Source organism: Enterobacter sp. RCC_40, assembly GCF_041360735.1.
GTDB classification, from domain to species: domain Bacteria; phylum Pseudomonadota; class Gammaproteobacteria; order Enterobacterales; family Enterobacteriaceae; genus Enterobacter; species Enterobacter ludwigii.
Genome location: NZ_JBFUPR010000002.1, coordinates 509,061 through 566,731 on the forward strand (window position 1 = coordinate 509,061; position 57,671 = coordinate 566,731).

The following is a 57,671-nucleotide window of genomic DNA, read 5'->3' on the forward strand; positions in this document are numbered from 1 at the left end:
GCCAGCGGGTGACCAGCGGCCACGGCCAGATAGGTCGCACCCATGAAGGTGTCCGGACGGGTAGTGTAGACGGTCAGGGTCCGATCGTCGTTCTCAACGTTGAAGGTGATCTCCACACCTTCTGAACGGCCGATCCAGTTACGCTGCATAGTCTTGACGGTATCAGGCCAGTGATCCAGATTATCCAGATCGTTCAGCAGCTCGTCAGCGTAGGCGGTGATTTTGATAAACCACTGTGGGATCTCTTTACGCTCAACTTTGGTATCACAACGCCAGCAGCAGCCGTCGATAACCTGCTCGTTCGCCAGTACGGTCTGGTCGTTCGGGCACCAGTTAACGGCAGACGTCTTCTTGTACACCAGGCCTTTTTTGTACAGCTCGGTGAAGAATTTCTGCTCCCAGCGGTAGTATTCCGGGGTGCAGGTCGCCAGCTCGCGGCTCCAGTCATAGCCAAAGCCCAGCATTTTGAGCTGGTTTTTCATGTACGCGATGTTGTCGTACGTCCACGGGGCAGGTGCCGTGTTGTTTTTGACCGCCGCGCCTTCTGCAGGCAGACCAAACGCATCCCAGCCGATTGGCTGCAGGACGTTTTTGCCGAGCATACGCTGGTAGCGGGCAATCACATCACCAATGGTGTAGTTACGCACGTGGCCCATGTGTAGTCGACCAGAAGGATAGGGAAGCATCGACAGGCAGTAATACTTCTCTTTGCTCTCGTCTTCGGTTACTTCAAAGGTGCGCTTCTCGTCCCAGTGTTGCTGGACTTTTGATTCTATCTCTTCCGGGCGGTATTGCTCTTGCATGGCAGCCAGTGGTCCTGTTTTCAATACAGCTACAAATGTAGCCAATGGATGTGGTAATTCAGATCCGCATAGCATAGCCCAAACGCCCGCGCCAAAACAGCCTTTCGCACAAATGCGCGCGTGAGGAATTTGTCGGGTCTGTGGTTCACCTGGCAAAGCGGTGGCGAAATAAGGTCTATTATTAGAGTCAGTTACTTACCCGGGAGGCAAAATGATGAACAAGGTTGCTCAATTTTACCGAGAACTGGTGACAACACTGACGGAACGGCTGCGTAACGGCGAGCGTGATATCGATGCGCTGGTGGAACAGGCGCGGGCCCGCGTGACGCAAACGGGTGAGTTAACGCGAACCGAAGTGGAAGAGGTGACGCGCGCCGTACGCCGCGACCTGGAAGAGTTTGCGCGAAGCTACGAAGAGAGTCAGAACGAGGTTACCGACAGCGTTTTTATGCGGGTAATTAAAGAAAGCCTGTGGCAGGAGCTGGCGGATATCACCGATAAAACGCAGCTGGAGTGGCGTGAAGTCTTTCAGGACCTCAACCACCACGGGGTCTATCACAGCGGAGAAGTGGTCGGGCTGGGGAATCTGGTGTGCGAGAAATGCCATCACCACATTGCGGTCTATACGCCGGATGTGTTGCCGCTGTGTCCAAAGTGTGGACACGATCAGTTCCAGCGTCGGCCGTTTGAGCCCTAAGTAAAAGCCGCCCTCTCCCTGCAGACCAGGGGGAGGGCTTCAGGCCGCAGAGCAGTCTACCATGCCCGGTGGCCATCGCTTACCGGGCCTGGCTGTAATAGTTGAGTCTTTCCGCCAGCAAATCCACGAACGCTTCACGGTCGATATCCACCATCAGCGTGGTATTGGGTTGATTGCCCGTCAGCGAATAGTAGTCCACCACCGTCATACCCTGAGTGTATTTCCCCTGGGTTTCCACGCCTACCCACCGTTCTACCGTGGTAAACATCTCCGGTTTGAGCAGCCAGGCAATGGTGCACGGATCGTGCAGCGGCGCGCCGTGAAAACCCCATTTCTCGGCTTTGTGATACTCCATAAAGAAGTCCAGCAACTCTGCGACGGTTGTCGCCACCGGGTTGCCAATGGCACGAAAGCGCGCGATGTCGTGCGCCATTATTTGTGCGCGATGGGTGACGTCCAGGCCGGCCATGACAATCGGCAGGCCAGACTGGAAGACAATCTCTGCGGCTTCCGGATCGACAAAAATGTTGAACTCCGCCGCTGGCGTCCAGTTCCCGAGTCCCATTGCGCCACCCATGATCACGATTCGGGCGATTTTACTGCGCAATTCCGGATGGCTGTTCAGCAGCAGCGCAACGTTGGTTTGCGGGCCGGTGGCCACCAGCGTGACCGGTTCCGCGCTTTCACGCAGCACTTTCGCCATCAGCTCTACGGCGGTGCAGGGTTGCGCTTCAAACCCCGGTTCGGGCAGTGCCGGGCCATCCAGCCCACTTTCACCGTGCACGTTGTCGGCAATGATCAGATCGCGCATGAGCGGTTTGACGGCACCACCGGCGACCGGTATATCGGTGCGTTTGAGCAACGTCAGCATACGCAGGACGTTACGCAGCGTTTTCTCCGGGGTCTGGTTTCCGGCAGAGGACGTAACGGCTTTGACGTCCAGTTCAGGGGAGGCAAGTGCAAGGACGAGGGCGATCGCGTCATCATGACCCGGGTCGCAATCGAGAAGGATAGGTTGTGCCATAGCGTGCTCCATACGTAGCATTATTTTGTGACAAGGTTAACGCTGCAATGTGACGCCGACGAGAAGAAGAGAGCTAAAGCGTGAAGCAGTGCGCAATCCGCAGATTGCGCACCGGGGAGATTAGTGCAGGATTTTGGCGAGGAAGTCTTTTGCTCGCTCGGATTTTGGATTGGCGAAGAACTCTTCTTTCGGCGAGTCTTCAACAATCTTCCCTTCGTCCATGAAGATCACGCGGTTCGCCACTTTGCGGGCAAAGCCCATTTCGTGGGTCACCACCATCATCGTCATCCCTTCGTGCGCCAGCTCAACCATTACGTCCAGCACTTCGTTGATCATCTCGGGATCGAGAGCAGAAGTCGGTTCATCAAACAGCATGGCGACCGGATCCATACACAGGGCCCGGGCAATAGCCACACGCTGCTGCTGACCGCCAGAGAGCTGCGCCGGGAATTTATCAGCATGCGCAGAGAGTCCCACGCGTTCCAGCAGCTTCAGACCTTTATCGCGCGCGAGCTTTTTATCGCGTTTCAGCACTTTTACCTGCGCCAGCGTCAGGTTCTCAATAATGGAGAGGTGCGGAAACAGCTCAAAGTGCTGGAACACCATGCCGACGTGGGAACGCAGCTGAGCAAGGTTGGTTTTCCTGTCATTGACTTTGGTGCCATTGACGAGGATCTCACCTTGCTGCACCGGCTCCAGGCCGTTAACGGTTTTGATCAGCGTGGATTTACCGGAGCCGGATGGCCCACATACCACCACCACGTCACCTTTTTTCACTTCGGTTGAGCAGTCTGTCAGCACCTGAAAGTGCCCATACCATTTAGAAACATTTTTCAGGGAAATCATTATACAGTCCTTTTCTTCAGCCAGCTGACCAACAGCGACGCGCTTAAACTAATCACAAAATAGACGCCACCCGCGAAGAGCACCATTTCGACCTGCGTACCGTCACGTTCACCGATGGTAGACGCGGTACGGAAGAAGTCTGCCAGGCTCAATACATAGACCAGAGAGGTATCCTGGAACAGTACGATGCCCTGGGTCAGCAGGAGGGGAACCATGGCGCGAAACGCCTGCGGCAGAATAATGAGCTGCATGGATTGCCAGTGCGTCATCCCCAGCGCCAGCGCGGCGCTGGACTGCCCACGGGAAATACTCTGAATACCCGCTCGGATAATCTCTGAATAGTAAGCAGCCTCAAACATTGAGAACGCGACCATCGCGGAGATCAGGCGGATATCGGTTTTCGGCGACAGCCCCAGCACGTTTTGCAGAAAGCCGGGAACAATCAGGTAAAACCACAGCAGTACCATCACCAGGGGGATGGAGCGGAAAACGTTAACGTAGGCTGTGGCAAACCAGGCGAACGGTTTAAAGGCCGACAGGCGCATGACCGCCAGCAGGGTGCCCCAGACGATACCCACCACAATAGCAATCACGGTGATTTTTAAGGTGATCAGCAGGCCATCCAGCAGGTAAGGCATGGATGGAACGATAGAACTCCAGTCAAATTCGTACATTATTTGCCCCCCAGATTGCCCGGCAGGCGGATTTTGCGTTCAACCAGGTTCATCACCAGCATGATGAAAGTGTTAATCAGAACATAGGCGAGTGTGATCGCCGTGAAGGATTCCCACGCGTGGGCGGAATAATCCAGCAGCTTGCCCGCCTGTGCGGCCATATCCACCAGACCGATGGTCGAGGCGATGGCCGAGTTTTTCACCAGGTTCATCATCTCAGACGTCATTGGTGGAACAATGACGCGGTAAGCGTTAGGCAGCAGTACATAGCGGTAAGTTTGTGGCAGCGTCAGGCCCATCGCCAGGCCAGCATTTTTTTGTCCGCGCGGCAGTGACTGAATGGCGGCACGCACCTGCTCGCAAACGCGCGCGGCGGTGAAGAGCCCCAGGCAGAGCATGGAGGAGACAAAGAACTGCACGTTCGGATCCAGTTCCGACTTAAACCACATGCCAATATTTTCCGGCAGCAGTTCCGGGACGACCAGATACCAGGTGAAAAATTGCACAATCAGCGGAACGTTACGGAACAGTTCCACATACAGGGTGCCGAGAGATGAGAGAAAACGGTTAGGCACGGTGCGCAAAATACCGAACAGTGAACCGACAAGAAACGCGATAATCCACGCCGTGATCGATAAGGCGACGGTAACCTGAAAACCGCTCCACAGCCAGCCAAGATAGGTGGTGTTGCCGAACGGGGCTTGTTGCAGGAATATGCCCCAGTTCCAGTCTATTGACATAATAAACTCCAGAAAAAAAAGGGTAGCAGCGCTACCCTCGAAGATTGGTGAGAAGCTCATTTTTCGCGTTGAGTGGGGAACGACCACTCAACGTATAGTCTGTCCATGCTTCCCGACAATCGAGAGGGCAGGAGATCCCGCCCCTGTTGTTCTAATTAGTTAAGAGCCTTGTCGTTTGGTGATTTGAACAGCGCTTTCATGTCGTCAGACAGTTCGAAGTTCATGTTAAGATTTTTGGGTGGAATCGGGTTCTTGAACCATTTATCGAACCATTTTTCCGCTTCACCGGAGGTCTGAACCTGAGCGATGGTGTCATCGATCAGCTTCTTGAACTGCGGATCGTCTTTACGCAGCATACAACCGTACGCTTCTTTAGATTGCGCCGTGCCGACGATATCCCAGTTGTCTGGTTTCTTCGCTTTTGCACGTTCGCCTGCCAGCAGGGCATCATCCATCATAAACGCCACAGCACGGCCACTTTCCAGGGTACGGAAAGAGTCGCCATGATCTTTCGCGCTGATGATGCGCATATCCATTTTCTTCTCGTCGTTCAGCTTGTGCAGCAACACTTCGGAAGTGGTACCGGAGGTAACAACAACGGCTTTACCTTTCAGGTCCGCAAAGTCTTTGATCTCGCCGCCTTTCTTGGTCAGCAGGCGGGTGCCCACGACGAAGATGGTGTCAGAGAAGGCAGCCTGTTTCTGACGCTCAAGGTTGTTGGTGGTGGAACCGCACTCAAAATCGAACGTGCCGTTTTGCAGCAGTGGAATACGGTTTTGTGAAGTGATTGGAATCAGCTTCACCTGCAGGTCAGGTTTGTTCAGCTTTTTCTTCACAGCTTCAACGATAGCGTTGGAGTAATCCTGTGAATAGCCCACGACTTTTTGCGTGTTGTCGTAGTAAGAGAACGGGACAGAAGATTCACGGTGGCCGACCACGATCACGCCGTTTTTGGCAATCTTGTCGAGAGTGCTCCCGGCAGCCGGAGCATCTTCAGCGTGAACGACGCTTGCCGACATCCCCATAACCAGCATTGCTGTGGCCAGTTTACGTAATTGCATACCCAACTCCTTTCTTATCAGCGCCAGTGACGCATTGATACCCATTGTGATGTTGTTATATCTCGCGCTATGCGAGTGCAGTGTTATGCAAGCTTGTTAACATTTAGTCTGGCTTAATGTAAAGATTTTGCTGCGTTATTGTTTATTTTTGCGAAGCGCGCCGCACCAATCAGAGGCAAATATCTCTCGTTGCACCGTTTCGGTGCTACCGGTGATCTACGCTGGTGCGACAAAGTTGCACGTTAAGCCAAACTGCGTTTACGTGGGGAAATAAAGCAAGAGACGTGCCAGAAATGCCCTCTCCCAACGGGAGAGGGGAAGGGAGGGGAAATTATCGACGACGCTGACGCAAGCTCATCAGCACCGCGCCAAATCCGAACAGCGCGGTCAAGATCCACAGCGGCCAGTTGCCGGTGCGGGCATAAGGCGTCAGGCCCGTCGCAGGCGTGACGTTGGTCGTCAGCACTTCACGGGTGAACTGCGGGATCATGGCCTGGATTTCGCCCTGCGGACCAATCACGGCGGTAATGCCGTTGTTGGTGCTACGCAGCAGCGGGCGCGCCAGCTCCAGGGAGCGCATCCGCGCCATCTGGAAGTGCTGCCACGGGCCAATCGACTGACCAAACCAGGCATCGTTGGAGATAGTCAGCAGGAAGTCAGTGTCCGGACGGAAGTTATCGCGCACCTGCTCGCCGAGGATAATTTCGTAGCAGATGGCCGCCGTCAGGGCAAAACCGTGCGCATGCAGCTGGGGCTGAACGTACGGGCCACGGCTGAATGAGGACATCGGCAGGTCAAAGAACGGTGCTAACGGGCGCAGAATGGACTCCAGCGGTACAAATTCGCCAAACGGTACCAGGTGATTCTTGTTATACCGGTCAGTGGAGTTGTAGCTGTATTCGCTGTCTTTACCCAGCGTAATGATGGTGTTGTAGGTGTCGTAGCGGTTCTGCTGATTCAGACGCGCATCGACAATCCCGGTAACCAGCGTACTGCCGCGAGCCAGCAGTAGATCGTTCATCATGTTCAGGAACGGCTGCTGGTTAATTTCCAGATCCGGAATCGCCGACTCTGGCCAGATGATCAGCTGCGATTTACCCATGACCGCCTCGGTGGCGTTAGCGTAGATCTTCAGCGTATTCAGCAGCTCTTTCTCGTCCCATTTCATTGACTGAGGGATATTCCCCTGCACCATTGAAACCTGTGTAGTGCGCTCTGGCACCAGGCTGTACCACTGGACATAACGCAGTGGGAAAGGCAGGGCAAACAACACCAGCGCCACGACCAGCGTCTTCAAGCTACGTGTGACCAGCGCCAGGACCAGCAGTCCGCTCACCACCATCAACAGGAAGTTAATCGCTTCAACGCCCATTACCGGAGCAAGCCCCTTTAGCGGGCCATCAATCTGACTGTAACCGAACTGCAGCCACGGGAAGCCGGTCAGTACCCAGCCGCGAAGGAACTCGGTAATTTGCCAGACAACCGGCGCAGCAATGGCAACGCGCAGCCAGGTGGTTTTTGGCCACAGGCGAGAAAGGATACCCGCGAACAGACCGGTATAGAGCGAGAGATAAGCGGCCAGCAGCACCACGAGGAAGACGTTAACGGGGCCTGGCATACCGCCAAACTGGGCGATGCTGACATAGACCCAGTTGATGCCGGAGCCAAACAGCCCCAGTCCCCAGAAGTAGCCAATCGCTGCCGCCTGGACGGGACGACGATTCAGGGTTAAACCCTGAAGTCCCATCAGGGAGAGAATGGCTGCAGGCCAGATATCGTAAGGAGAAAAAGCCAGCGTTCCGCTGGCTCCGAGTAACAGCGCCAGCAGCAGACGTACGCGCTGGCGTTCAAGTAATGGGGCAAATGCCATTTACATTAATCTTCCAGTTTTGGCACCGGTGAGTCGTCCGGCGTTCTGACATGAACCTGTATAATACGTCGGCTGTCGGCCATTGCCACTTTGAACTGGTAACCGTCGATGTCAACGGTCTCGCCGCGTGCCGGAAGGTGGCCAAAGGCCTGCATCACCAGCCCGCCAATGGTATCGACCTCTTCATCGCTGAAATGGGTACTAAAGGCGTCGTTAAAGTCCTCAATCGAGGCCAGCGCGCGAACGGTCCAGGTGTGACGGCTAAGCTGACGGAAGTCGATATCTTCTTCTTCGTCATACTCATCTTCGATTTCGCCCACGATCAGCTCAAGGATATCTTCGATCGTGACGAGACCGGAAACGCCACCAAATTCATCAATAACAATCGCCATGTGGTAGCGCTGAGAGCGAAACTCTTTCAGCATCCGATCCACACGTTTACTTTCCGGCACAACCACGGCCTGGCGTAACACTTTTTCCATGCTGAAGGCTTCGGCATCGCTGCGCATAAACGGCAGCAGATCTTTCGCCATCAAAATCCCTTCGATGTGATCTTTATCTTCGCTGATGACCGGGAAACGCGAGTGTGCGGATTCGATGATCACATCGAGGCACTCGTCCAGAGTCTGGTTACGTTTCAGGGTGATCATCTGCGAGCGGGGGATCATGATGTCGCGAACGCGCTGGTCGGCGATGTCCATTACTCCTTCGAGCATTTCGCGCGTATCTTCATCGATAAGGTCGTTTTGCCCGGAATCACGAATCAGCTCCAGCAGTTCGTCACGGTTTTTAGGTTCGCCGTGGAAAAGCTGGTTCAGAATGAGGGAGAAAAATCCCTTTTTGGTGTTTGTCGTGTCGCTACTGTGTGAATTGTCGTCGCTCATGGCGTTTGTTAAGGGTTCTCTTGTTAGTTCAACGTTTACCGCCGCGCTATTTCCCTACGCGGCGGCATGTTAGTCAGTCGGTCGACTGACTATTCTTTCTCGGCAATGTACGGATCCTCATAGCCCAGAGCAAGCATTATCTCTGTCTCGAGGGACTCCATCTCTTCCGCTTCGTCATCTTCAATATGGTCGTAGCCGAGCAGATGCAGGCTACCGTGTACCACCATATGCGCCCAGTGGGCTTCCAGCGGTTTTTGCTGCTCTTTAGCTTCCTGTTCCACGACCTGGCGGCAGATGATCAGATCGCCCAGCAGCGGCATCTCAATTCCCGGTGGGGCTTCGAAGGGGAAAGAGAGCACGTTGGTCGGCTTATCTTTCCCGCGGTAGGTCAGGTTAAGCTCATGGCTTTCGGCTTCATCCACCAGACGAATCGTGACTTCTGATTCTTCCTGAAACGGGGGGATAACCGCATCCAGCCATGTCTGAAACTGCGCCTCTTCTGGCAAGCCGGAATTATCGTCACATGCCAGTTGTAAATCGAGGATCACCTGACTCATTTTTGTTCTTGCTCCTGCGCTTCGCGCTTACGTTCTGCTGCCAGTTCGGCCTTACGCTTCTGATCTGCTTCTTCCCATGCTTCATAAGCGTTAACGATGCGCGCCACAACCGGGTGACGGACCACGTCTTCGCTGTGGAAGAAGTTAAAGCTGATTTCGTCGACGTCGGCCAGCACTTCAATGGCATGGCGCAGACCCGATTTGGTGCTGCGCGGCAGGTCAATCTGCGTGACGTCACCGGTAATGACCGCTTTTGAGTTAAAGCCGATACGTGTCAGGAACATTTTCATCTGTTCGATGGTGGTGTTCTGGCTTTCATCGAGAATAATGAAAGCATCATTCAGCGTACGGCCGCGCATATAGGCGAGCGGGGCAACTTCAATCACGTTACGCTCAATCAGCTTCTCAACTTTCTCAAAGCCGAGCATCTCGAACAGTGCGTCGTATAACGGACGAAGGTAAGGGTCAACCTTCTGGCTCAGATCGCCTGGCAGGAAGCCCAGTTTTTCACCCGCTTCCACCGCCGGACGGGTCAGCAGGATGCGACGAATCTCCTGGCGTTCGAGCGCATCGACCGCCGCGGCAACGGCCAGATAGGTTTTACCCGTACCCGCCGGGCCCACACCGAAGGTGATGTCATGGTCGAGAATGTTGGCGATGTACTGTGCCTGGTTTGGCGTACGCGGCTTAATGACGCCACGTTTGGTCTTAATATTGATGGCCTTGCCATAGTCCGGCACACTTTCTGCGCTTTGCTCAAGCACGCGCGCCTCTTTGATCGCGAGGTGGATCTGTTCTGGCTCGATATCCTGTATTTCACCGCGCATTGGGGCGGTATCCACATACAGGCTACGCAGAATATCCGCAGCGGCGTTGACGCAGAGAGGGCGTCCGGTGAGTTTGAAATGATTATCGCGACGATTGATTTCGATACCCAGACGTCGCTCCAGTTGTTTGATGTTGTCATCAAACGGCCCGCACAGGCTCAGCAGGCGAGCGTTGTCTGCTGGCTCAAGGCTAATTTCACGCGTATCTATGTTCAAACTGTTCCTCTTTGATTGATTAACTGACCCGGTGCCACCTGGCGTAATAAAACGGTCATTACCGAAATTATTCACGCCATAGAATAAAGGCGCAAGCGTTGCGGAAGATATTGGGGGCGATGAGAGGAAATACAAGGCCTGCCGAACCGGCAGGCCGGATGGCGTTATGGCTGGTAAATGCCGACGCCAGCGTCGCTTTCTTTGCGGGTGCGGGACATGACGGATTCCGGCGATTGTGCGATGCGCAGACCCATTTCGTCTTCGGTACGGACCACTTTCGCGCGCAGGGAGTTGGTCAGTACGTCGACAATCTCCACGTCCACAAATTTACCGACCATGTCTGGCGTGCCTTCAAAGTTCACGACGCGGTTATTTTCGGTGCGTCCTGACAGCTCCATAATGCTCTTACGGGAAGTGCCTTCCACCAGAATACGCTGGACGGTGCCGACCATACGACGGCTCCAGGCGTTGGCCTGCTGGTTGATACGCTCCTGCAGAATATACAGACGCTGCTTTTTCTCTTCTTCCGGCACATCGTCGACCATATCGGCCGCAGGAGTACCTGGACGCGCTGAGAAGATAAAGCTGTAGCTGACGTCAAAATTCACTTCGCCAATGAGCTTCATCGTGCGCTCAAAGTCATCCGTGGTTTCGCCCGGGAAGCCAACGATAAAGTCGGAGCTAATCTGGATGTCAGGACGGGCTTCACGCAGCTTGCGGATGATGGATTTGTACTCCAGTACCGTATGTGGACGTCCCATCAGGTTCAGCACGCGATCGGAACCGCACTGAATCGGCAGATGCAGGAAGCTCACCAGCTCTGGCGTGTCGCGATACACATCAATGATGTCATCGGTAAATTCCATCGGGTGGCTGGTGGTGAAGCGAAGGCGGTCGATGCCGTCGATCGCGGCCACCAGGCGCAGCAGTTCTGCAAAGCTGCCGGTGGTACCGTCGTAGTTCTCGCCGCGCCAGGCGTTGACGTTCTGGCCCAGCAGATGAATTTCACGCACACCCTGTGCCGCCAGTTGCGCCACTTCAAACAGAATGTCGTCGGTCGGACGGCTCACTTCTTCGCCGCGGGTATACGGTACGACACAATAGGTGCAGTACTTGTTACAGCCTTCCATAATGGAGACGTAGGCTGTTGGACCATCCGCGCGTGGTTCTGGCAGACGGTCAAATTTTTCTATTTCCGGGAAGCTTACGTCAACCACCGGGCGGCGATTCTCGCGAACGGCGTTGATCATCTCCGGCAGGCGATGCAGCGTCTGCGGGCCAAAAATAATATCAACATAGTGAGCACGCTGGCGGATCAGTTTGCCTTCCTGAGAGGCCACACAGCCACCCACGCCAATGATCACATCGGGTCTTTTGCGTTTGATAAGCTTCCAGCGGCCCAGTTGATGGAACACCTTCTCCTGCGCCTTCTCACGGATCGAACAGGTATTGAGCAGCAACACGTCCGCTTCGTTCGCGTTGTCAGTCAGTTGATACCCGTGCGTGGCATCCAGCAGATCGGCCATCTTGGATGAATCGTATTCGTTCATCTGACAGCCCCAGGTTTTTATATGGAGTTTTTTTGTCATCGACTTGCTCATGCTCAGGAATGCAGGGCGCGTATTGTAATGCTTTGCTGCGGTTGTGACCAGTATGAAGGTTGTCAACCTCAAGACCGAAAAAATCCGGTAAACTTAAGGTATATACCATTAAGGATAATTGACCATGACTCTCCAACAAACCGAAATTGCCGTTGTCGGCGGCGGTATGGTCGGCGGCGCACTCGCGCTGGGGCTGGCGCAGCAGGGATTTGAGGTGACGGTTATCGAGCAGGCTGCCCCTGTTGCGTTTGACCCGACGGCAAAGCCGGATGTGCGAATTTCAGCTATCAGCGCCGCCTCTGTCGATCTGCTGCGCGGGCTGGGCGTCTGGGATGCCGTGCTCGGGATGCGCGCGCACCCTTACAGCCGTCTCGAAACCTGGGAGTGGGAGAATGCGCATGTCGCGTTTGATGCCGCTGAACTGAAGCTGCCCCGTCTGGGCTATATGGTGGAAAACACGGTCCTCCAGCTGGCGCTCTGGCAGGCCCTGGAGGCGCATCCGAAAGTGGCGCTGCGCGTCCCGGCGTCACTTAAAGCACTGCATCCCCACGAAGGCGGGTATTTGCTTGAGCTGGATAAGGGTGATGAGCTGGCCGCGAGGCTGGTTGTCGGAGCGGATGGTGCCAACTCACAGGTCAGGCAAATGGCGGGAATTGGCGTTCATGCCTGGCAGTACCAGCAGGCGTGCATGTTGATCACCGTGCAGTGTGAGAATGACCCGGGTGAGAGCACCTGGCAGCACTTTACCCCGAATGGCCCGCATGCCTTTTTACCGTTGTTTGATCGCTGGGCGTCGCTGGTGTGGTATGACAAACCGGCGCGCATTCGTCAGTTGCAGGGGCTGTCAATGGAGCAGCTGCAGCGAGAGATCCATCAGCACTTCCCACGCCGTCTGGGCAACGTCATGCCGGTTGCCGCCGGGGCGTTTCCGCTTACCCGTCGCCATGCATTGCAGTATGCCCGTGCAGGGCTGGCGCTGGTGGGGGATGCGGCACACACCATTCACCCGCTGGCGGGGCAGGGCGTGAACCTGGGATACCGTGACGTTGAGGCTTTACTGGATGTGCTGGGCAATGCGCGCGCTCACGCGGAGGCCTGGGCCAGCCATCCGGTACTGAAACGTTACCAGACGCGACGTATGGCGGATAACTTTATCATGCAGTCGGGGATGGATCTGTTTTACGCCGGGTTCAGTAACGATCTTGGTCCGGTGCGCATTCTGCGTAACATTGGGTTGATGGCGGCGGAGCGTGCCGGTGGGCTGAAGCGTCAGGCGCTGAAGTACGCGTTAGGCCTTTAATCTGAGGCCTTCTCCTGCGGGAGAGGGCTTTCGGATGCGGTACATAATCCAACAAAAACAAAAAAGCCCGCAGAGCGGGCTTTTTTGTTACTAAGTGGCTGGGGTGCAGGGATTCGAACCCCGGAATGCTGGTATCAGAAACCAGAGCCTTACCGCTTGGCGACACCCCAATTGCGTTAAACAATGTGCTTAACGACTTTTTTAAATTGGCTGGGGTACGAGGATTCGAACCTCGGAATGCCGGAATCAGAATCCGGTGCCTTACCGCTTGGCGATACCCCAACAATTTTTTCTCGTCTATCGAATCATTCGACAGATGACTAATTTGGTGGCTACGACGGGATTCGAACCTGTGACCCCATCATTATGAGTGATGTGCTCTAACCAACTGAGCTACGTAGCCAGTACTGCAATCTTCGATGGCTGGGGTACCTGGATTCGAACCAGGGAATGCCGGTATCAAAAACCGGTGCCTTACCGCTTGGCGATACCCCAATACCGCGGAGAACCGCAAAATCGAAGAAATATGGCTGGGGTACCTGGATTCGAACCAGGGAATGCCGGTATCAAAAACCGGTGCCTTACCGCTTGGCGATACCCCATCCGTGCAACGCTTACCTGGGAATGGTGCGGGAGGCGAGACTTGAACTCGCACACCTTGCGGCGCCAGAACCTAAATCTGGTGCGTCTACCAATTTCGCCACTCCCGCAAAAAAGATGGTGGCTACGACGGGATTCGAACCTGTGACCCCATCATTATGAGTGATGTGCTCTAACCAACTGAGCTACGTAGCCATCTTTTTTTCGCGTTACCTTATCGGCGTTGCGGGGCGCATTATGCGTATAGACCCTTGCAGCGTCAACACCTTTTTCAACGAAAATAGCCGGAATGTGACTGTTTGGTTAGGTTGCGAACAGCGTGACCGAATATTCGGCAATTATTGGTTATTTATCGTTTTTGGGGAGTGAAATAGGGGGCAAAAAAAATCAGGCCCCGCAGGGCCTGATTGGATGCTTTTCGATTACTTATAGGCAGACTGGTGTACGCCTACCGCACGTCCTGATGGATCGTTCATTGACTTGAAAGATTCATCCCATTCAATGGCTTTAGCCGAAGAACAGGCAACGGACGGGCCGCCCGGAACACACTCCGCCGCACTCGGCACCGGGAACAGCTCTTCAAAGATTTCACGGTACAGATACGCTTCTTTGGAGCCTGGCGTGTTGTACGGGAAGCGGAAGCTCGCGGTTTCCAGTTGCTGATCGGAAACCTGTTTTGCCGCCACCTCTTTCAGGGTGTCGATCCAGCTATACCCGACACCGTCAGAGAACTGCTCTTTCTGACGCCATGCCACGCTCGCCGGCAGGTAGGATTCGAAACATTCACGCAGGATATGTTTCTCCATTTTGCCGTTGCCGCACATTTTGTCCTGCGGGTTGATGCGCATTGCCACGTCGAGGAATTTCTTATCCAGGAAGGGAACACGGGCTTCCACACCCCAGGCAGACATCGCTTTGTTGGCGCGTGCGCAGTCAAACATATGCAGCGCCTGCAGTTTACGTACTGTCTCTTCGTGCAGCTCTTTTGCGTTCGGCGCTTTGTGGAAATAGAGGTAGCCGCCAAACACTTCGTCAGACCCTTCACCGGAAAGCACCATCTTAATGCCCATCGCCTTGATCTTACGCGACATCAGGTACATCGGCGTGGAAGCGCGAATGGTGGTCACATCGTAGGTTTCGATGTGGTAGATAACATCGCGGATCGCATCCAGCCCTTCCTGCACGGTGAAGTGGATCTCATGGTGCACGGTACCGAGATGGTTTGCCACTTCCTGCGCGGCTTTCAGATCCGGTGCGCCTTCCAGGCCCACAGCAAAGGAGTGCAGTTGCGGCCACCAGGCTTCTGAACGTTCCTGATCTTCAACACGACGCGCGGCGAATTTCTTGGTGATCGCGGAGATCACGGACGAGTCCAGCCCGCCGGAGAGCAGTACGCCGTAAGGCACATCTGACATCAGGTGGCTTTTAACAGAATCTTCCAGCGCCTGACGCAGTTCGGCTTTATCAGTCACGTTGTCTTTAACCGCATCATAGTCGAACCAGTCGCGCTGATAGTACTGACGGATCTCGCCGTCTTTACTCCACAGGTAACTTCCTGCCGGGAACTCTTTAATGGTGCGGCAAACCGGCACCAGGGCTTTCATTTCTGAGGCGACATAAAAGTTGCCGTGTTCATCGTGACCCATATACAGCGGGATAATACCAATATGGTCGCGGCCAATCAGATAGGCATCTTTTTCGCTGTCGTACAGGGCGAAGGCAAACATACCCTGCAGATCATCGAGGAATTCCGGGCCTTTCTCCTGATACAGCGCCAGGATAACTTCACAGTCAGAACCGGTCTGGAAGGCGTAACGGTCACCGTACTCGGCGCGCAGCGCCTGATGGTTATAGATTTCACCGTTGACAGCCAGCGCGTGTGTTTTTTTCTCGTTATACAGCGGCTGCGCACCGGCGTTGACGTCAACAATGGACAGACGTTCGTGTGCCAGGATGGCTTTATCGCTGGCGTAAACGCCGGACCAGTCCGGGCCGCGATGGCGCATCAGGCGGGACAATTCGAGTGCCTTTTTACGCAGTTCGCCTGCGTCAGTTTTAATATCCAGTACGCCAAAAATTGAACACATAACCTTCTCCGTTAACCCTGTTGCTTTGTAATGTTGCTTGCTTATGAAAATGCCGCAAAGGGGGAGGGCGCGCAAGGGTTTTACGGGATAAAACGGAAATAGTGCAATGCTGATTGCCGAATAGTGAAAAACGAGTACGTCATGAACGCTTTTATTGATGATTATGCAATAAATCGGCTGTTTTGTTAGATGTGAGGTTGTTTATCGGGCGTGAAAATAAAAAACCACGCGCTGAGGCGTGGTTTGGGATCAGATAATATCAATTTCTTCGACGGAGGGATAAATCCAGCTCGGGCGGAAGGGCATGGCGTCAATATCGTCGAGCGTGGAGACACCGGAAAGCACCAGAATGGTTTCCAGGCCCGCCTGGAATCCGGCCAGGATATCGGTGCGCAGGTTGTCGCCGACAATCACCGTTTCCTCAGAGTGTGCCTGCATCTTGTTCAGCGCGGCACGGATGATCCACGGGCTGGGCTTGCCCACGTAGAACGGTTTCCGGCCAGAGATCTTTTCGATACCGGCACACAGCGCACCGCAGGCAGGGTAAAAACCACGGCCGTGGGTATCCGGGTTGGTGGCAATAAAACGCGCACCGTTGGCAACAAAGTAGGAGGCTTTGTGCATCATCTCCCAGTTATAGGAGCGCGTTTCGCCAACGATCACAAAGTCCGGGTTCACATCTGTGATGGTAAACCCTGCCTTATATAACTCGTGGATCAGCGCCCCTTCACCCACCACGTAGGCCTTTTTTCCTTCCTGGCGCTTGAGGAAATCAGCGGTGGCCATGGCAGAGGTATAAAACACGCTGTCCGGCACGTTGACGCCTGCTGTGGCAAAGCGGTTTGCCAGGTCCTGACCGGTCTGAGAAGGGTAGTTCGTGAGAAGAACCAGAGGCATTCCTTTGTCGATGATGCGGTGAAGAAACTCCGCAGCACCTGGTACAGCAACGTTGTCGTGCATCAGCACGCCGTCGATATCACAAATTACATTCTTAATGGTCATGGACATTCCGACATCAAAAAAAGAAGGCGTTACTATAAGACCCGATCAACTTTCCAGCAAATGTTGCAACAGAATACCGTTGAGCATGGCGCGTTTAACCAGCGCAAATGCGCCTATCGCTGAGCGATGGTCAAGCTTAGAACGAACGACGGGAAGGTTCTGGCGGAAGGCTTTCAGCGCCTGAGTGTTAATGCAGCCTTCAATGGCGGGCAGCAGGACCTTCTCGGCCTCCACAATCTCACCGGCGATCACCACTTTTTGCGGGTTAAACAGGTTGATGGCGATGGCGATGGTTTTACCCAGATGGCGACCCACCTGCTCAATAACTTCACAGGCCAGCGCGTCGCCTTTGTTGGCGGCTTTGCAGATAGTCCCTATCTTGCAATCGTCCAGCGTGACGCGGCTCTGGTAACCCTGTTCAAGCAGATGGCGCACCCGCTGTTCAATCGCCGTGTTGGCGGCAATCGTCTCCAGACAGCCAAAGTTTCCGCAGTGGCAGCGTTCGCCAAGCGGCTCTACCTGAATATGACCAATCTCACCGACGTTACCGTTGCGGCCAATAAAAATGCGGCCGTTAGAGATGATGCCTGCCCCTGTCCCCCGGTGTACGCGCACCAGAATCGAATCTTCACAATCCTGGCTCGCACCAAAGTAGTGCTCTGCCAGGGCCAGAGAGCGGATGTCGTGCCCCACGAAACAGGTCACTTTAAAGCGTTTTTCCAGCGCATCTACCAGCCCCCAGTTCTCAACCTTTATATGGGGCATATAGCGGATCACGCCGCTTTCGGGGTCTACCAGGCCTGGCAGGATCACCGAGATCGCAATCAGTTCACGGATTTTGCGCTGACAGCTCTCGATAAAGTGTTCAATGGTATTCAGCAGCGCGTGTTCCAGCGTCTCCTGAGTGCGCTCCGGAAGCGGGTAATGTTCTTCCGCGATGGCTTTGCTGCTCAGATCATAGAGCGTAAGCGTGGTGTCATGACGACCAAGACGGACGCCGATCGCCTGAAAATTGCGGGTTTCGGTAATAATGGAGATGGCGCGGCGGCCTCCGGTGGAGGCCTGCTGATCGACTTCTTTGATCAGTCCGCGCTCAATGAGCTGACGGGTAATTTTTGTCACGCTGGCGGGAGCAAGCTGGCTTTGTTCGGCTATCTGAATGCGCGAGATTGGCCCGTGTTGGTCAATCAGACGATAAACCGCCGCGCTGTTAAGTTGTTTAACGAGATCGACATTACCGATTTGAGCTTGTCCGCCTGGTGTCATACTTTTACTTACTCAGTGACGACCTCGTTACCATTAACGATGGTCTTGATAATTTTATAATCGTGTGTGAATGCCGTCAGGTTTGCAACCATACCTGGTGCAATTCCGCCAAGCTGTTTATCTACGCCCATCGCGCGCGCAGGATAAAGGGTCGCCATACGCAGGACTTCATCAAGCGCAATCCCGCAATGTTCAACCAGGTTACGCACCCCTTCAATCATCGTCAGGGAGGAACCACTCAGCGTACCGTTTTCATCAACACACAGTCCATTGCGGTAGTATATTGTTTTACCGGCAAAAATGAACTGCTCAATATTTGCCCCTGCCGGTGCGGTGGCATCGGTTACCAGACAGAGTTTGTCACCTTTCAGGCGCTTGGCGTTGCGAATGTTGGTGTAATCGACGTGCAAGCCGTCAGCAATAATGCCGCAGTAAACGTCCTGCTCATCGAGAATTGCCCCGACCAGCCCAGGTTCACGACCGGTGATATACGGCATCGCGTTGTACAGGTGCGTCGCAAAGGTAATACCGGCGCGGAAACCTGCTTTCGCTTCTTTTTGCGTTGCGTTTGAATGGCCCGCTGAAACGACAATCCCGGCGACGGCCAGTTTGCTGATAACGTCAGGTCCCGCGATTTCAGGAGCCAGCGTCACTTTGGTGATCACATCGGCGTTGGCACACAGGTAGTCAACCAGCTCAGCGTCAGGTTTACGCACGTAATCCGGGTTATGCGTCCCTTTTTTCACGATGTTCAGCCACGGTCCTTCAAGATGCAGACCCAGTGCCTGATGAGGGTGTTTTGCCAGGTAGTCGCGCATCACGCGGATACCCTGTTTCATGAGATCATCACTGCTGGTGATGAGGGTTGGCAGATAGCTGGTGCAGCCCGATTTCTCGTTGGCTTTCTGCATGATTTCCAGCGTGTCGACCGTCACCGCCTCCGCCGTGTCATTAAATTGCACACCGCCGCAGCCGTTCAGCTGTACGTCGATAAAACCGGGGGAGATTACTGCTCCATTGAGTGAGCGCTGTTCAATCCCCGGCGGCAGCTCTGCCAGTGGGCAAACACGTTCAATCAGGCCATTGGCGATAACAATCGCATGGTCATCCAGAATATCATGGCCGGTATAAATCCGACCGTGGGTTAAAGCGTACATAACGACCCCCGGTTAAAAAAAGCGGCCGCCTCTAGATGAAGAGGCGGTTATTCAATTACAGACCTTTGATGTTCTCAGCTTCTAACTCGTTGAAGTATTTCAGCGTTTTCACTTTCAGCTCCATCGTGGACGGTTCGTCGCACACGATGACTGATTTTGGATGCAGCTGCAGGCAGCTGATGGTCCACATGTGGTTAACGTTGCCTTCAACGGCAGCCTGGAGCGCCAGCGCTTTCACACCGCCCAGAACCAGAATCATCACTTCTTCGGCATCCAGCAGGGTGCCTACGCCTACGGTCAGGGCGTATTTTGGAACCTGGTTAACATCACCGTCAAAGAAGCGGGAGTTTGCCACGCGCGTGTCATGGGTCAGGGTTTTAATACGCGTACGGGAAGCCAGAGAAGAGGCCGGTTCGTTGAACGCGATATGGCCATCGTTGCCCACGCCACCCATGAACAGGTGGATTTTACCGTAGGAACGGATTTTTTCTTCATACTGACGGCATTCTGCGTCAATATCAGGCGCGTTTCCATTCAGCAGGTTAATGTTTTCAGCCGGAATATCAACGTGATCAAAGAAATTACGGTGCATAAAGCTATGGTAGCTTTCCGGATGATCCTTGGGTAAGCCGACATACTCATCCATGTTGAAGGTCACAACATGTTTAAAGCTAACCTGGCCTGCTTTATGCATTTCAACCAGGGCTTTATACGCGGTCAGCGGCGTGCCGCCGGTAGGAAGGCCGAGAACGAAAGGACGATCGGCGGTGGGTTTGAACGCGTTAATACGGTTTACGATATGACGGGCGGCCCATTTACCGACTTGTTCAGCAGTTGCCAGGGGAATCAGTCTCATTGTTCACCTCAAGAGTTAAAGTAGAAGAGTGGGCGGATGGCTATCGGAACCTGAACTAAGCGTAACCTGGAACCTTTCAGGCCGGATCAATCCGTCTTGATTTTTTGAATGATAAAATAAGTTTTCACTGTTAGCCAGAGAAAGGGAGGGTTATTAACGATATTTGGTGACAAAAATCACAAAAAATACGTGTTTAATTTGCGATACGAATTAATTTTTCACACACTCACAATGCCAGTGAATCATCAACTGTATTTATCGTTGTCGACACAATAAAAACATAGTTTATGCACGAGCCTTAATAAGGGTCTCGTAGGGGGAATAGGATGAATATTTTAGGTTTTTTCCAGCGCCTCGGTAGGGCTTTGCAGCTCCCTATCGCCGTGCTACCGGTTGCAGCACTGCTGCTGCGATTCGGGCAACCCGATCTGCTTAATGTGCCATTTATCGCGCAAGCGGGTGGCGCGATTTTTGACAATCTGGCGCTGATTTTCGCCATCGGTGTGGCATCCAGCTGGTCAAAAGACAGCGCGGGTGCAGCGGCGCTGGCCGGGGCTGTCGGTTACTTCATCCTGACGAAAGCGATGGTGACGATAAACCCAGAAATTAACATGGGCGTTCTGGCAGGTATCATTACCGGTCTGGTCGGCGGGGCTGTTTATAACCGTTGGGCGGGGATCAAACTGCCAGACTTCCTGAGCTTCTTTGGTGGAAAACGTTTTGTGCCGATTGCGACAGGCTTCTTCTGTCTGATTCTGGCCGCGATCTTTGGCTACATCTGGCCACCGGTGCAGCACGCTATCCATGCGGGCGGTGAGTGGATTGTTTCCGCTGGTGCAGTGGGGGCGGGTATCTTCGGTTTCATCAACCGTCTGTTGATCCCAACCGGCCTGCATCAGGTGCTGAACACCATTGCCTGGTTCCAGATTGGTGAGTTTACCAACGCCGCGGGCGCGGTATTCCACGGGGATATCAACCGCTTCTACGCAGGTGACGGCACCGCGGGCATGTTCATGTCGGGCTTCTTCCCTATCATGATGTTTGGTCTGCCGGGCGCGGCGCTGGCTATGTACCTGGCCGCACCGAAAGCGCGTCGTCCAATGGTTGGCGGGATGCTGCTGTCAGTTGCCATCACCGCGTTCCTGACCGGTGTTACTGAGCCGCTGGAATTCCTGTTCATGTTCCTGGCTCCGCTGCTGTACCTCATGCACGCTGTGCTGACGGGTATTAGCCTGTTTGTTGCAACGCTGCTGGGTATCCATGCGGGCTTCTCCTTCTCCGCCGGCGCGATCGACTACGTGTTGATGTACAACCTGCCCGCGGCGAGCAAGAACGTCTGGATGCTGGTCGCAATGGGTCTGGTGTTCTTCGTTATCTACTTCGTTCTGTTCAGCGCAGTCATTCGTATGTTTAACCTGAAAACACCAGGCCGCGAAGATACGAAAGACGACATCGTTACTGGCGAAGCTAACAGCAATACCGAAGAAGGGCTGACCCAGCTGGCAACCAATTATATTGCCGCAGTAGGCGGTACGGATAACCTGAAAGCTATCGATGCATGTATTACCCGTCTGCGCCTGACGGTAGGTGATTCTGCGCGCGTTAACGATGCCATGTGTAAACGCCTTGGCGCATCCGGCGTGGTGAAACTGAACAAGCAGACCATCCAGGTTATCGTGGGTGCGAAAGCGGAATCGATTGGCGATGAAATGAAGAAAGTGGTTGCCCGTGGACCGATCGCGGCTTCTGCAGCGAACAGCGCGCCAGTGACGGAAGTCCCGGTGGCAAAACCGCAGGCCGTCCCTAACGCAACGACCATTGCCGCGCTGGTTTCACCGATTACCGGTGAAGTGGTTGCGATTGAGCAGGTGCCTGACGAAGCGTTTGCCAGCAAAGCTGTCGGTGACGGTGTGGCGGTGAAACCAACGGACAAAACCGTGGTGTCACCGGCTGCCGGGACCATCGTTAAAATCTTCAACACCAACCATGCGTTCTGCCTCGAAACTGAAAAGGGCGCGGAGATCGTTGTCCATATGGGTATCGATACCGTCGCGCTGAACGGTCAGGGCTTTACTCGCCTGGTGGAAGAGGGGGCCGACGTGGTGGCAGGTCAGCCGATTCTGGAAATGGATCTGGATTACCTGAACGCTAACGCGCGCTCCATGATTAGCCCGGTCGTTTGCAGCAATATCGACGACTTCAGCGGCCTGGTAATTCAGGCGAAAGGTCAGGTCGTTGCGGGCCAGACGCCACTGTATGAGATTAAAGGCAAGTAATCGCTCCTGAGTAGAGTCATGCCTTAAGCGGCGGGGGTTTTCCTCCGCCGCTTTTTTTTACAGCAATTGCCCCCATTATTTTCTTCAGAGACGTTTTAAGGGTTGTCACTACGTCCGGCTTATAAGATCATATGCCGTTATACGTTGTTTACGCTTTGAGGAATCCACGATGAGTGAGGCTGAAGCCCGCCCGAGTAACTTTATTCGTCAGATCATCGATGAAGATCTGGCCAGTGGTAAGCACACCACAGTTCATACCCGTTTCCCGCCGGAGCCAAACGGCTACCTGCATATTGGTCATGCAAAATCGATCTGCCTGAACTTTGGCATCGCGCAAGACTACCAGGGACAGTGCAACCTGCGTTTCGATGACACCAACCCAGTAAAAGAAGACATCGAATACGTTGAGTCTATTAAGAATGACGTGCAATGGCTGGGCTTCAACTGGTCTGGCGATATCTGCTACTCCTCTGACTATTTTGATCAGCTGTATGCCTATGCGGTCGAGCTTATCAATAAAGGTCTGGCGTATGTCGACGAGCTGTCTGCTGACGAGATCCGCGAATACCGCGGCACGCTGACCGCGCCGGGTAAAAACAGCCCGTTCCGCGATCGCAGCGTTGAAGAGAACCTGGCGCTGTTTGAAAAAATGCGTGCGGGTGGCTTCGAGGAAGGTAAAGCGTGCCTGCGTGCCAAAATCGACATGGCATCACCGTTCATCGTGATGCGCGATCCGGTTCTGTACCGTATCAAGTTCGCTGAACACCATCAGACCGGTAACAAGTGGTGCATTTACCCGATGTACGACTTTACCCACTGCATCAGCGATGCGCTGGAAGGCATTACGCACTCCCTGTGTACGCTGGAGTTCCAGGATAACCGCCGTCTGTACGACTGGGTTCTGGATAACATCACGATCCCGGTGCATCCGCGTCAGTACGAATTCTCTCGTCTGAATCTGGAATACACGGTGATGTCCAAGCGTAAGCTGAACCTGCTGGTGACCGACAAGCACGTTGAGGGCTGGGACGATCCGCGTATGCCAACCATCTCGGGTCTGCGTCGCCGTGGTTATACTGCCGCGTCTATTCGCGAGTTCTGTAAGCGCATCGGCGTGACCAAGCAGGATAACACCATTGAGATCGCCTCTCTGGAATCCTGCATCCGTGAAGATCTGAACGACAACGCGCCGCGCGCAATGGCCGTCATCGATCCGGTAAAACTGGTTATCGAAAACTACCCGCAGGGCGCGAGCGAAATGGTCTCCATGCCTAACCATCCGAACAAACCGGAAATGGGCACCCGTGACGTGCCGTTCAGCGGTGAAATCTGGATCGATCGTGCTGACTTCCGCGAAGAAGCGAACAAGCAGTACAAGCGTCTGGTGCTGGGTAAAGAGGTGCGTCTGCGTAACGCATACGTGATCAAAGCTGAGCGTGTTGAGAAAGATGCGGAAGGGAATATCACCACCATCTTCTGCTCTTACGACGCTGAAACCCTGAGCAAAGATCCGGCAGATGGCCGCAAAGTGAAAGGCGTGATCCACTGGGTAAGTGCAACACATGCGCTGCCGGTTGAAATTCGCTTGTACGATCGTCTGTTCAGCGTGCCTAACCCAGGTGCAGCAGAAGACTTCCTGGCGACAATCAACCCGGAATCTCTGGTCATCAAGCAGGGTTATGCTGAGCCGTCTCTGAAAGCCGCTGAAGCGGGCAAAGCGTTCCAGTTCGAACGTGAAGGCTACTTCTGCCTCGACAGCCGTCACAGTACCTCGGAAAAACCGGTGTTTAACCGTACCGTTGGTCTGCGTGATACCTGGACTAAAGTCGGCGAATAATAACGCTGCTCTGGTCAATGAGAGACAAACGCCGCGTAATGCGGCGTTTTTTTATTGAATGATCATATCGTTAAGCGCGAGCAAAAATAATGTCTGCGCAATATTCAGGTCAATGTGGTGCTACTTATTTTTCTAAAAAAAGTTTGTATATTTCTGAAAATAGTGAAGGCCTGAAAATAACCAGTAATTTACACAATTACTGGCTTAAATTTAATGACTTGCCCCGCCAAATCTCGTCTCCCGCTAAATGTTACAAAGCACTACTAATTATGTGCACTTCGTCATAATCCTGACTTTTGCCCACGGAAAAGCATTGATAATTCGCGTCGCGAAAAATAACCTAAAGGCGGTAGTTAATTCGAGGGTATTTCTGACTACCCCTGACCTTTTGGTCTTTTATCTTTTTCGCCGTTCAGGCGTTTTAATTCGTCAAAGAGGAATAATCTATGCGTACGTTCAGTGGCAAACGTAGTGCGCTGGCGCTGGCTATCGCCGGTGTGACAGCAATGTCAGGCCTGGTGATTGCGCCAGAGGCTAAGGCAGCAGGTTTCATCGAAGATTCTACCCTCACGGGCGGTATTTATTACTGGCAGCGTGAACGTGACCGTAAAGACGTTACCGAAGACAAATACAAAACCAACCTTTCTCACTCTACCTGGAACGCCAACCTCGACTTCCAGTCAGGCTATGCCGCCGATATGTTCGGCCTGGATATTGCCGCATTCACGGCAATTGAAATGGCGGAAAATGGCGACAGCGGACACCCGAACGAAATTGCCTTCTCGTCCAGCAATAAGGCCTATAAAGAAGACTGGTCCGGCGATAAAAGCGGTATCAGTCTGTATAAAGCCGCTGCAAAATTCAAATATGGTCCAGTCTGGGCGCGCGGCGGATATATTCAGCCAACTGGCCAAACCCTGTTAGCGCCACACTGGAGTTTTATGCCTGGTACTTACCAGGGCGCTGAAGCTGGCGCTAACTTTGACTACGGTGATGCGGGTGCGTTGAGTTTCTCCTATATGTGGACCAACGAATACAAAGCCCCGTGGCATATCGAAATGGATAAGTTTTACCAGAACGATAAAAAGACCAAAGTGGATTACCTCCACTCGCTGGGTGCGAAGTACGATTTTAAAAACGACCTCGTGTTAGAAGCCGCCTTTGGTCAGGCTGAAGGCTATATCGATCAGTATTTTGCCAAAGCCAGCTACAAGTTTGATATCGCAGGGAGTCCGTTGAGTACCAGTTACCAGTTCTATGGAACGCGAGACAAAGTCAGCGATGGTGGCGTCAACGATATTTATGACGGCACGGCCTGGCTGCAGGCGCTGACCTTTGGCTACAAAGTGGGGCAGGTGGATTTGCGTCTGGAAGGGACATGGGTGAAGGCGGAAGGGCAGCAGGGCTACTTCCTGCAGCGTATGACCCCGACTTACGCATCTTCCAACGGTCGTCTGGATATCTGGTGGGATAACCGCTCTGACTTCAACGCCGATGGCGAAAAAGCGGTCTTCTTCGGCGCAATGTATGACCTGAAAAACTGGAACCTGCCGGGCTGGGCGGTGGGCGCCTCCTACGCGTATGCCTGGGACGCCAAACCGGGCGACATGGCCACACCGGATGCGTACTACGATCCGAACTACCGTCTGAAAGAGTCCTCTTACAGCCTGGATGCCATCTATACCGTGCAGGATGGACGTGCGAAAGGCACGATGTTCAAGCTGCACTTCACGCAGTATGACAACCACTCTGATATTCCAAGCTACGCGGGCGGTTACGGCAACATCTTCCAGGATGAACGTGACGTGAAATTCATGGTTATCGCACCATTCACTATCTTCTGATGAACGCTCCGGCGGGTTCCGTCCCGCCGGAATGGAGACTGCACATGATGAAAAAAATGGTAATCGTCGCGTTGCTGGCCTCGGGGCTGGTGGCTTGCGCCCAGGACCCGGCACCGAAAGAAGATTCTCGCCTGAAGGAGGCTTACAGCGCCTGCATTAACACCGCTGAAGGTTCACCGGAGAAAATTGAAGCCTGCCAGAGCGTGCTGAATGTGCTGAAGAAAGAGAAGGCGCATGAGCAGTTTGCGACGCAGGAAAATGTTCGCGTAATGGACTATCAGGCCTGTATTCAGGCGCGTAAAACCGGTAACGATCAGGAAGTGGCGAAGCGTTGCGACCAGATCTGGAAGGAAATACGCAGTAACAACGGAAATTAAGTAAGTGTGTTAAGGCCCGGTGGCGCTGTGCTTACCGGGCTTTTTTTTGCCGGATGACAGGCAAAAAAAAGCCAACCTTGCGGCTGGCTCAGAGTATGAAAGTTCGACTTATTTGGCGTCGTGTGCGTGATCGTCTTCGCGGCAATCACCTTCAGCACAGTGACCATACAGATACAGGCTATGGTTGGTCAGGCGGATACCATGACGAGCAGCGATTTCACGCTGACGTGCTTCGATGGAATCATCGCTAAATTCAATGACCTTGCCACAATCCAGGCAGATCAGGTGATCGTGGTGCTGCTGCTGGGTCAGTTCGAATACAGATTTACCGCCTTCGAAATTATGACGGGTAACAATGCCCGCGTCATCAAACTGGTTCAGCACGCGATAGACGGTTGCCAGCCCAATCTCTTCACCCATGTCGATAAGACGCTTGTAAAGGTCTTCCGCACTGACATGGTGATTGTCTGGACCCTGAAGCACTTCAAGGATTTTTAACCGAGGAAGCGTAACTTTCAGGCCAGCCTTCTTTAATGCGGTATTGTTGTCAGTCATGCGGAATCTGTCCTGTTGCTAAACGATTCACTTCTGGAGGAAGTGACAGAAAATGCACCTGGAATAATGCGTCTCATTATAGAACTGCCATGGCTAAATGAAAACTGCAAGTCTCAGGCAAAGTATGCTTATAAAAACGTGGTATCACCGACAAACTTGCTCAATGGCACCCCATTTTACCTGGGAGACATTGTACAGGTCTGGGCGAAAAAGTTAAAAGATTGTAGCGATTAATTTAATCGTTTGACCCGGTTCCTGGGCGCAACCGGGGTTGCGCCACACTAACAATTAGGCGTTAAGAATATCGTCCAGGTGCAGTTCTTCGCGGATCTGCTTCACCCACTTCTCAACGCGCTCTGCGGTCAGTTCTGGCTGACGGTCTTCGTCGATCGCCAGACCCACGAAGTGGTCGTCATCGGCCAGGCCTTTAGACGCTTCGAAGTGGTAACCGGCAGTCGGCCAGTGGCCTACGATAACTGCACCATTCGGTTCAATGATATCGCGGATAGTGCCCAGCGCGTCACAGAAGTACTCAGCGTAGTCTTCCTGATCGCCGCAGCCAAAAAGGGCGACCAGCTTGCCGTTGAAGTCCACTTCTTCCAGCGTCGGGAAGAAATCATCCCAGTCACACTGGGCTTCACCGTAGTACCAGGTTGGGATACCCAGCAACAGGATGTCATAGCCTTCGAGATCTTCTTTGCTGCTCTTGGCGATGTCATGCACATCGGCAACGTCTTTACCGAGCTGTTTTTGAATGTTTTTTGCGATATTTTCGGTATTGCCGGTATCACTGCCGAAGAAAATGCCGATGATTGCCATGAGTAAAATAACCTCTTGAAACTTAATGGTATGGTGGCGCAATTTGTCCACGGATAAGGGCAATAATAGCAGAACTGGCAACCCCGCGGAAACAGCTATCGCGCAGGACTGCACTCTGTGCTACATGAAAAGGGTAAGAAAGGGGATTTTCAGACTTATGCCTGGCGGCGCAAGGTCTCAAGCTGGGCGATCAACATCTCTTCAATGAGCTCGCTACGGCTGATATTACGCGCTTCAGCCAGTTCGTTAAGCGCATCGACGGCGTCGGCATTGAGCTTCAGTTCGACACGCTTAAGCCCACGATTTTTATCGCGTTTAAGCTGGTTGCGTTTATTAATACGCAGCTGTTCATCGCGCGAAAGCGGATTCGTTTTCGGTCGTCCCGGTCGACGCTCATTCGCGAACAGATCTAGTGTCGTACGGTCCGTTTGTTCTTTGGCCATGATTCTGAGACTTCGGGGGAAACAAGCCGCCCTGCTATTGCCCGGGCGATGAGCGCGCCATCATACATCACCAAAAACGGCACGCCAACGACTGGAAGCCCGCAACCTTCCAGTCGCTCTCTTTTTAATCAATTCGCAGTATCAGAGAGATAGCGGCGGATGGCGCGTAACACGGCGTCAGGTTTTTCCGCGTGAACCCAGTGTCCGGCACCGGCGATGACATGGGCGCGGGCCTGCGGGAATTGCGCCAGCAACGTGTCGCGGTAGGCGTCGGTGACATAAAGGGAGTTACCGCCGCGAATAAAGAGGGTAGGGTGTTGCCAGGCGGGCACCGTATCCCAGCCGACGATGTTGTTGTACTGCGCCCAGAGTACCGGTACGTTGAAACGCCACTGGCCGTCGACAAACGACTTCAGCAGAAACTGAATAACGCCTTCTTCATTAAGATGTTCGCGCATGACGGCTGTGGCCTGTTGGCGGGTTGAAACCCCAGCCTCTGTTACCGCATTGATGGCAGCAAAAATGTCGTCATGACGGCGCACGTCGTAATCCACCGGGGCAACGTCGATCACGACCAGACCGTTGATTCTGTCCGGTGCCAGCGCCGTCAGGGCCATTACCGCCTTGCCACCCATAGAATGCCCGATGAGCGTCACCTTCTGAAGATGGTTGGCATCAAGCGTATCGAGCAGATCCTGGGCCATTGCCGCGTAGGTCATCTCCTCTGAACGCCCGGAAAGACCGTGATTTCGCATATCGACCTGCAAAATATCGTGATCGGTAACCAGATCGCGCGCCAGCACCCCCAGGTTATCCAGGCTGCCAAAAAGCCCGTGAACCAGTACGATGGGAGAATTATTGTTCGGCGATTGTGCAGTTTGCGCTCGGGTATTCAATTTCATGGCAAAGTTCTTTTTTTACGTATGTCAGGTTAGGGTATCATGTTGACCATTCTGCCGCCCGGCTGCAAGGTTCCAGTTTAATCTGACTTTTGCCGCCAACCTGGTTTGACGCTATCCGCTGTTGGAATTTAACTTTATAATCCCAACGACTTGTATTCAGATAAGATATCGCACTGGATTAAGATGAAAACAATCGAAGTTGATGACGAACTCTATCAGTATATTGCCAGCCAGACGCGGCATATCGGGGAGAGTGCGTCCGACATTTTACGGCGCATGCTTAAAATTTCCGCCGCCTCACAGCCTGCTACCCCAGTCACTAAAGATGTCGTGTCTCAACAAAACGTTGTTGCACAAGCAAAACCTGCCGTCGCGCAAGTGAAAGACAAAGTACGTGCGATGCGCGAGTTGCTGCTCTCTGATGAGTACGCCGAGCAGAAAAAAGCGGTTAACCGCTTCATGCTGGTGCTGTCTACACTCTATTCACTGGATAACAAAGCGTTTGCTGAAGCGACCGAGTCGCTGCACGGTCGTACCCGCGTCTATTTCGCGGGCGACGAGCAAACGCTGCTGCTAAATGGCAACCAAACCAAACCTAAACATGTCCCAGGCACGCCGTACTGGGTCATCACCAATACCAATACGGGCCGCAAGTGCAGCATGGTTGAACACATCATGCAGTCCATGCAGTTCCCGGCGGAATTGATTGAAAAGGTTTGCGGTACAATTTAACCCTTGCATCAGAAGGACCCGGTAATGGCAAATCACAGCCGTGCAGGCCAACCTGCACAACAAAGCGATTTGATTAACGTCGCTCAGCTGACCGCGCAGTATTACGTGCTGAAACCGGTCGTGGGCAACGCAGAACACGCAGTGAAGTTTGGTACATCTGGCCACCGCGGTAGCGCGGCGCGCCATAGCTTTAACGAACCGCACATTCTGGCTATTGCTCAGGCCATCGCGGAAGAGCGCGCTAAAAACGGCGTTACCGGTCCGTGCTATGTGGGAAAAGATACCCATGCTCTGTCTGAACCGGCGTTCATTTCCGTGCTGGAAGTGCTGACGGCGAATGGCGTTGACGTCATTGTTCAGGAAAATAACGGCTTCACGCCGACCCCTGCGGTCTCTAACGCGATCCTTGTCCACAACAAAAAAGGCGGCGCGCTGGCTGACGGGATTGTGATCACTCCATCACACAACCCGCCGGAAGACGGTGGGATCAAATACAACCCGCCTAACGGTGGACCGGCAGACACGAACGTCACGAAAGTGGTTGAAGATCGTGCCAATGCGCTGCTGGCGGATGGCCTGAAAGGGGTGAAACGCCTCTCTCTGGATGCGGCCATGGCGTCCGGCCATGTGAAAGAGCAGGATCTGGTACAGCCATTTGTGGAAGGTCTGGCGGATATCGTCGATATGGCGGCAATCCAGAAAGCCGGTCTGAAGCTGGGCGTTGACCCTCTCGGCGGCTCCGGTATCGAATACTGGAAACGCATCGCAGAGCATTACAAGCTGAACCTGACCATCGTTAACGATCATGTTGATCAGACCTTCCGCTTTATGCACCTGGATAAAGACGGCGCAATCCGTATGGACTGCTCTTCCGAGTGTGCGATGGCGGGCCTGCTGGCGCTGCGTGATAAATTCGACCTGGCGTTTGCCAACGACCCGGATTATGACCGCCACGGTATTGTCACCCCGGCAGGGCTGATGAACCCGAACCATTATCTTGCGGTTGCCATCAACTACCTGTTCCAGCATCGTCCGCAGTGGGGCAAAGAGGTGGCTGTAGGTAAAACGCTGGTCTCCTCGGCGATGATTGACCGCGTGGTTGAGGCGTTGGGCCGTAAGCTGGTGGAAGTACCGGTAGGCTTCAAATGGTTTGTTGACGGTCTGCACGACGGCAGCTTCGGTTTTGGCGGTGAAGAGAGCGCGGGCGCATCCTTCCTGCGTTTCGACGGCACGCCATGGTCTACCGATAAAGACGGGATCATCATGTGCCTGCTGGCAGCGGAAATCACCGCTGTCACCGGTAAAAATCCGCAGGAACACTATAACGAGCTGGCGGCACGCTTTGGCGCGCCAAGCTATAACCGTATTCAGGCTGGCGCGACCTCCGCGCAGAAAGCGGCGCTGTCTAAACTCTCTCCAGAGATGGTCAGTGCCAGCACGCTGGCCGGTGACCCTATCACGGCCCGTCTGACGGCGGCCCCGGGTAACGGTGCCTCTATCGGTGGTCTGAAAGTGATGACCGAAAACGGCTGGTTTGCCGCGCGTCCATCCGGTACGGAAGATGCGTACAAAATCTACTGTGAGAGCTTCCTCGGCGACGAACACCGTAAGCTGATTGAGAAAGAAGCGGTAGAGATTGTCAGCGAAGTGCTGAAAAACGCGTAAATCGCGGTGGGCTGATGCCCTCACGATGCAGTCAAAACGGCAACCCCAGGGTTGCCGTTTTGCTTTTGCATTAACTGTGTTTATTTTTCAATTCAAACCGTGGTGATACCAGACCGTACAGCGTCCAGCCCATAAAGGTCACCATCGCACCATACAACATGGCTTCCTGGCCGGAAGAGTAGAGCGCATAGAAGCTGTAAATTGCCCCAATCAGCGCCACAATATTCGCCACCCTCGCTTTGCCTGCATCCACCTTCGCCACCTTCTGAATGATGACCAGCGCCGCCATCGACAGAATATATGGAATGATATTGGTCACTACCGCCAGGTTGACCAGCACGTTGAACTGGCTGTTCAGCGACGGGCTGATGGTCATCAAAGATAACCCACTCTGGAAGATGACAATCGCCAGCATGCCCTGAACCGGTGCCTCTGCTTTGCTGACCCGGGAGAAGATTTTCGGGAAATACCCTTCGTCAGCGGATGATTTAAAGACCTGAGCGATGGTGAACTGCCAGCCGAGGAGCGAGCCGCAGCAGGACATCACCATCAGCCCCATGATCACTTTCCCGACACCCGGCGTAAACATCTGCGCAAAGGCCAGACCGAACGGTGCCGTGGAACTGGCAAGATCCATGTTCGGTACAATCCCTGCAATCACGTTGGTTGAGACAATGTAAATGGCTGCTGCGCCCAGCGTACCGCCAAGCACGGCAATCGGTACGTTCTTCTCCGGGTTTTCCACCACTTCGGCGTTAGCACACGCAGATTCCAGCCCCAGGAAGGCCCACAGCGTCATGGCGATGGAAGAGCCCACTGCGGTGAAGAACGGAACATGGTGTGGGTTCCAGGAGTTGACGTACAGCGTGGGGCTAAACCAGAACCAGCCGATGATGCACAGCCCAACCACCGGGATAATGACCCCCCAGACGGTAATACTGCTGATCTGTCCGGTAATGCGCGCGCCGCCAAAGTTTGCCACGGTGCAGATCCACAGCACGCCGATGGTGGCCAGCCCGATTTGCACCGGGGTCAGCGCCACACCGAACAGCTCCGTACCGTAACCCACGGCGGAAATGGCAATCGCCACGTTAGCGATCAGCAAAGAGACGCCGTAGGTGTAGTTGGCCATGAAGTTACCAGATTTGCCAAAGGCATATTCAGCGTAGCCGCCCATCCCGCCGGGCTTGCGGCTGAACATACCGCACTTGGCGAATGCCCAAGCCAGTGCCATTGACCCCACGGCGGTCACCATCCAGGAGATAATCGAAATGGTTCCTACTTCCGCAAGCTTGGTGGGCAACATGATGATCCCGGACCCCATCATGTTTACCATGGTGAGAATGGTCAGCTGCACCACGCCCATTTTATTGGACTTGCTCATATTTTTTCTCCTTTCAGCAGCGATGGCTGAGCGGCAGCGTGTTTGATGACGTTACAACGAACCTGCTTACGACCGTCACACTCCTCAACGTAAACGCCCTGCAGTTCTGGCGCGAAGCCCGGTAAAAGGTTGATACCCTCTTCCAGCGCAGCAAAGTAGCGCAGCACGGAACCGCCCCAGACTTCACCCGGCACAACGCACAACACCCCCGGTGGATAAGGAAGGGCACCTTCGGCGGCAATGCGACCTTCCGCATCGCGCAGTGAGACCAGCTCGACCTCACCCCGCAGGTAGGCATAGTTCGCCTCTTGCGGGTTCATCATGACGCGCGGGAAGTGAGACTTGCGGAACATCTCTTTTTGCAGCTGCTTCACGTTGTGGCGGGCGTACAGCTCATGCATTTCCTGGCAAATCTGGCGCAGGGTGTAATCTGCATAGCGCTCCGGATACTGTTTACAGACAGAAGGCAGTACCTCTTTGAGGGGGGCATCCGTCTCGAGCAGTTTTTCGAAGCGCACCAGTTGCGCGACCAGTTGCTGCAGTTTGCCCATATCCTCGGCAGGCGTGAGCAGGAACAGGATGGAGTTGAGATCGCATTTTTCCGGCACGATGCCGTTTTCACGCAGGAAGTTGGCGAGAATAGTGGCGGGGACGCCGAAATCCTCGTACTCACCGGTCCGGGCGTTAATACCCGGCGTGGTCAGCAGCAGTTTGCACGGATCGATAAAATACTGATGTTCGGCATAGCCTTCGAAGGCGTGCCAGTGTTCACCGGGCACGAAGTGGAAGAAGCGCAGGTCCGTGGCAATCTCAGCGGTGTCCCAGCTTTCCCACGGACGGCCATCAACCAGTTCCGGCACGAATGGGCGAAGATACTGGCAGTTCTGCAGGATCAGCTTACGGGCTTCGATACCGGTCACCACGCAGTCCATCCACATGTTGCGGCCGCTCTGTCCCTCATGCATGCGGGCGTTGATATCCAGTGCAGCAAACAGCGGATAGAACGGGCTGGTGGACGCGTGCATCATGAAGGCGTTATTCAGCCGCTTATGCGGAACATAGCGCTGCTGGCCTTTGATGTGGCTGTCCTTCTTGTGGATTTGCGAGGTCTGTGAGAAACCGGCCTGCTGTTTATGGACTGACTGGGTGACCAGGATCCCCGGATCGTTTTCATTCAGTTCCAGCAGCAGCGGAGAGCAATCGGCCATCATCGGTATAAACTGCTCGTAACCCACCCAGGCAGAGTCAAACAGGATGTAGTCGCACAGATGGCCAATGTTATCCACGACCTGGCGAGCGTTATAGATGGTGCCATCGTAGGTACCCAGCTGAATCACCGCCAGGCGGAACGGACGCGCGTCACGGGCACGGCCTGGCGCCACTTCGGACACCAGCTCACGCAGATAATTCTCTTCGAAACAGTGGGCGTCGATGCCGCCAATAAAGCCGTACGGGTTACGTGCGGTTTCCAGATAGACCGGCGTTGCGCCCGCCTGAAGAAGTGCTCCGTGGTGGTTGGATTTATGGTTGTTGCGATCGAACAGGACCAGGTCGCCCGGAGTGAGAAGGGCGTTGAGCACCACTTTGTTGGACGATGAGGTTCCGTTCAGCACGAAGTAGGTTTTATCGGCATTAAAGACTTTCGCCGCATGCTGCTGCGCAATGCAGGGTGCCCCTTCGTGGATCAGCAGATCGCCCATCGCCACGTCGGCGTTGCACAGGTCTGAGCGGAAAAGGGTTTCGCCAAAGAAATCAACAAACTGATTGCCGGCAGGGTGACGGCGGAAGAATTGCCCGCCCTGGTGACCCGGACAGTCGAAGGCGCTGTTACCCTGTTTGACATAGTCGACCAGAGCCCGGAAAAACGGCGGACGCAGTTGGGTTTCATACTTTTGTGCGGCCGCTTCCAGTTGGCGTCCGTGGAAGTCGTTGCTGGTGTCTGATGCTTCGAATACGCCGTGGATCCGCGATAAATACTCTGCCGGGATAATTTCTTCTTTATGCGTCGCGACAAAAACAGGAATGCCAAATCCGGTTGCTTCTATTTCTTCTATACGACCAGTGAGAATATCGCTGACGGCCAGAACAATGGCGGCAACATCAATATAATCCGTGGCGTTGATATCCACCAGTTCACGGTGAGTGGTAAAGCAATCAGGGCAGGCGCGGCTGGCTGCAATTTTTAAACTTTTCATCTTTCTCTCTTTATTTTAGGTAATAACATTCCCTCGATTTCTTGCAGAAAAGAAATCGATAATATGCCGGAAAACAGCAAAAGGAGGCCGCTGATTAAAAAAATCAGTAATGCGTTTTTTGCTGAATAGAATTCAGTCCGCCCGGTCGCGGATGAGCCTGAATTAAGATGAATGAGCGCACGGGTTCACAGGCAAAGGCCTGTAAAATAGGGTGTTTCAGGATAACCTGCAAGCGGGTGCGCCAGAAGTCGAAGGACTACCGGGCATTAAAGATATGAAAGTCAAAACAGTTTCGGTGGGCAAACATCATGATATGAGTTGTCCGCCTTATATGGGGCATTAAACGATTATTGTTTTCCATGTTTCATTTCCTTTCAGTAATTGAAAGCATGGACATTTTATCCTGGAAAAAGCGATTAACTGTGAAACAGATCACCGTTAACCGATCAAATCAGAAATAAATATTCGCTTTTGATGAATATCGCAGATCAAAATGCTGATATGTTGATGTTGCGTTAACGGATTGTGTTATGAATGTGCTGAGTGGACATAAATACACCAAAAAATAACCCGGAGATTATTTTCGCGCGTATTTTAGAGGAGGGTAGGTGTTTATTTAAAAATAAACTGAATAGTTATTCAAAGCATGAACCGATAACCGATACCGGTTTCAGTTAATAAATGACGAGGACGCGCGGGGTCAACTTCCAGTTTTTGTCGAAGGTGTCCCATATATATGCGTAAATAGTGACTATGTTCCACGGCGTTTGGCCCCCACACCTGACTCAATAGCTGGCGCTGGGTGAGTACCTTACCGTGATTATTGAGCAAAACGGCGAGTAGCCGAAACTCGATGGGGGTGAGATGGATTTCCTCTTCACCGCGAACAATGCGCCGTGCTGCCAGATCAACCCGAATATCACCAAACGTGTATGTTGGGTCGGCAGGGGTGGTGGCGCTGTGACGACGCAGCGCGACACGAAGGCGAGCCTGCAGTTCGCCAATACCAAAAGGCTTAATCAGATAGTCATCCGCTCCGGCATCCAGCGCCGCGATTTTATCCGACTCTTCGGTACGGGCTGACAGCACCAGAATGGGCATCTGACTCCACTGTCGAACCTCACGAATAAAATCGATGCCGTCGCCATCCGGCAGGCCGAGATCGAGGATCACCAGATCAGGTTTGCGCGTGGCCGCTTCAATCAAACCCCGCTGGAGCGTGCCGGCGTCATGAACGCGCAGGCCATCGCCTTCCAGCGCAGCACGCAGAAACCGGCTAATGGCGATCTCATCTTCAACAATCAGAACGTTGATCACAAATCCTCTGGTAATTCATTAAGTTCTGGCGGGGCTTCCAGAGGAAGTTTAACACAAAAACGTGCGCCGCCTTCCGGGCGATTCTCCGCCGAAATGGTACCGCCATGAACGTCAATAATCGCCTGGCAAATCGCCAGACCCAGACCCACGCCGGGAATGGCCGACTCTTTATTACCGCGGGCAAATTTCTCGAAAATAGCGAACTCCTGTCCGGCAGGGATACCCGGCCCGGTATCCCAGACGTCAAGCCGTAGCGTGTGATCTTCCACTGTGGCATCCACCCCAATCCGGGCGTTTGCTCCTGCGTATTTGCCGGCATTTTCCAGCAGATTGATCAGCACGCGTTCAAACAGCGGGCCATCAACGTGAATTAACGTCAGCGGTTCGGGCATGTTCAGCGCAATATGGCGCCCACCGAGGCCTGGCTCCAGCATTTTCAGGGCGCTCCCCACCACCTCTTCGAGCGTGAGCCACTCTTTTTTGAGGTTAAATCCGCCCGACTGAATACGCGCCATATCAAGCAGATTATTTACCAGGCGTGTGGTGTTCAGCACATGCTGGCGGATCTCGCTGGCCTGCAACGCATGTTTCGAGCCTTCCGCTGCCAAATCCAGCGTCAAAATTTCTGACTGGCCAAACAGCACAGTGAGTGGGGTGCGAAGGTCGTGGGAGAGGGCGGCCAGCAATGAGTTACGAATGCTCTCGCGCTCGCTTGCCAGACGGGCCTGTTCTTCGCTGGCGGTAAGCGCCAGCCGTTCCAGCGCGCTTGCCACCAGCAGGGTAAATGTCTCCAGCAATCGCTGCTGTTCGGGGATCATCAACTGGCGCAGATTCGAAGGTTCAACGATCACCAGTCCCTGATTTTTATCGGCACTGCGCAGCGGCAGAATTTGATACGGTACGCCGGGCAGGGTGTCCGTCCCTGCACCCGCAGGAAGTCCTTTATCAAAGCTCCAGCGCGCAATGGCTTCATCCCAGGGCGTCATACCTGAGGCCGAGGTCAGCGGGCGCAGTTTCCCGTGTTCGTCCGGGAGTAAAATCAGGTTGCTGGCGTGAAAGGTCGAGCGGATAAACTGCTCGCTGGTCTGCACAATATCCAGCGGCGTACGGCCAACCGCCAGCGATTTAGACATCTCATAGAGATGCCGTGTGCGCTGTTCGCGGTAGCGGGCGATACGGGCCTGATAGCGTACGCCCGCCGTCAGATTACCGATCACCAGCCCAACGGTAAGCATCACGGCAAAGGTGAGAATGTACTGCACATCCGAAACGGCGAGCGTTCCGCGGGGCGCGATAAAGAACAGATCGAAGCTGATGACGTTGATGAACGTCGCCAGTACTGAGGGCCAGCGCCCGTAAAAGAGCGCCACCACGACCACGCCGAGCAGGTAGATCATCACCAGATTGGCCGCATCGAAGGCAATCAGCCAGTGGCTGGCAATCACGGTGATCAGCGCGCAGAGCACGACGGCGACAAGACAGCCGCGGATCTGAATTCGCCATTTATCATTAAAAGTGCGGCTGTCCGGTGCGCGGTTGGGTAAAGGGGTGGGTTTGTCATCCAGTGCGACAATCACCAGATCGAGGTCGGGAGCACGCCGGGCCAGTTTGTCAGCAAAGGATTCGCGGCTAAACCAGCGACGATGCTGACGACGGCCAATGACAATTTTCCCGAGGTTGTGCTCACGCGCGTAGCGCAGAATGGCTTTATCTTCCTGGGGATCGGAGAGGGTGGCGGTTTCTGCGCCCAGCTCCTGTGCCAGACGCAGCGAACTTAAGATCGCGCGGCGCTGGTTTTCAGGCAGCGCGTGAAGCTGCGGCGTCTCGACATAGACCGCATGCCAGACGCTGCCAAACTTAGCCGCCAGGCGCGCTGCGGTGCGGACGAGCTTTTCATTGCCGCTGCCGTGACCCACACACAGCAGAATGGCATCCCGCGTATGCCAGACGCGCTCCTGCCCTTGCAGGTCACGCCAGGCGCGCATCTGATCGTCCACGCGATCCGCCGTGCGACGCAGGGCCAGCTCGCGCAGGGCTATCAGGTTGCCTTTGCGAAAGAAATGTTCGATGGCGCGTTCGGCCTGACCTGCAATATAGACTTTTCCTTCATGCAGTCGCTGGCGCAGATCGTCTGGAGGCAGATCGACCAGCACCACTTCGTCCGCAGAGTCGAAAAAGGGATCGGGTACGGTTTCGCGAACCTGAATCCCGGTCACGCCGCTGACCACGTCGTTCAGGCTTTCGAGATGCTGAACATTTACCGTGGTGAAAACATCAATGCCTGCTTCAAGCAGTTCTTCAACGTCCTGCCAGCGTTTGGGGTGGCGCGAGCCTGAGGCATTACTGTGTGCCAGTTCGTCCATCAGGATAAGCGCGGGCCTGCGGGCGAGGGCGGCGTCGAGATCGAACTCCGTGACCAGACGCCCACGATGGCTGATACGACGAGGCGGCTGTGTCGCCAGCCCCTTCAACAGTGCTGCCGTCTCTTTCCGGCCGTGGGTTTCCACCACGCCGATAAGAATATCGAGCCCCTGCGCCCGAAGCCGCTGGGCTTCTGTCAGCATGGCGAAGGTTTTCCCGACGCCAGCACAGGCGCCGAAGAAGATTTTCAGTTTGCCGCGATGGGCTTCAGCCGTCTGTTCGAGCAGCCTGTCCGGATCCGGGCGCATGGGCTCGTCGGTCATTTAGTTTTTCCTTAGCGCGTCCAGCGCCAGATTCAGCTCAACAATATTCACCACGGGCATGCCGATGAAGCTGACCAGCGGTTTTTGCGTATGCTCTGCGACCAGCTTGCTCACCTGTTCCACCGTCAGCTGACGGGCAGCCGCGACGCGGGGGATCTGCCATGCCACCGCCTTCGGCGTCAGGCTGTAGTCCAGCCCGCTTGCAGAGGCCGTCACCAGCTCCACAGGCACCTCCCGGCTGGCCTGTGGATTTGCGGCGCGCAGGGCGGCTACACGTTCGGCAATGGCTTTATCCAGCTCCGGGTTGCTGCCGGCCAGGTTACTGCCACCGGATGCCATCGGATTATACGGGCTTTCGGCAGTGGCGGAAGGGCGTCCCTGGAAGTAACGGGCGTCGGTAAAATTCTGTCCAATCAGACGCGAACCGCGGTTTTCACCGTTTTGCACGATCAGCGAGCCGTTGGCCTGATCCTTAAACCACCACTGGCCCAGCGCGGTGGTCACCAGCGGATAAAGCCCGCCGGTAATAAGCGACAACAGAATAAACAGAAGTATAGCGGGACGTAACATCTTCATTTGATTCACCTTTTAAACCAGCCCAAACAGCGTCAACAGCAGGTCGATAACCTTGATACCGATGAAGGGGACAATCAGCCCACCCAGCCCGTAAATCCACAGGTTGCGGCGCAGCATGGCGGCCGCGGTCAGCGGTTTATAGCTCACCCCTTTGAGCGCCAGCGGGATCAGGAAGACAATAATCAGGGCGTTAAAAATAACCGCACTGAGAATGGCTGATGCTGGCGAGTGCAGATGCATCACGTTCAGCGCATTAAGCTGTGGATAGGTGGCCGCAAACGCCGCGGGAATGATGGCAAAGTATTTTGCGACGTCGTTGGCGATACTGAACGTTGTCAGCGAACCGCGCGTCATCAGCATCTGCTTACCGATGTGCACAACTTCAATCAGCTTGGTCGGGTTCGAGTCGAGGTCGACCATGTTGCCCGCCTCTTTCGCCGCCTGGGTACCGGAGTTCATGGCCACCGCCACGTCGGCCTGCGCAAGGGCTGGGGCATCGTTGGTGCCATCACCCGTCATCGCCACCAGGCGACCTTCCGCCTGATACTGCCGAATTAATGCCAGCTTGGCTTCAGGCGTTGCCTCCGAGAGAAAATCATCCACGCCCGCTTCGGCAGCAATCGCGGCGGCGGTCAGACGGTTGTCCCCGGTGATCATCACCGTTTTGATCCCCATTTTCCGCAGCTGGGCAAAGCGCTCTTTGATCCCGCCTTTTACGATATCCTTCAGCGAAATCACCCCCAGCACATGTGCCCCTTCAGCCACCACCAGCGGCGTCGCGCCCTGACGTGCCACGCTCTCGACCAGGTTGTCCACTTCTGGTGGGAAATGACCATTGTTGGCTTCAATGTGGCGACGAATTGCGTCGACGGAGCCTTTACGGATCATGCGGTCCTGAATGTTGATGCCGCTCATTCGGGTTTGTGCCGTGAAGGGAACGAAAGTCGCATGGAGAGTCTGAACGTCGCGCTGGCGCAGGTTAAAGCGCTGCTTGGCGAGGATCACGATACTGCGGCCTTCCGGCGTTTCATCGGCGAGGGAAGAGAGTTGCGCCGCATCCGCCAGCGTTTTTTCATCCACGCCGGGGGCAGGTAAGAACTCTGATGCCTGGCGGTTACCGAGGGTAATTGTCCCGGTTTTATCCAGCAGCAGAACGTCCACATCCCCTGCGGCTTCGACCGCACGTCCGCTGGTCGCGATGACGTTCGCGCCCAGCATACGGCTCATACCGGCCACACCGATGGCCGACAGCAGCCCCCCGATGGTGGTCGGGATCAGGCAGACCAGCAGCGCCACCAGAACGGTGGTGGTGACCGCGGTACCGCCGTAAGCGGAGAATGGCCACAACGTGGCGGTTGCCAGCAGAAAGACAATCGTCAGCGCCACCAGCAGGATGGTCAGGGCAATTTCGTTTGGTGTTTTACGACGCTGCGCGCCTTCCACCATGGCAATCATACGGTCAAGGAAGGTTTCACCCGGGTTGACGCTACACTGGATCACCAGCCAGTCGGAGAGAATGCGTGTCCCGCCCGTCACGGAGGCGAAATCACCCCCGGATTCACGTATGACGGGAGCAGATTCCCCGGTGATGGCACTTTCATCTACCGACGCGCCGCCTTCGATGACTTCACCGTCGCAGGGGATAATGTCCCCGGCTTCGACCAGCACCACGTCACCTTTACGCAGTTCATCTGCCGGGACATGGTCCATCTGGGCACCGTATTTCGGTTCGCGTAATTTGCGCGCAAAAGCGGTCTTTTTCACCCCTTTGAGGCTATTGGCCTGCGCTTTGCTGCGGCCTTCCGCCAGCGCTTCCGCAAAGTTGGCAAACAGTACGGTGAACCACAGCCACAGGCTGATAGCGCCGGTGAACATCGCATTCCCCTGCAGATGACCCGTTCCCATGGCAATCGCCAGCGCGGTGGTGAGTAAACTCCCTATCCAGACGATAAACATCACCGGGTTGTGCCACTGCACGCGCGGGCTCAACTTTTTCACCGCATCCATGAGGGCCTGTCGAACTAACGACGGTTCGAACAGGGCCATTTGTTTACGACTCATGACAAATTCTCCGCAAAATCAGCGTAAAGAGAGGTATTCCGCGACCGGGCCTAACGCGAGGGCGGGGATAAAGGTCAGGGCGCCGACCAGCAGCACGGTACCGGCCAGCAGTCCGATAAACAGCGCGCCGTGGGTCGGCAACGTCCCGCTGGTGGTCGGTTGAATTTTTTTGCTCACCAGCGACCCGGCAATCGCCAGCACCGGCACAATGACCCCGAAACGGCCCACGAACATGCAGAACGCCAGCAGACAGTTCCAGAACGGTGAGTTAGCGCTTAAGCCTGCGAAGGCACTACCGTTATTGTTAGAAGCAGAAGAGACGGCATAAAGCACTTCGCTAAAGCCGTGGATGCCAGGGTTGAAGATGCCGCTGCGTCCGGCCTCCGTCATCAGTGCCAGTGCGGTACCAGCCAGCACGAGGGCGGGGGTGACCAGAATCGCCAGCGCGGTTAACTTCATCTCACGGACATCGATTTTTTTGCCCAGATATTCCGGGGTGCGACCAATCATCAGACCCGCAATGAACACCGCCAGCAGAACAAACAGCAGCATGCCGTAAAGACCCGAGCCTACGCCGCCGAATACCACTTCACCGATCTGCATCAGCCACATCGGGATCATGCCGCCCAGTGCCGTGAAGGAGTCGTGCATAGCATTGACCGCCCCGCAGGATGCCGCCGTCGTAACCACGGCATAAAGGCTGCTGGCGAGAATGCCAAAGCGGCTCTCTTTCCCTTCCATATTCATGGTGCCGTCAGCGCCCAGCGTCAGGAAATGCGGGTTACCTTGCCATTCGGCCCACATCACCAGCGCAACACAGACGACAAAGATGAGCGACATGGTCCAGAGCAGGGTGCGACCCTGACGACGATCGTTCACCACATCGCCAAAAGCAAAGCACAGCGCTGCGGGGATCAGGAAGATCGCCAGCATTTGCACAGCGTTGGTCAGTGCCGTTGGGTTTTCAAACGGATGCGATGAGTTGGCATTGAAGAAACCGCCACCATTCGTACCGAGCATCTTAATGGCTTCCTGTGAGGCCACAGGCCCCATCGGCAGAAGCTGTTTTGCCCCTTCAAGCGAGGTAGAAGGGGCGTAAGGCAGCAGGTTTTGCAGCGTACCTTGCTGAATAAAGAACAGCGCGATGAGCAGAGCAATTGGAAGTAAGACCCACAGAGTAATGCGCGTGAGATCAACCCAGGCATTGCCCAGCGTACCCATATTCTGACGTGCAAACGCACGCGTCAGCGCGAAGACAACCGCGATGCCGCTGGCTGCTGAGAGAAAATTTTGTACGGTTAATCCCACCATCTGGCTGAAGTAGCTCAGCGTGGTTTCGCCGGCGTAGGATTGCCAGTTGGTATTGGTGACAAAGCTGACGGCCGTATTCAGCGCAAGATGCCAGGACAGGCCCGGTAACTGTTGCGGGTTCAGCGGCAGGCTACCCTGCAACATCAGCATAACAAAGAGCGCGACCAGCCCAACAATATTCAGCAGCAGAATAGCGACCAGATACTGACGCCAGTTCATCTCCTGATCGCGTATTCCCAGTACGCGCCAGATCCCTTTTTCGATACTTCCCGTACCCGGTAAGGACACGTTGTTGATCAGCCGCGCGAGCCCCGTTCCCAGCGGTCTGGCAAGCACCAATAAGACCAGTAAAAAGCTGGCTATAAGTAAAAACGCCTGAGCAGCCATCAGAAGGCCTCCGCATTAATCAGGGCGTAGACCAGATAACCCAATAACAGGAACACCAGCACGATGCCGGTAATCAGACCTGCACTCACAATCCACCTCCGAGTGACATTTGTATTTGTGTTAACGGTAGGATTTATGGCGCAAAGATTTCGCAAAAATCGGCAGGGTGGGTGTAAAAAAAGTATAAAAATGGAAAAGGCACAATTTAACTATTGGTAAGTAAATCGTTAACTTTTTTGTAACTTACTTACGGCGGAAATGTAAATATTCACTAAATGGATGAAAATAACTGGTCTGATGAGTAGTAAAATTACAAACAAAGCGGTATTATTTTAGCCAGATCACAGATTTCAAATTTTCCGGAGCATGTTTCCGGCCAACTATAGGGGAGAAAATATGGATCTTTATAAAGCGTATCCGGCTCATATCGTTTTCATGCGTCGCACTTTCGCCGTAGTGGCTGGCGTGCTGGCCCTGCCGGTGATGCTCTTCTGGAAAGACCGCGCACGTTTTTATAGCTATTTGCACCGCGTCTGGGCCAAAACCAGCGAGAAGCCGGTGTGGATGGATCAGGCCGAGAAAGCGACCTGCGATTTTTACTGATACGAAGACGACACACAGCAATAAAAAAACCGCCTACAGCAATGTGGCGGTTTTTTTTATCCCTCAGGATCCGCGGTCCGTTGGGCCGTTTTTGGGCTATCGTCAGAGCGTGTGTCCACCGACTTATCACCGGTGGTGAACGGTGGAGCGGTTAGCAGCAGGGACCGCATGATGAAAAGCTCTTTTTGCATTGCGTTCATTGTCACCAGCGTACTCGTGGTAAGACGTGATGAACCGACAGTGTCTATTGCTTTTACCATGATGGCGCAAGATACGTAGCGTTAAGGCCGCCCCGGGCGGCCTTTTTTATTTCATCGCGTCTACACTTCATGGCAAAGTAGATAAAAGCCAGCCGCATTTTCTCTTTAGTGGCATGGCCTTACGGACATAATGGATAATTGCCAGGAGTTTTATGCCCACCCATCTGGTTTGGTTTCGCGCGGACCTGCGCGTACATGACAATCTCGCCCTTGCTGCTGCCTGCCGCTCCCCGGAAGCCCGCGTGCTGGCGGTGTTTATCGCCACCCCCGGGCAGTGGCAGCAGCATGCTATGGCACCACGCCAGGCGGCTTACCTCAGCTCACATCTGAATGGCTTGCAGTGTTCGCTTGCCGAAAAAGGGATCCCGCTCATTTATAAAGAGGTCAGTGACTTCTCCGCACAATGCCAGGCCGTGCAGGCGATCTGTGAGCAGTACGCTGTCACCCACCTTTTTTACAACTATCAGTACGAATTCAATGAACGTCATCGGGATCGTCAGCTGGAGAAAATCCTGCAGGATGTAGAGTGTCAGGGTTTTGATGACAGCGTCATGCTGCCGCCGGGCAGTGTCATGACCGGCAACCACGAGATGTATAAAGTCTTTACGCCGTTTAAAAATGCCTTCATTAAAAGACTGAAGGAGGCGCTGCCGGAATGCGTGGCTGCACCCACCGTGAGGGGAGAGGCCATAACGGAGATACCCGAGCGGGAGTTTGACTATCCGCAACAGGCGTTTGATGAGACTCTGTTCCCGGCTACCGAAAAAAACGCTATTGCGAAGCTGCGCCAGTTTTGTAAAGCGGGGGCAGGCGATTACGACGCGCGCAGGGATTTTCCCGCGACAGAGGGCACCAGTCGTTTATCGGCCTGTCTGGCGCTGGGCGTGCTCTCTCCGCGCCAGTGTCTGCATCGTCTTCTGGCGGAACAACCGCAGGCACTGGACGGGGGGCCCGGCTCCGTCTGGCTTAACGAACTTATCTGGCGCGAATTTTATCGCCATTTGATGACGTATCACCCTGATTTATGTAAGCATCGTCCGTTTATACCCTGGACTGATAACGTAAACTGGCAACACAACGAGAGCCACTTACAGGCCTGGCAGAAAGGCGAAACGGGCTTCCCGATTGTTGATGCCGCGATGCGCCAGCTCAATGAAACCGGATGGATGCACAATCGGCTGCGAATGATTACCGCCAGCTTCCTGGTGAAGGATCTGCTTATCGACTGGCGTGTCGGGGAGCGGTATTTTATTTCTCAGCTGATCGATGGCGATCTGGCGGCGAATAACGGCGGCTGGCAGTGGGCGGCGTCCACCGGAACCGACGCCGCGCCCTATTTCCGTATTTTTAATCCTGCCACGCAGGGACAAAAATTTGATGCAGACGGCGAGTTTATCCGCCGCTGGTTGCCCGCGCTGAGCAGTGTCCCTGCAAAAGCGATCCACGACCCGTGGGCATGGGCGGATAAACAGGGCGTGAAGCTCGATTATCCCCGTCCGATTGTTGACCATAAACAGGCGCGTGTCGCCACGCTGGCGGCGTACGAGGCCGCCCGCAAAGCTTAAGAGAGTGATGATGAAAAACAGCGAACTGGAAAGCCTGATTAACGAAAAACTGAACAGCGCCTCCTTCAGCGATTACGGCCCGAACGGCCTCCAGGTTGAAGGACGCGAAACGGTGCAGAAAATTATCACTGGCGTGACGGCAAGCCAGGCGCTGCTGGACGAAGCCGTCCGTCAGGAAGCGGATGCCGTTATTGTCCATCACGGTTATTTCTGGAAAAACGAAGCACCGATCATTCGCGGTATGAAGCGAAACCGCCTGAAAACGCTGCTGGCAAATGATATCAACCTGTACGGTTACCATCTGCCGCTGGATGCGCACCCGGAGCTGGGCAATAACGTACAGCTCGCGCAGCTGTTGGGGATTACCGTAATGGGTGAAATTGAGCAGCTGGTGCCCTGGGGAGAGCTGGCCATGCCGGTGCCCGGCCTGGAGCTGGCCTCATGGATTGAAGCGCGTCTGGGACGCCGTCCGCTCTGGTGCGGTGACACCGGTCCGGACACGGTGAAACGGGTTGCCTGGTGTACTGGTGGTGGTCAGGGCTTTATTGACAGCGCGGCACGCTTTGGTGTCGACGCCTTCATCACTGGAGAAGTGTCCGAGCAGACCGTCCATTCGGCACGTGAGCAAGGTCTGCATTTTTATGCGGCAGGTCACCATGCCACCGAGCGTGGCGGAATTCGCGCCCTCAGTGAATGGCTGACTGAAAATACCGATCTGGATGTCACGTTTATTGATATCCCTAACCCGGCCTGATGAGAGGTATCTGAGTGCAGCGAGCGCGTTGTTATCTTCTGGGGGAAACGGCAGTGGTTCTGGAGCTGGAACCGCCAGTGACCCTTGCCACGCAAAAGCGTATCTGGCGGCTAACGCAGCGCCTGGCCGATGTGCCTGAAGTGGTTGAAGCGATTCCGGGTATGAATAACATCACCGTGGTGCTGCGTAATCCGCATACGCTGGCGCTGGATGCTATTGAACGTTTGCAGCGCTGGTGGGAAGAGAGCGAGGCGCTGGAGCCGGATTCCCGGACAATTGAGATCCCGGTGGTGTATGGCGGCGAGCATGGACCCGATCTTGGCGTGGTGGCGGAACACTGCGGATTAACGGAAAAGCAGGTGGTTGAATTGCACGCCTGCGTTGATTACGTGGTCTGGTTCTTAGGTTTCCAGCCGGGCTTCCCCTATCTGGGGGGGCTCTCACCGCAATTGCATACGCCGCGTCGCGCCGAACCCCGCCTGAGCGTGCCGGCGGGCACGGTGGCTATCGGTGGTGAGCAGACCGGCATTTATCCTCTGACGTCACCGGGGGGCTGGCAGCTTATCGGGCATACGTCCAGGCTGTTATTTGAACCAGGGCAGGAGGTTCCCATACTCCTTCGTCCCGGCGATACCCTGCGCTTTATCCCGCAGAAGGAGGGGGTATGTTAACGCTGATTCGCGCCGGGCTTTACACGTCTGTACAGGATGCCGGCCGCTTTGGCATGCGTCAGTCGGGCGTGAGCTACTGTGGTGCACTGGACAGGCCTGCGCTGGAGATTGCTAACGTGCTGGTGGGCAACCCTGGCAGCACGGCGGCACTCGAAATTACGCTTGGCCAGTGTGTGATTGAATTCGGCGAGGAGACCTGGTTTGCCTTAACCGGGGCCGCTTGTGACGCCGAGCTGGATGGCAAAGCGGTCTGGACAGGCTGGCGGCTGCGAGCGAAAGCCGGGCAGCGTCTGACCCTTAAACGTCCTGTGCACGGCGTGCGAAGCTATCTTGCGGTCGCAGGAGGGATTGATGTGCCAGAAGTGCTGGGTTCATCCAGTACCGATCAGAAAGCCGGCATTGGCGGTCATGAAGGGCGCCTGCTGCGTGACGGCGATCGTCTGGCGGTTAAACCCTCAACGCGCCACTTCTCGACGGCCCAGGGGGTAAAACAGCTATTATGGACCAACCAGATCCGTGCCTTACCGGGGCCGGAATATCAGGAGTTCGATGAAGTCGCTCAGGAGACGTTCTGGCGTTCGCCGTGGAAGATCAGCCCGCAAAGTAACCGTATGGGATACCGCCTTCAGGGGCAGCCATTGACCCGTACGACAGATCGGGAATTGCTCTCACACGGTTTATTACCTGGTGTCATTCAGGTACCGGGTAACGGTCAGCCGATCGTGCTGATGAACGATGCGCAAACAACGGGGGGATACCCGCGTATTGCCTGCATCATTGAAGCAGATCGCTACCATCTGGCGCAAATTCCTCTCGGACAGCCGATTCATTTTGTGCAATGTACGCTGGAGGAGGCGCTGAAGGCACGCCAGGATCAGCAGCGTTATCTGGAACAACTGGCATGGAGGCTCGATGGCAAAGATTGATTTAAACGCCGATCTGGGTGAGGGCGGAAGTGCCGATGCTGAACTGATGACGCTGGTCTCTTCAGTCAATATTGCCTGCGGGTTTCACGCGGGTGACGCGCAAACCATGCTGGTCAGCGTGCGTAATGCGATTAAGCACGGCGTGGCGATAGGGGCACATCCCAGTTTTCCTGACAGGGATAATTTTGGCCGCACGGCAATGGATCTCCCTCCTGAGACGGTGTATGCCCAGACGCTCTATCAAACGGGCGCGCTGGAGGCGATTGTGCGTTCCCAGCAGGGCGTGCTGCGCCATGTGAAACCCCACGGCATGCTCTACAATCAGGCGGCCAAAGATCCGGCTCTCGCAGATGCCATTGCCCGCGCGGTGTGGGACTGCAGCCCGCAGCTCATTCTGGTGGGGCTGGCGGGGAGCGAGCTTATTCGCGCGGGACAGCGGCTGGGGTTAACCACCCGTCAGGAAGTTTTTGCTGACAGAGGGTATCAGCCGGACGGCAGCCTGGTTCCCCGTTCACTGCCCGGTGCGCTTATTACCGATGAATCACAGGCGCTGGCGCAAACGCTGGCGATGGTATGTGAGGGCTCGGTAAAGGCAATTGATGGTTCAACGGCCAGAGTCCAGGCGGATACGGTGTGTTTACACGGCGATGGTGAGCATGCGCTGCAGTTTGCACGCCGCTTACGGACGGCCTTTGCGGAGCAGGGTATTCTCGTGAGTGCATGACATAACGATAAGGACAGAAAAATGCCTGAAGGCCCCGAGATCCGCCGTGCAGCGGATAGCCTCGAGGCGGCGATAAAGGGCAAACCGCTGACGGATGTCTGGTTTGCTTTTCCTCAACTGAAACCGTTTGAAGCCCAGCTGGTGGGGCAGACGGTGACGCACATTGAAACGCGCGGCAAAGCGCTGCTCACGCATTTCTCCCATAACCTGACGTTATATAGCCATAATCAGCTGTACGGCGTTTGGCGCGTGGTGAAGGCAAACGAGCAGCCGCAAACTACCCGCGTGCTGCGCGTCAGGCTACAGACGGCAGACAATGCGATTCTGCTCTACAGCGCATCTGATATCGAAATGTTAACGCCAGAGCAGCTGCTCACTCACCCGTTCCTGCAGCGCGTCGGGCCGGATGTGCTGGATATGAGCCTGACCCCGGGCGAGGTGAAAGCCCGTCTGGTGTCACCTCGGTTTCGTAACCGACAGTTTTCCGGACTGTTGCTCGATCAGGCGTTTCTGGCTGGATTAGGAAATTACCTGCGGGTGGAAATCCTCTGGGAAGTGGGCCTGGCGGCGCAGCATAAGGCATCGCAACTCAGTGATGAACAGCTGGAGGCGTTATCCCACGCACTGCTGGATATCCCGCGCCTGTCGTACAACACGCGTGGCGTGGTGGATGACAACAAGCACCATGGGGCATTGTTCCGCTTTAAGGTGTTTCATCGTGAAGGGAAGGCGTGTGAGCGGTGCGGCGGGATAATTGCGAAAACCACGCTGTCGTCGAGACCGTTTTACTGGTGTCCGCACTGCCAGAAGTAAAATGAAAACGGTAACCCAGGGGGTCACCGTTTTTAATGTCTTCACTCTCTCGGAGTAAGAGAGGGATGGGGTGAGGACATCAGGCCACACCCCGTTAACATCAGCGTTTGATGTCAGACTTAAAATCACGCTGCTCGTAGCCAGTATACAGCTGACGAGGACGGGCGATTTTCATGCCTTCGCTGTGCATTTCGTTCCAGTGCGCAATCCAGCCAACGGTACGTGCCATGGCGAAGATCACGGTGAACATGGAAGACGGAATGCCCATCGCTTTCAGAATAATGCCAGAGTAGAAATCGACGTTCGGGTAGAGTTTCTTCTCGATGAAGTACGGGTCGTTCAGCGCGATGTGCTCAAGCTCCATCGCCACTTCCAGCAGGTCGTCTTTTGTACCCAGCTCTTTCAGCACTTCGTGGCATGTTTCACGCATAACGGTAGCGCGTGGGTCGTAATTTTTGTACACACGGTGACCGAAGCCCATCAGACGGAAGGAGTCATTCTTGTCTTTCGCGCGACGCACGAATTCAGGAATGTGCTCAACGGAGCTGATCTCTTCCAGCATCTTCAGTGCCGCTTCGTTCGCGCCGCCGTGCGCCGGTCCCCACAGGGAGGCGATACCCGCAGCGATACAGGCGAACGGGTTCGCGCCTGAAGAGCCTGCGGTACGGACGGTGGAGGTGGAGGCGTTCTGTTCGTGGTCGGCGTGCAGGATCAAAATACGGTCCATCGCACGTTCCAGTACCGGGTTCACTTCGTACTCTTCACACGGCGTGGAGAACATCATGCGCAGGAAATTACCGGCGTAGGAGAGGTCGTTACGTGGATAAACAAACGGCTGACCGATGGAGTATTTGTAACACATCGCTGCCATTGTCGGCATTTTGGACAGCAGGCGGAACGCCGCGATATCGCGGTGACGTGGATTATTCACGTCCAGCGAGTCGTGGTAGAACGCTGCCAGCGCGCCGGTAATACCGCACATCACTGCCATTGGGTGAGAATCACGACGGAAAGCATGGAACAGACGGGTAATCTGCTCATGAATCATGGTGTGACGGGTGACGGTGGTTTTGAATTCATCGTATTGTGCCTGCGTCGGTTTTTCGCCGTTCAGCAGGATGTAGCACACTTCCAGATAGTTGGATTCGGTGGCTAACTGATCGATGGGGAAGCCGCGATGGAGCAGGATACCTTCGTCACCATCAATGAAGGTGATTTTGGATTCGCAAGATGCGGTAGAGGTAAATCCAGGGTCGAAGGTGAATACACCTTTAGAACCCAGCGTACGGATATCAATAACATCCTGACCGAGCGTGCCTTTTAGCACATCCAGTTCAACAGCAGTGTCACCATTTAGGGTGAGCGTTGCCTTTGTATCAGCCATTTACGGTCTCCTTAGCGCCTTATTGCTTAAGACTGCCAATTACCGGATTTGCATTCTGCTGATTTCTCACCGTTACCAGTTTGTTATTTGGCTTACCGCTCAGCTCACGAGGAGAAACCAGGGTACAGAGCTATGGCGCCTTGCAGGTAAAAACATGAAAAATCAGTGAAACAACAGCAAATCAGTGTCTTCGCAGTCCGAATTATTCAAACCTGTATATCACTAATAACTGTCCTGATAACTTCGGTCAATACCATCACACTGTTACATAACTATTTGTCAGGTGAAAGTGAGACCTCATAACTTTTGCGCATTATATGCCTTTTCTGATGACGTTTGTAACAATATTGTTTAACATTTGTCAAATCAGATGATTAAAAATTAAAAAGATGTTGTTATCGTGACCCTGATCACTGTTCCAGAGAAAACCCGACAAACTGTATGTAGGTTAATTGTAATGATTTTGTGAACGGCCTATACTGCCGCCAGGTCTCCGGAACACCCTGCAATCCCGAGCCACCCAGCGTTGTAACGTGTCGTTTTAGCATTTGGAAGCAATGTTTTGCATGACGCGCAGTTATAGAAAAGGAACGCTGTCTGACCCGCATCGCAGTCCGGAGGAAGGAAACAATAAGAACAGCATGTGGGCGTTATTCATGATAAGAAATGTGAAAAAACAAAGACCTGTCAATCTGGATCTCAAAACGATCCGGTTCCCTGTAACAGCAATAGCGTCCATTCTGCACCGCGTTTCTGGTGTGATTACGTTTGTGGCGGTCGGCATTCTGCTGTGGTTACTGGGTACCAGCCTCTCTTCTCCTGAAGGATTCCTCCAGGCCTCTGCCATCATGAACAGCTTCTTCGTGAAATTTATCATGTGGGGCATTCTGACTGCGCTGGCGTACCACGTTGTCGTGGGCATTCGTCATATGCTGATGGACTTTGGCTACCTGGAAGAGACTTTCGAAGCCGGTAAACGCTCCGCTAATATTTCATTTGTATTGACTGTCGTGCTTTCACTTCTCGCAGGAGTTCTCGTATGGTAAGCAACGCCTCCGCATTAGGACGCAACGGCGTACATGACTTCATTCTGGTCCGTGCTACCGCCATCGTTCTCACCCTTTATATCATCTATATGATTGGTTTCTTCGCGACCAGCGGCACGCTGACGTGGGAAATCTGGAGTGGGTTCTTCGGATCTGCCTTCACCAAAGTGTTCACCCTGCTGGCTCTGTTCTCCATCCTTATTCATGCCTGGATTGGTATGTGGCAGGTGTTGACCGATTACGTTAAACCACTGGCGATTCGCCTTCCTCTGCAGCTGGTCATTGTCGTTGCACTGGTGGTTTACGTTATTTATGGATTCGTTGTGGTGTGGGGTGTGTAATGAAACTGCCAGTCAGAGAATTTGATGCTGTTGTGATTGGTGCTGGTGGCGCAGGTATGCGTGCAGCACTGCAAATTTCCCAGAGCGGCCAGACCTGTGCGCTGCTCTCTAAAGTCTTCCCGACCCGTTCCCACACTGTCTCCGCGCAGGGCGGTATTACCGTTGCGCTGGGTAATTCCCATGAAGATAACTGGGAATGGCACATGTATGACACGGTCAAAGGTTCCGACTACATCGGCGACCAGGATGCTATCGAATATATGTGTAAGACAGGCCCGGAAGCGATTCTGGAGCTGGACCACATGGGGCTGCCATTCTCCCGTCTGGAAAATGGCACCATTTATCAGCGTCCGTTTGGCGGCCAGTCGAAAAACTTCGGCGGCGAGCAGGCGGCACGTACTGCAGCTGCGGCTGACCGTACCGGTCACGCACTGCTGCACACGCTGTATCAACAGAACCTGAAAAACCACACGACTATTTTCTCCGAGTGGTATGCGCTGGATCTGGTGAAAAACGCCGATGGCGCCGTTGTAGGTTGTACCGCGCTGTGTATTGAAACCGGTGAAGTGGTCTACTTCAAAGCGCGTGCTACCGTGCTGGCGACCGGCGGTGCAGGCCGTATTTATCAATCTACCACCAACGCCCACATCAACACCGGTGACGGCGTAGGTATGGCTATCCGCGCCGGCGTACCGGTGCAGGATATGGAAATGTGGCAGTTCCACCCAACCGGCATCGCCGGTGCCGGCGTGCTGGTAACAGAAGGCTGCCGTGGTGAAGGGGGTTACCTGCTGAACAAACACGGCGAGCGCTTCATGGAGCGTTATGCCCCGAATGCGAAAGACCTGGCGGGTCGTGACGTGGTGGCGCGTTCCATCATGATCGAAATCCGTGAAGGCCGCGGCTGTGACGGCCCATGGGGTCCACACGCGAAGCTGAAACTCGACCATCTGGGTAAAGAGGTTCTGGAATCACGTCTGCCAGGCATTCTGGAGCTGTCTCGTACCTTCGCGCACGTCGATCCAGTGAAAGAGCCCATCCCGGTAATCCCAACCTGTCACTACATGATGGGCGGTATTCCGACCAAAGTGACCGGCCAGGCGCTGACCGTGAACGAGCAGGGTGAAGACGTTGTTATCCCGGGCCTGTTTGCCGTCGGTGAAATTGCCTGCGTATCCGTACACGGTGCAAACCGTCTGGGCGGGAACTCCCTGCTTGACCTGGTGGTATTTGGTCGTGCGGTAGGTCTGCATCTGCAAGAGTCTATTGCCGAGCAGGGTGCGCTGCGTGATGCCACCGACGATGAAATTGATGCGTCGCTTGAGCGTCTGAACCGCTGGAACGGCAACCGTAATGGTGAAGATCCGGTGGAAATCCGCAAAGCGCTGCAGGAATGTATGCAGCACAACTTCTCGGTATTCCGTGAAGGGGATGCGATGGCCAAAGGTCTTGAGCAGCTGAAAGCGATCCGCGAGCGTCTGAAAAATGCCCGTCTGGACGACACGTCCAGCGAGTTCAATACCCAGCGCGTTGAGTGTCTGGAGCTGGATAACCTGATGGAAACGGCGTTCGCTACCGCGATGTCGGCAAACTTCCGTACCGAGAGCCGTGGCGCGCATAGCCGCTTCGACTTCCCGGATCGTGACGATGAAAACTGGCTGTGCCATTCCCTGTATCTGCCAGAGTCGGAATCCATGACGCGTCGTAGCGTCAATATGGAACCGAAACTGCGTCCGGCGTTCCCGCCGAAGATTCGTACTTACTAATGCGGAGACAGGATAATGAAACTCGAATTCTCAGTTTATCGTTATAACCCGGATGTAGATGATGCTCCGCGTATGCAGGATTACACCCTGGAAGCGGAAGAAGGCCGTGACATGATGCTGCTGGATGCCTTAATCCAGCTGAAAGAAAAAGATCCGACACTGTCGTTCCGTCGCTCATGCCGTGAAGGCGTTTGTGGCTCTGACGGTGTGAACATGAACGGTAAAAATGGTCTGGCCTGCATCACGCCAATTTCAGCGTTGCAGCGCGCGGGCCAGAAAATTGTTATCCGTCCTTTGCCAGGTCTGCCAGTCGTTCGTGATTTGGTGGTAGACATGGGGCAATTCTATGCACAATATGAGAAGATTAAGCCTTACTTATTGAATAATGGGCAAAATCCACCGGCTCGTGAGCACTTACAGTCTCCTGAGCAGCGTGAAAAACTCGACGGTTTGTACGAGTGTATTCTCTGTGCATGTTGCTCGACCTCTTGCCCGTCGTTCTGGTGGAACCCGGACAAGTTTATCGGCCCGGCCGGTCTGCTGGCTGCCTATCGCTTCCTGATCGATAGCCGCGACACCGAAACCGACAGTCGTCTGGAAGGACTGAGTGATGCTTTCAGCGTATTCCGCTGCCATAGCATCATGAACTGCGTCAGTGTATGTCCTAAGGGACTGAACCCGACGCGCGCCATCGGCCATATTAAGTCGATGCTGCTGCAGCGCAGTGCATAAGTAACAGGAGGGGAGCGTTGTTCCCCTCACTCTGACCCTCTCCTGACAGGAGAGGGGATAAAATGTAGGAAACCTCTAAAAACTGCCCCGAGGTGCAGACAGTTTTTAAAGGTTCCTTCGCGAGCCCAAGACAACATAAGAGCTCGCAGGTGAACCCCGGCACGTACGTGTTGTACGTGGTAGTTTCTACGGCGAAAGTAAGCATAAAAATGCTTAAGGGATCACGATGCAGAACGGCGCAATGAAAGCCTGGCTGGACTCTTCTTACCTCTCTGGTTCAAACCAGAGCTGGATAGAACAGCTCTATGAAGACTTCTTAACCGATCCTGACTCAGTGGACGCAAACTGGCGTTCCATGTTCCAGCAGTTACCTGGCACTGGAGTCAAACCGGATCAATTCCATTCCAAAACACGTGATTATTTCCGTCGTCTGGCGAAGGATGCCTCACGTTACTCTTCTGCGATTTCCGACCCTGACACCAATGCGAAGCAGGTTAAAGTCCTGCAGCTTATCAACGCTTATCGCTTCCGTGGTCACCAGCATGCGAATCTCGATCCGCTGGGACTGTGGAAACAAGATCGTGTGGCGGATCTCGATCCGGCGTATCACGATCTGACCGAGGCCGATTTCCAGGAAAGCTTTAACGTAGGTTCCTTTGCCATCGGCAAAGACACGATGAAGTTGGGCGAGCTGATTGATGCGCTCAAGCAAACCTACTGCGGCTCCATCGGCGCGGAATATATGCACATCACCTCTACAGAAGAGAAACGCTGGATCCAGCAGCGCATCGAATCTGTGGCGGGTCACGCGAATTTCTCTGCTGAAGAGAAAAAACGCTTCCTCAGCGAACTGACCGCAGCAGAAGGCCTTGAGCGCTATCTGGGCGCGAAATTCCCGGGTGCGAAACGCTTCTCGCTGGAAGGCGGCGACGCGCTGGTACCTATGCTGAAAGAGCTGATTCGTCACGCGGGCAAAAGCGGTACCCGTGAAGTGGTGCTGGGTATGGCGCACCGCGGTCGTCTGAACGTACTGGTCAACGTGCTGGGTAAAAAACCGCAGGACCTGTTCGACGAATTCGCAGGCAAACATAAAGAACACCTCGGCACCGGTGACGTGAAGTACCACATGGGCTTCTCGTCTGATATCGAAACCGAAGGCGGTCTGGTTCACCTGGCGCTGGCGTTTAACCCGTCACACCTGGAAATCGTGAGCCCGGTGGTTATCGGTTCTGTGCGTGCGCGTCTGGATCGTCTGGACGAGCCGAGCAGCAACAAAGTTCTGCCAATCACCATTCACGGTGACGCGGCAGTCACAGGGCAGGGCGTGGTTCAGGAAACGCTGAACATGTCCAAAGCACGTGGTTACGAAGTGGGCGGTACCGTTCGCATTGTTATCAACAACCAGGTGGGCTTCACGACCTCTAACCCACTGGATGCGCGTTCTACCCCGTACTGCACCGACATCGGTAAGATGGTTCAGGCGCCGATCTTCCACGTTAACGCGGATGACCCGGAAGCCGTGGCGTTCGTTACCCGTCTGGCGCTGGACTACCGTAACACCTTCAAACGCGATGTGTTCATCGACCTGTTCTGCTACCGCCGTCATGGCCACAACGAAGCTGACGAGCCAAGTGCAACGCAGCCGCTGATGTATCAGAAAATCAAAAAACACCCGACGCCACGCAAAATCTATGCTGACAAGCTGGAAGGCGACAACGTGACGACGCTGGAAGATGCGACCGAAATGGTCAACCTCTACCGCGACGCGCTGGATGCGGGTGAATGCGTAGTGAAAGAGCTGCGCCCGATGAACATGCACTCCTTTACCTGGTCGCCGTACCTCAACCACGAGTGGGATGAGAGCTACCCGAACAAGGTAGAGATGAAGCGCCTGCAGGAGCTGGCTAAACGTATCAGCACCGTACCAGACGCTATCGAGATGCAGTCTCGCGTAGCGAAAATTTATGCTGACCGTCAATCAATGGCGGCGGGCGAGAAGCTGTTCGACTGGGGCGGGGCGGAAACACTGGCTTACGCAACGCTGGTTGATGAAGGCATTCCTGTTCGTCTGTCCGGTGAAGATGCGGGCCGTGGCACCTTCTTCCACCGTCACGCGGTAGTTCACAACCAGACTAACGGTTCAACCTATACTCCGCTGCAGCATGTCCATAACGGTCAGGGTCAGTTCAAGGTATGGGACTCCGTTCTGTCTGAAGAAGCGGTACTGGCATTCGAATACGGCTACGCCACCGCGGAACCGCGCACCCTGACTATCTGGGAAGCGCAGTTCGGTGACTTCGCCAACGGTGCCCAGGTCGTTATCGACCAGTTCATCTCGTCCGGCGAGCAGAAATGGGGCCGTATGTGTGGCCTGGTGATGCTGCTGCCACACGGTTACGAAGGTCAGGGTCCGGAGCACTCCTCCGCCCGTCTGGAACGTTATCTGCAGCTCTGCGCTGAGCAGAACATGCAGGTCTGCGTGCCGTCCACTCCGGCTCAGGTCTACCACATGCTGCGTCGTCAGGCGCTGCGCGGTATGCGCCGTCCGCTGGTGGTCATGTCGCCAAAATCCCTGCTGCGCCACCCGCTGGCGGTGTCCAGCCTGGACGAACTGGCGAACGGCACCTTCCTGCCTGCCATCGGTGAGGTTGAT

The 57,671-nt window shown here is 54.5% G+C and carries 50 protein-coding genes and 7 tRNA genes (2 of these 57 cut by a window edge); 20 read left to right on the top strand and 37 right to left on the bottom strand.

Translation table 11 applies throughout. From position 1 onward, the window contains the following. Window positions 1–803: the 5' end (the start) of a leucine--tRNA ligase gene (gene leuS, locus AB6731_RS10545; protein ID WP_020884994.1), read on the bottom strand. It extends 1,780 nt beyond the left edge of the window; the window shows 803 of its 2,583 coding nt (coding positions 1–803); the start codon lies at window positions 801–803; its stop codon lies off the left edge, out of view. A gap of 214 nt (window positions 804–1,017) precedes the next feature. Between leuS and AB6731_RS10550 the strand changes: the two genes are divergently transcribed. Then, the gene (locus tag AB6731_RS10550) at window positions 1,018–1,500 is read left to right on the top strand and encodes a zinc ribbon-containing protein (protein WP_025204671.1); all 483 of its coding nucleotides are present in this window, start codon (window positions 1,018–1,020) and stop codon (window positions 1,498–1,500) included. Between the two features lie 79 nt (window positions 1,501–1,579). Here the strand turns inward: AB6731_RS10550 and rihA are convergent, their stop codons facing one another. From rihA to miaB, 10 genes are all read right to left on the bottom strand, one after another. Continuing rightward, window positions 1,580–2,524: a pyrimidine-specific ribonucleoside hydrolase RihA gene (gene rihA, locus AB6731_RS10555; RefSeq protein ID WP_371006338.1), complete on the bottom strand. Its 945-nt coding sequence runs from the start codon at window positions 2,522–2,524 to the stop codon at window positions 1,580–1,582. Window positions 2,525–2,644: 120 nt separating this feature from the next. Beyond that, a complete protein-coding gene (locus AB6731_RS10560) occupies window positions 2,645–3,370 on the bottom strand; it encodes an amino acid ABC transporter ATP-binding protein (protein WP_014169127.1) in 726 nt (241 codons plus the stop codon). After that, window positions 3,370–4,044, bottom strand: a complete 675-nt coding sequence (gltK, locus tag AB6731_RS10565) for a glutamate/aspartate ABC transporter permease GltK (RefSeq protein ID WP_014169128.1) — start codon at window positions 4,042–4,044, stop codon at window positions 3,370–3,372. The genes AB6731_RS10560 and gltK overlap by 1 nt, the downstream gene beginning before the upstream one ends. Then, window positions 4,044–4,784 (bottom strand): amino acid ABC transporter permease, encoded by a 741-nt coding sequence (locus tag AB6731_RS10570; protein WP_020884992.1) that lies wholly within the window; start codon window positions 4,782–4,784, stop codon window positions 4,044–4,046. The genes gltK and AB6731_RS10570 overlap by 1 nt, the downstream gene beginning before the upstream one ends. Window positions 4,785–4,939: 155 nt before the next feature. Further along, complete coding sequence (locus AB6731_RS10575; protein ID WP_020884991.1) at window positions 4,940–5,845, bottom strand: amino acid ABC transporter substrate-binding protein; 906 nt, start codon at window positions 5,843–5,845, stop codon at window positions 4,940–4,942. A gap of 331 nt (window positions 5,846–6,176) precedes the next feature. Next, window positions 6,177–7,715, bottom strand: a complete 1,539-nt coding sequence (gene lnt, locus AB6731_RS10580; RefSeq protein ID WP_371006339.1) for an apolipoprotein N-acyltransferase — start codon at window positions 7,713–7,715, stop codon at window positions 6,177–6,179. A 5-nt stretch (window positions 7,716–7,720) separates the two neighbouring features. Continuing rightward, window positions 7,721–8,599, bottom strand: a complete 879-nt coding sequence (gene corC / locus AB6731_RS10585) for a CNNM family magnesium/cobalt transport protein CorC (protein ID WP_014169132.1) — start codon at window positions 8,597–8,599, stop codon at window positions 7,721–7,723. 89 nt (window positions 8,600–8,688) lie between these two features. Continuing rightward, window positions 8,689–9,156, bottom strand: a complete 468-nt coding sequence (gene ybeY / locus AB6731_RS10590; RefSeq protein WP_040016936.1) for an rRNA maturation RNase YbeY — start codon at window positions 9,154–9,156, stop codon at window positions 8,689–8,691. After that, the gene (locus AB6731_RS10595; RefSeq protein WP_020884987.1) at window positions 9,153–10,199 is read right to left on the bottom strand and encodes a PhoH family protein; all 1,047 of its coding nucleotides are present in this window, start codon (window positions 10,197–10,199) and stop codon (window positions 9,153–9,155) included. The genes ybeY and AB6731_RS10595 overlap by 4 nt, the downstream gene beginning before the upstream one ends. A gap of 164 nt (window positions 10,200–10,363) precedes the next feature. Then, window positions 10,364–11,788 carry a tRNA (N6-isopentenyl adenosine(37)-C2)-methylthiotransferase MiaB gene (miaB, locus tag AB6731_RS10600; RefSeq protein WP_020884986.1) on the bottom strand — a complete coding sequence of 475 codons (1,425 nt, stop codon included), beginning with the start codon at window positions 11,786–11,788 and terminating at the stop codon, window positions 10,364–10,366. Window positions 11,789–11,924: 136 nt separating this feature from the next. Between miaB and ubiF the strand changes: the two genes are divergently transcribed. Beyond that, window positions 11,925–13,100: a 3-demethoxyubiquinol 3-hydroxylase gene (ubiF, locus tag AB6731_RS10605; protein ID WP_371006340.1), complete on the top strand. Its 1,176-nt coding sequence runs from the start codon at window positions 11,925–11,927 to the stop codon at window positions 13,098–13,100. Window positions 13,101–13,195: 95 nt separating this feature from the next. Here ubiF and AB6731_RS10610 read toward each other — a convergent pair. The 12 genes from AB6731_RS10610 to nagB form a co-directional block, all read right to left on the bottom strand. Further along, a tRNA-Gln gene (locus tag AB6731_RS10610) sits at window positions 13,196–13,270 on the bottom strand. Between the two features lie 37 nt (window positions 13,271–13,307). Beyond that, a tRNA-Gln gene (locus tag AB6731_RS10615) sits at window positions 13,308–13,382 on the bottom strand. 44 nt (window positions 13,383–13,426) lie between these two features. Beyond that, window positions 13,427–13,503: transfer RNA gene (locus AB6731_RS10620), tRNA-Met, on the bottom strand. 17 nt (window positions 13,504–13,520) lie between these two features. Further along, window positions 13,521–13,595 (bottom strand) — tRNA-Gln (locus AB6731_RS10625). A gap of 32 nt (window positions 13,596–13,627) precedes the next feature. Next, window positions 13,628–13,702 (bottom strand) — tRNA-Gln (locus AB6731_RS10630). Between the two features lie 23 nt (window positions 13,703–13,725). Next, window positions 13,726–13,810, bottom strand: a tRNA-Leu gene (locus AB6731_RS10635). An 8-nt stretch (window positions 13,811–13,818) separates the two neighbouring features. Further along, window positions 13,819–13,895, bottom strand: a tRNA-Met gene (locus AB6731_RS10640). A 227-nt stretch (window positions 13,896–14,122) separates the two neighbouring features. Continuing rightward, window positions 14,123–15,787, bottom strand: a complete 1,665-nt coding sequence (gene asnB, locus AB6731_RS10645) for an asparagine synthase B (RefSeq protein WP_010428626.1) — start codon at window positions 15,785–15,787, stop codon at window positions 14,123–14,125. A 249-nt stretch (window positions 15,788–16,036) separates the two neighbouring features. Then, the gene (nagD, locus tag AB6731_RS10650; RefSeq protein WP_020884984.1) at window positions 16,037–16,789 is read right to left on the bottom strand and encodes a ribonucleotide monophosphatase NagD; all 753 of its coding nucleotides are present in this window, start codon (window positions 16,787–16,789) and stop codon (window positions 16,037–16,039) included. Between the two features lie 45 nt (window positions 16,790–16,834). Continuing rightward, a complete protein-coding gene (locus AB6731_RS10655; protein ID WP_014169139.1) occupies window positions 16,835–18,055 on the bottom strand; it encodes an N-acetylglucosamine repressor in 1,221 nt (406 codons plus the stop codon). Window positions 18,056–18,063: 8 nt separating this feature from the next. After that, window positions 18,064–19,212, bottom strand: a complete 1,149-nt coding sequence (gene nagA, locus AB6731_RS10660) for an N-acetylglucosamine-6-phosphate deacetylase (protein ID WP_371006341.1) — start codon at window positions 19,210–19,212, stop codon at window positions 18,064–18,066. Window positions 19,213–19,267: 55 nt separating this feature from the next. Further along, a complete protein-coding gene (gene nagB, locus AB6731_RS10665; protein ID WP_371006342.1) occupies window positions 19,268–20,068 on the bottom strand; it encodes a glucosamine-6-phosphate deaminase in 801 nt (266 codons plus the stop codon). Window positions 20,069–20,394: 326 nt separating this feature from the next. Between nagB and nagE the strand changes: the two genes are divergently transcribed. The 4 genes from nagE (at window position 20,395) to chiQ (ending at window position 26,402) form a co-directional block, all read left to right on the top strand. Beyond that, a complete protein-coding gene (nagE, locus tag AB6731_RS10670) occupies window positions 20,395–22,344 on the top strand; it encodes a PTS N-acetyl glucosamine transporter subunit IIABC (protein WP_371006343.1) in 1,950 nt (649 codons plus the stop codon). A gap of 169 nt (window positions 22,345–22,513) precedes the next feature. Beyond that, window positions 22,514–24,181 (top strand): glutamine--tRNA ligase, encoded by a 1,668-nt coding sequence (gene glnS / locus AB6731_RS10675; protein WP_040016939.1) that lies wholly within the window; start codon window positions 22,514–22,516, stop codon window positions 24,179–24,181. A gap of 446 nt (window positions 24,182–24,627) precedes the next feature. Continuing rightward, window positions 24,628–26,025, top strand: coding sequence for a chitoporin (gene chiP / locus AB6731_RS10680; protein ID WP_020884980.1), 1,398 nt, complete (start codon window positions 24,628–24,630; stop codon window positions 26,023–26,025). A 47-nt stretch (window positions 26,026–26,072) separates the two neighbouring features. Then, window positions 26,073–26,402 (top strand): ChiQ/YbfN family lipoprotein, encoded by a 330-nt coding sequence (gene chiQ, locus AB6731_RS10685; protein ID WP_025204664.1) that lies wholly within the window; start codon window positions 26,073–26,075, stop codon window positions 26,400–26,402. Window positions 26,403–26,510: 108 nt separating this feature from the next. Here chiQ and fur read toward each other — a convergent pair whose 3' ends face one another. From fur to ybfF, 4 genes are all read right to left on the bottom strand, one after another. After that, window positions 26,511–26,957: a ferric iron uptake transcriptional regulator gene (gene fur / locus AB6731_RS10690; protein WP_014169146.1), complete on the bottom strand. Its 447-nt coding sequence runs from the start codon at window positions 26,955–26,957 to the stop codon at window positions 26,511–26,513. Window positions 26,958–27,245: 288 nt separating this feature from the next. Beyond that, window positions 27,246–27,776 (bottom strand): flavodoxin FldA, encoded by a 531-nt coding sequence (gene fldA, locus AB6731_RS10695; RefSeq protein ID WP_008501067.1) that lies wholly within the window; start codon window positions 27,774–27,776, stop codon window positions 27,246–27,248. Window positions 27,777–27,931: 155 nt separating this feature from the next. After that, entirely contained in the window at window positions 27,932–28,219 is a 288-nt protein-coding gene (ybfE, locus tag AB6731_RS10700; protein ID WP_014169148.1) for a LexA regulated protein, read from the bottom strand. A gap of 128 nt (window positions 28,220–28,347) precedes the next feature. Next, window positions 28,348–29,121 carry an esterase gene (gene ybfF, locus AB6731_RS10705; protein ID WP_196087704.1) on the bottom strand — a complete coding sequence of 258 codons (774 nt, stop codon included), beginning with the start codon at window positions 29,119–29,121 and terminating at the stop codon, window positions 28,348–28,350. Between the two features lie 183 nt (window positions 29,122–29,304). Between ybfF and seqA the strand changes: the two genes are divergently transcribed. Then, complete coding sequence (seqA, locus tag AB6731_RS10710; protein ID WP_044858372.1) at window positions 29,305–29,853, top strand: replication initiation negative regulator SeqA; 549 nt, start codon at window positions 29,305–29,307, stop codon at window positions 29,851–29,853. A gap of 24 nt (window positions 29,854–29,877) precedes the next feature. Then, window positions 29,878–31,518, top strand: a complete 1,641-nt coding sequence (pgm, locus tag AB6731_RS10715; protein ID WP_020884976.1) for a phosphoglucomutase (alpha-D-glucose-1,6-bisphosphate-dependent) — start codon at window positions 29,878–29,880, stop codon at window positions 31,516–31,518. Window positions 31,519–31,588: 70 nt separating this feature from the next. Here the strand turns inward: pgm and potE are convergent, their stop codons facing one another. The 9 genes from potE to kdpF form a co-directional block, all read right to left on the bottom strand. Beyond that, window positions 31,589–32,902: a putrescine-ornithine antiporter gene (gene potE, locus AB6731_RS10720; RefSeq protein WP_014169152.1), complete on the bottom strand. Its 1,314-nt coding sequence runs from the start codon at window positions 32,900–32,902 to the stop codon at window positions 31,589–31,591. Continuing rightward, window positions 32,899–35,097, bottom strand: a complete 2,199-nt coding sequence (gene speF / locus AB6731_RS10725; RefSeq protein WP_371006344.1) for an ornithine decarboxylase SpeF — start codon at window positions 35,095–35,097, stop codon at window positions 32,899–32,901. The genes potE and speF overlap by 4 nt, the downstream gene beginning before the upstream one ends. Window positions 35,098–35,353: 256 nt before the next feature. After that, window positions 35,354–35,458, bottom strand: a complete 105-nt coding sequence (gene speFL / locus AB6731_RS10730; protein ID WP_106503839.1) for a leader peptide SpeFL — start codon at window positions 35,456–35,458, stop codon at window positions 35,354–35,356. 278 nt (window positions 35,459–35,736) lie between these two features. Further along, window positions 35,737–36,414 carry a two-component system response regulator KdpE gene (gene kdpE / locus AB6731_RS10735; RefSeq protein WP_014169154.1) on the bottom strand — a complete coding sequence of 226 codons (678 nt, stop codon included), beginning with the start codon at window positions 36,412–36,414 and terminating at the stop codon, window positions 35,737–35,739. Next, window positions 36,411–39,098 (bottom strand): two-component system sensor histidine kinase KdpD, encoded by a 2,688-nt coding sequence (kdpD, locus tag AB6731_RS10740; protein WP_014169155.1) that lies wholly within the window; start codon window positions 39,096–39,098, stop codon window positions 36,411–36,413. The genes kdpE and kdpD overlap by 4 nt, the downstream gene beginning before the upstream one ends. Continuing rightward, window positions 39,099–39,674, bottom strand: a complete 576-nt coding sequence (kdpC, locus tag AB6731_RS10745; protein WP_371006345.1) for a potassium-transporting ATPase subunit KdpC — start codon at window positions 39,672–39,674, stop codon at window positions 39,099–39,101. Window positions 39,675–39,686: 12 nt separating this feature from the next. Further along, a complete protein-coding gene (kdpB, locus tag AB6731_RS10750; RefSeq protein WP_371006346.1) occupies window positions 39,687–41,735 on the bottom strand; it encodes a potassium-transporting ATPase subunit KdpB in 2,049 nt (682 codons plus the stop codon). Window positions 41,736–41,753: 18 nt separating this feature from the next. After that, window positions 41,754–43,433: a potassium-transporting ATPase subunit KdpA gene (gene kdpA / locus AB6731_RS10755; RefSeq protein WP_371006347.1), complete on the bottom strand. Its 1,680-nt coding sequence runs from the start codon at window positions 43,431–43,433 to the stop codon at window positions 41,754–41,756. Next, window positions 43,433–43,522: a K(+)-transporting ATPase subunit F gene (kdpF, locus tag AB6731_RS10760; protein ID WP_015386886.1), complete on the bottom strand. Its 90-nt coding sequence runs from the start codon at window positions 43,520–43,522 to the stop codon at window positions 43,433–43,435. The genes kdpA and kdpF overlap by 1 nt, the downstream gene beginning before the upstream one ends. A 307-nt stretch (window positions 43,523–43,829) precedes the next feature. Here kdpF and AB6731_RS10765 point away from each other — a divergent pair, with 307 nt between their 5' ends. From AB6731_RS10765 to nei, 7 genes are all read left to right on the top strand, one after another. After that, window positions 43,830–44,036 (top strand): YbfA family protein, encoded by a 207-nt coding sequence (locus AB6731_RS10765; protein WP_014883027.1) that lies wholly within the window; start codon window positions 43,830–43,832, stop codon window positions 44,034–44,036. 412 nt (window positions 44,037–44,448) lie between these two features. After that, the gene (gene phrB, locus AB6731_RS10770; protein WP_371006348.1) at window positions 44,449–45,861 is read left to right on the top strand and encodes a deoxyribodipyrimidine photo-lyase; all 1,413 of its coding nucleotides are present in this window, start codon (window positions 44,449–44,451) and stop codon (window positions 45,859–45,861) included. Between the two features lie 10 nt (window positions 45,862–45,871). After that, on the top strand, window positions 45,872–46,615 hold the full coding sequence (locus AB6731_RS10775) for a type 2 GTP cyclohydrolase I (RefSeq protein WP_371006349.1): 744 nt from the start codon (window positions 45,872–45,874) through the stop codon (window positions 46,613–46,615). A 14-nt stretch (window positions 46,616–46,629) separates the two neighbouring features. Then, window positions 46,630–47,286: a 5-oxoprolinase subunit PxpB gene (pxpB, locus tag AB6731_RS10780; protein ID WP_371006350.1), complete on the top strand. Its 657-nt coding sequence runs from the start codon at window positions 46,630–46,632 to the stop codon at window positions 47,284–47,286. Beyond that, on the top strand, window positions 47,280–48,212 hold the full coding sequence (gene pxpC / locus AB6731_RS10785; RefSeq protein WP_371006351.1) for a 5-oxoprolinase subunit PxpC: 933 nt from the start codon (window positions 47,280–47,282) through the stop codon (window positions 48,210–48,212). Before pxpB ends, pxpC begins: the two co-directional genes overlap by 7 nt. After that, entirely contained in the window at window positions 48,199–48,936 is a 738-nt protein-coding gene (pxpA, locus tag AB6731_RS10790; RefSeq protein WP_371006352.1) for a 5-oxoprolinase subunit PxpA, read from the top strand. Before pxpC ends, pxpA begins: the two co-directional genes overlap by 14 nt. Before the next feature lie 21 nt (window positions 48,937–48,957). Then, window positions 48,958–49,749, top strand: a complete 792-nt coding sequence (gene nei, locus AB6731_RS10795) for an endonuclease VIII (protein WP_078774860.1) — start codon at window positions 48,958–48,960, stop codon at window positions 49,747–49,749. Between the two features lie 100 nt (window positions 49,750–49,849). On the opposite strand, the gene AB6731_RS10800 is transcribed toward nei, so the two are convergent. Continuing rightward, a complete protein-coding gene (locus AB6731_RS10800) occupies window positions 49,850–51,133 on the bottom strand; it encodes a citrate synthase (RefSeq protein WP_014169167.1) in 1,284 nt (427 codons plus the stop codon). A gap of 641 nt (window positions 51,134–51,774) precedes the next feature. On the opposite strand from AB6731_RS10800, the gene sdhC reads away from it, so the two are divergent. The 5 genes from sdhC to sucA form a co-directional block, all read left to right on the top strand. Then, on the top strand, window positions 51,775–52,179 hold the full coding sequence (gene sdhC, locus AB6731_RS10805) for a succinate dehydrogenase cytochrome b556 subunit (RefSeq protein WP_025204654.1): 405 nt from the start codon (window positions 51,775–51,777) through the stop codon (window positions 52,177–52,179). Then, window positions 52,173–52,520: a succinate dehydrogenase membrane anchor subunit gene (gene sdhD, locus AB6731_RS10810; RefSeq protein WP_010428702.1), complete on the top strand. Its 348-nt coding sequence runs from the start codon at window positions 52,173–52,175 to the stop codon at window positions 52,518–52,520. The genes sdhC and sdhD overlap by 7 nt, the downstream gene beginning before the upstream one ends. Continuing rightward, on the top strand, window positions 52,520–54,286 hold the full coding sequence (gene sdhA, locus AB6731_RS10815; protein ID WP_014883036.1) for a succinate dehydrogenase flavoprotein subunit: 1,767 nt from the start codon (window positions 52,520–52,522) through the stop codon (window positions 54,284–54,286). Before sdhD ends, sdhA begins: the two co-directional genes overlap by 1 nt. 15 nt (window positions 54,287–54,301) lie before the next feature. Then, window positions 54,302–55,018, top strand: a complete 717-nt coding sequence (gene sdhB / locus AB6731_RS10820; RefSeq protein WP_014169170.1) for a succinate dehydrogenase iron-sulfur subunit SdhB — start codon at window positions 54,302–54,304, stop codon at window positions 55,016–55,018. Window positions 55,019–55,244: 226 nt separating this feature from the next. Continuing rightward, window positions 55,245–57,671, top strand: partial view of a 2-oxoglutarate dehydrogenase E1 component gene (gene sucA / locus AB6731_RS10825; RefSeq protein WP_014169171.1) — the 5' portion only. It continues 381 nt past the right edge of the window; 2,427 of the gene's 2,808 nt are visible here — the first part of the coding sequence; its start codon is at window positions 55,245–55,247; the stop codon falls past the right edge of the window.

Coding starts and splice junctions, on each gene's coding strand:
- ybeY (WP_040016936.1), bottom strand. CDS start 9,156: ATGAGTCAGGTGATCCTCGATTTACAACTGGCATGTGACGATAATTCC.
- nei (WP_078774860.1), top strand. CDS start 48,958: ATGCCTGAAGGCCCCGAGATCCGCCGTGCAGCGGATAGCCTCGAGGCG.
- AB6731_RS10560 (WP_014169127.1), bottom strand. CDS start 3,370: ATGATTTCCCTGAAAAATGTTTCTAAATGGTATGGGCACTTTCAGGTG.
- speF (WP_371006344.1), bottom strand. CDS start 35,097: ATGAAAAGTTTAAAAATTGCAGCCAGCCGCGCCTGCCCTGATTGCTTT.
- miaB (WP_020884986.1), bottom strand. CDS start 11,788: ATGACAAAAAAACTCCATATAAAAACCTGGGGCTGTCAGATGAACGAA.
- AB6731_RS10655 (WP_014169139.1), bottom strand. CDS start 18,055: ATGACACCAGGCGGACAAGCTCAAATCGGTAATGTCGATCTCGTTAAA.
- pgm (WP_020884976.1), top strand. CDS start 29,878: ATGGCAAATCACAGCCGTGCAGGCCAACCTGCACAACAAAGCGATTTG.
- AB6731_RS10570 (WP_020884992.1), bottom strand. CDS start 4,784: ATGTCAATAGACTGGAACTGGGGCATATTCCTGCAACAAGCCCCGTTC.
- rihA (WP_371006338.1), bottom strand. CDS start 2,524: ATGGCACAACCTATCCTTCTCGATTGCGACCCGGGTCATGATGACGCG.
- gltK (WP_014169128.1), bottom strand. CDS start 4,044: ATGTACGAATTTGACTGGAGTTCTATCGTTCCATCCATGCCTTACCTG.
- potE (WP_014169152.1), bottom strand. CDS start 32,902: ATGAGCAAGTCCAATAAAATGGGCGTGGTGCAGCTGACCATTCTCACC.
- ubiF (WP_371006340.1), top strand. CDS start 11,925: ATGACTCTCCAACAAACCGAAATTGCCGTTGTCGGCGGCGGTATGGTC.
- glnS (WP_040016939.1), top strand. CDS start 22,514: ATGAGTGAGGCTGAAGCCCGCCCGAGTAACTTTATTCGTCAGATCATC.
- AB6731_RS10550 (WP_025204671.1), top strand. CDS start 1,018: ATGAACAAGGTTGCTCAATTTTACCGAGAACTGGTGACAACACTGACG.
- nagD (WP_020884984.1), bottom strand. CDS start 16,789: ATGACCATTAAGAATGTAATTTGTGATATCGACGGCGTGCTGATGCAC.
- ybfF (WP_196087704.1), bottom strand. CDS start 29,121: ATGAAATTGAATACCCGAGCGCAAACTGCACAATCGCCGAACAATAAT.
- kdpC (WP_371006345.1), bottom strand. CDS start 39,674: ATGAAGATGTTACGTCCCGCTATACTTCTGTTTATTCTGTTGTCGCTT.
- AB6731_RS10575 (WP_020884991.1), bottom strand. CDS start 5,845: ATGCAATTACGTAAACTGGCCACAGCAATGCTGGTTATGGGGATGTCG.
- nagE (WP_371006343.1), top strand. CDS start 20,395: ATGAATATTTTAGGTTTTTTCCAGCGCCTCGGTAGGGCTTTGCAGCTC.
- phrB (WP_371006348.1), top strand. CDS start 44,449: ATGCCCACCCATCTGGTTTGGTTTCGCGCGGACCTGCGCGTACATGAC.
- kdpA (WP_371006347.1), bottom strand. CDS start 43,433: ATGGCTGCTCAGGCGTTTTTACTTATAGCCAGCTTTTTACTGGTCTTA.
- chiQ (WP_025204664.1), top strand. CDS start 26,073: ATGAAAAAAATGGTAATCGTCGCGTTGCTGGCCTCGGGGCTGGTGGCT.
- lnt (WP_371006339.1), bottom strand. CDS start 7,715: ATGGCATTTGCCCCATTACTTGAACGCCAGCGCGTACGTCTGCTGCTG.
- fldA (WP_008501067.1), bottom strand. CDS start 27,776: ATGGCAATCATCGGCATTTTCTTCGGCAGTGATACCGGCAATACCGAA.
- kdpB (WP_371006346.1), bottom strand. CDS start 41,735: ATGAGTCGTAAACAAATGGCCCTGTTCGAACCGTCGTTAGTTCGACAG.
- speFL (WP_106503839.1), bottom strand. CDS start 35,458: ATGGAAAACAATAATCGTTTAATGCCCCATATAAGGCGGACAACTCAT.
- sdhA (WP_014883036.1), top strand. CDS start 52,520: ATGAAACTGCCAGTCAGAGAATTTGATGCTGTTGTGATTGGTGCTGGT.
- fur (WP_014169146.1), bottom strand. CDS start 26,957: ATGACTGACAACAATACCGCATTAAAGAAGGCTGGCCTGAAAGTTACG.
- corC (WP_014169132.1), bottom strand. CDS start 8,599: ATGAGCGACGACAATTCACACAGTAGCGACACGACAAACACCAAAAAG.
- chiP (WP_020884980.1), top strand. CDS start 24,628: ATGCGTACGTTCAGTGGCAAACGTAGTGCGCTGGCGCTGGCTATCGCC.
- nagA (WP_371006341.1), bottom strand. CDS start 19,212: ATGTACGCTTTAACCCACGGTCGGATTTATACCGGCCATGATATTCTG.
- AB6731_RS10800 (WP_014169167.1), bottom strand. CDS start 51,133: ATGGCTGATACAAAGGCAACGCTCACCCTAAATGGTGACACTGCTGTT.
- kdpD (WP_014169155.1), bottom strand. CDS start 39,098: ATGACCGACGAGCCCATGCGCCCGGATCCGGACAGGCTGCTCGAACAG.
- AB6731_RS10775 (WP_371006349.1), top strand. CDS start 45,872: ATGAAAAACAGCGAACTGGAAAGCCTGATTAACGAAAAACTGAACAGC.
- seqA (WP_044858372.1), top strand. CDS start 29,305: ATGAAAACAATCGAAGTTGATGACGAACTCTATCAGTATATTGCCAGC.
- sdhD (WP_010428702.1), top strand. CDS start 52,173: ATGGTAAGCAACGCCTCCGCATTAGGACGCAACGGCGTACATGACTTC.
- pxpC (WP_371006351.1), top strand. CDS start 47,280: ATGTTAACGCTGATTCGCGCCGGGCTTTACACGTCTGTACAGGATGCC.
- sdhB (WP_014169170.1), top strand. CDS start 54,302: ATGAAACTCGAATTCTCAGTTTATCGTTATAACCCGGATGTAGATGAT.
- ybfE (WP_014169148.1), bottom strand. CDS start 28,219: ATGGCCAAAGAACAAACGGACCGTACGACACTAGATCTGTTCGCGAAT.
- sdhC (WP_025204654.1), top strand. CDS start 51,775: ATGTGGGCGTTATTCATGATAAGAAATGTGAAAAAACAAAGACCTGTC.
- nagB (WP_371006342.1), bottom strand. CDS start 20,068: ATGAGACTGATTCCCCTGGCAACTGCTGAACAAGTCGGTAAATGGGCC.
- asnB (WP_010428626.1), bottom strand. CDS start 15,787: ATGTGTTCAATTTTTGGCGTACTGGATATTAAAACTGACGCAGGCGAA.
- pxpA (WP_371006352.1), top strand. CDS start 48,199: ATGGCAAAGATTGATTTAAACGCCGATCTGGGTGAGGGCGGAAGTGCC.
- AB6731_RS10765 (WP_014883027.1), top strand. CDS start 43,830: ATGGATCTTTATAAAGCGTATCCGGCTCATATCGTTTTCATGCGTCGC.